Source organism: Rhizobium sp. P43 (assembly GCF_056730705.1).
Map to the genome: position 1 here is coordinate 4332517 of NZ_CM161539.1, position 57671 is coordinate 4390187.

Genomic DNA, 57671 nt, shown 5'->3' on the forward strand with positions numbered 1-57671 from the left:
CGCATGCTGCTGGTCATTTCGAAGATCTCCCGTTCGAAAGGGTTAACGGGGTTTACTACGGCAGCTGCTCTGAATCGGATCACGTTGGCTCCGTGCCGAGCTTTCAGTTCCGAATGAAGACATTCACCGATGCGGCCCGACCGTCCGCGTCGATGACGGTCAGGGTTGACTGGCCTGTGCCTATCGGGCGCCATTCGCCGGTTCGTCGGCGGGTGCTGTCGCTCATCGGCTTGCCGTCGACCAGCCAGCGGAACGGTGCGCGGCCGGCCTGCATCTTCATGACGACTGGCAAGGCTTCTCCGTTCGGTCCCTTGCCGAGTTCCAGCACTGAGCCTTCGAGCGGATAGACGATCTGAGGGGGGCGCTCGCGGGCCGAGACGGAGATGAGGCCGTTTGGATCGACGGAGAAGCGCCGCAGGGACTGCGGCAAGTCGGAGGCGGCGATGCGGTTGGCGCCGGTTGGCGGGCGGGGCAGTGCCGTTCCAGCGAGGCCGGACTTGGCGAAGGCCTCGAAGAGGATCGGGGCTGCCGTCTGATAGCCCGAGATGCCTGGGACTGCGGCATTGTCCGGTCGGCCGATCCAGACGCCCAAGACGTAGCGACCGTCATAACCGACCGACCAGGCGTCACGATAGCCGTAGCTGGTCCCCGTCTTGTAAGCGATGCCGGCGGGCGGGCTTCCCGTTGGCGGCAGGACGTCGCCGAGCACGTCTGCCACCGTCCAGGCGGCTGTGGGTTCGAAAAGCGGCTCTTCGTCAACAAGTTCGGCCTTGTCACGGATGCCGTCACCGAGCCGGACCGGCTGCTCGCGGTTGGCGAGGCCTGCATAAAGTTGAACAAGGTCCTTCAGCGTGATGCCGGCACCGCCAAGCGCGATGGCGAGGCCCGGCGCTTCGTTCGGTGGCAGTTTTAGCGTTACCCCGGCGCGGCGCAGGCGCACCATCAGGCGAGAGGGGCCCACAGCATCGAGCAGGCGGACGGCCGGCACGTTGAGCGACAGCTGCAATGCCTGGCGGATGCTGACATCCCCCTGATACTGCATGTCGAAGTTCTTCGGGCGGTAGCCGAAGAAGTCGGCCGGGCGGTCCTCGACGATGGTTTCCTGAGCGACTAGACCCTGCTCGAAGGCCAGGCCATAGATGAAGGGTTTCAGCGCCGAGCCGGGCGAGCGCTCCGCCCGCGTCATGTCGATCCAGCCGGAGCGGGATGCATCGAAATAGTCGGCAGCGCCGACTTCGGCGACGATTTCCCCGGTCCTGGCATCGGCCATCAGCATAGCGAGCGAGACCTTGGGGTCGAGCTTGCGGCCCGCTTCGAGCGCCACCTTTTCCAGGGTCTCCTGGACCGGTCGCAGGATGGTGGTCTGGTGGGTGCTGGCCTCGGGTGCCTTTCGCCGTGCGGCTTCCGCCAGATGCGGTGCAAGCGCCGGCAATTGCCGCCGAACGGTCGGGAGCGAGGCGTTGAGCGCCAGCTCGACTTCTGTCTCGTCGACGACCTCTGCCTCGCGTGCCCGTTCCAGAACGCGTTTGCGGGCTTCGAACGCGTTGTCGCGGTAGCGGTCCGGTCGGCGCTTTTCGGGCAGCTGGGGCAGGGCGACCAAGAGGGCTGCCTCCGCTGTCGACAGGCGTTTGGGTTCCTTGCCGAACCAGGCGAGACTTGCCGCGCGCACGCCTTCCAGATTGCCGCCATAGGGGGCGTGTGTGAGATAGAGGTTGAGGATCTCCGTCTTTGACAGGCGCCGCTCGATCTGGATGGCACGCGCAATCTGGATGAGCTTGGCGGTGATCGAGCGTTCCCGGCGCGGCTCGATCAGTCGGGCGACCTGCATGGAAAGCGTCGAGGCGCCGGAAACGATGCGACCGTTGGCGGCAAGCTGCCAGGCGGCGCGACCGAGCGCCAGGAGATCGACACCGGAATGGCTGTCGTAGCGGCGGTCTTCATAGGCGACGAGCATGCGCAGCAAGGCCGGATCGACATCATCGATTGTTGTCTCAAGCCGCCAGAGACCCTCGCGGGTCGCGAAAGCGCGCAAGAGCTGGCCGTCACGATCGAGGATTTCGGTCGAGACCTCCCGCGCCGCGTCCAGCGGGGGAGGGTAGTTTCTGTCTGCCCAATCGAGCCCAGCGAGCGAGGCGGTGGCCGCGATGGCGACCGCCCCGATGCTGATCCCGATGCGCCTCGCCCGACCCATCAGGGTGCGGTCGAGACCGTCATCGCACCGGCTGACGTGCGCGCCGACAGCTGCGGGCGATACATGTCTTCGACGCTTGCCGCAGGCAGGTCATAGGTGCCGGGCGTAACGGCGCGGACGACATAGGCCAGCGTGATCGTGCCGTTTTCGCCTTCGCCGCGATTGATCGCCGCCACGAAGCGGTCGCTGCGGAATTCGAGATGCGCCGTTTCGGTCTGGCCGATCCACTCGAAGTTGGCGAGGGCGGCGCTGTCGACAAGGCTTGGATTGTCGATCTCGAAGCCGGCCGGAAGCAGGTCGGTGACCAGGAGCTGCGCCGGCCATTCGTCTTCCTCGGTCACTTCCAGCACCACAACATAACGTTCGTTCTGGATCGCTTCGGTGACGTTGGCTTCCTCGCCATCGAGACCGTAATAGGTCTTGGTGATCTCGAAGCCTTCGCCACCGGCTGCGGGCGGTTCGACCGGGGCGGCGACCGTCGTGATTGCCGCACTGACCGGATCAAGCCCGGTATTGGTGAGCGTCATCGGTGCCTGCAGCAGGGCGTCGCCCGGGATGGTCGCGGCATAGGCGCCGGTCTTTTCGGCACCGTTGACATCCAGCTTCAGACCCTTGTCGTCCTGCTGCAGCGCGCGTGCTGCCAGAAGCATCCAGGTCTGTTCCTGGGTGCTGAGGGTTTGTTTCGCCTGCCATTCGTCGGCCACGACCTTTGCCAGGATCGGGACGACAGGCGGAACCGGGCGGCTTTCGGCGGCGAGCGCCAGGACGCCAGCGGCATCGCGAAGCGCCGAGCCATAATCGGAGCGCGAGAAGCTGACCGGCGTCAGGCGGGCCTGTTCGCTCATGCCGGCGGCATCGAGGAAGACACCGTTGGCCCGCTCGCTGTCGCCATAGAGCGACAAGGCCGCTGCCAGATGCGCTTTCGAGAGCGGCGTCGGGAAATCACCCAGCATCGTGTCCGCATAGTAGCGCAGATCGCTGAGCGAGGCCTTGCGGCTGCGGGCGAGCACGTAGAGCGCATAGGCGATCTCGTTGCCGCGCGTCCGGATGTCGTTGTCATAGGCGATGCGGTTCTGCAGGTTCTGCAGCGCCTGGACGAGGGCTTCCTCCGGCACGTGGAATTTCTGCTCGCGGGCGCGGGTCAGGAAGTCGGTGACATAGGCGTCGAGCCAGAGGCTTTCAGAACCGGGTGCCCAGAGACCGAAGGAGCCGCTCGACGACTGGTAGGCGAGTACACGCAGGATGCCATCCTGGACGCGCTTGTTGATCGCCTCGTCTTCCGGCAGGCCGGAGAGCTTGGCCAGTTCATCGAAGTAGAGAAGCGGCAGCGCGCGGCTGGTCGTCTGTTCGGCGCAGCCATAGGGATAGCGGTCGAGCGCCATCAGTAGGCCGGGAATGTCGAGGCCGTCTGCGCGGGCGACATTGAGGCTGACCGAGGCGCCCTGCAGCAGGCTGTCGGCGAGCAGGTCGCCATCGACGGTCAGGCTCTTGCCCGGTGCCAGCGCAATGACCTGCCGCTCGGTGATCGGCAGCGTGGCCGGGCGTACCGGAAGATCAAGAGACTGACTGACGGTGATGCCGTCTGCGCCGGACAGGGCAATGTCGATGGCTCCGTCGCCGGGGGTGTTGGCGGTCAGCGGCAGTGTGACGGTGGTGGTCTCACCTGCGGTCAGCGCAACTTCTTGGTCTTCCGCACCACCGACGCTGACCGGACCGTTGCCGGTGACGGCGAGCGTGTAGGTGCCTGTTGGCGCGTCTGTCGCCGCGATATCGAGGTGCAGGCTGCTCTGGTCTTCAGGTGCGAGGAACTTCGGCAGGCTTGCCGTAACGACGACCGGATCGCGGATGATCACGTCCGTTTCGCCATGGCCGACGCCGGTCTTCGACCAGGCCCAGGCCATGATACGCGCGGTGCCATTGAACTGCGGGATGTCGAAGGAGACTGTCGCCTTGCCGTCTGCATCGAGCTTCACGGGGCCGGAGAAGAAGGCCACGAGCTTTTCGCGCGGCGGGTTGCCCTGAAGGGCGACCTGTCCGCCGTCGCCACCGGTGCGCAGGCGTCCGGTTGCGCCGAGCGAGCCATCGATCAGGCGGCCATAGAGGTCGCGCAGTTCGAGGCCGAGGCGGCGCTGGCCGAAGTAATAGCTGTCCGGATCGGGTGTCTCGTAGCGGGTGAGGTTCAGGATGCCGACGTCGACGGCGGCGACCATCACATAGGCTTCCTCGCCGATGCCGGCGCCGGTCACTTCGACGGGGATATCGAGCGGCTGGCGGGGCAGGGTCTTTTCCGGCGGCGAAAGCTTGATCGCGAGTTTGTCGGCACCTGGATCGACGGCGAGCCAGGCAATGCCGATCGCACGCGCCGGCATGCGGCTTTCCTCGGTGTCACCCGGACGGAAGAGCGTTGCCGTTACATAGGCCCCGGCACCGAAATCTGATGTCACGGGGATCTCGATCTCCGCGCCGGTCGCCGGGACGTCGGCAACCTGGGTGGAAATCAGCGCATCCGTGCCAGAGGTCACGATGACCTGGCCGGCAAAGCGCGGCGAGATCTTCAGCTTTGCCGTGTCGCCGACCTGGTAGGAGGGCTTGTCGAGGCCGATTTCGAGAGCATCGGGCGTCTCGGTGGAGCTTGCGGTGACGAACCAGCCGGCGTCGAAATCGACGCTGGTGATCGCGCCGCCCTGTTCGACCTCCAGACGGTGGCTGCCCCAGGTGACGGGTACCGAAAGTGGGGTGCCGTCTGCTGCGATGTCTGTGGTACCATCGGCCACGAGCTTGGTCGTGGTGATCGGTTCGTAACGCCAGGACGAGCCGTCGCGGTACCACTGGTAGTTCCGCTCCAGCTTGATCAGCTTCCAGCGTGCAGCCGGCAGCGCCTGGCGCTGACCATCGGGGCCAAGGGCGATCAGGTTGAAGGCTGCATTGGTGTTTTCGGCGAGATCGCCCTCGAATTCCGGCTTGATGCCGATAACAGGACCTTCCGGCGTGACCGGCAGGGTCAGCTTGCGTTCGACGGCGCGGCCACCGCCTTCGCGCAGGCGCAGGACCACGTCGGCATTCAGAAGCCGCGTCGTCGACGGCAGGTCGGTGAGGGAGACGTCGATGGTGGCGAGACCGTCGTCATCCAGCGCGTCAAGGCCTTCGAGCGGCAGGCGCATGTCCTCGATGCCTTCTTCATCTGAAAGGCCGAAGCTGTAGCGGTCGAAGTCCGGATGGCTTGTGGTCGGGCGGATGACGACTTCGCCTTCGAGCGTCAGGCCGGCTGCCGGCGTGCCGTAAAGGTAACGGCCATCGGCGGAGACCGTCACGGGCTCCTCAGGGGAGATGGCCGTGGCTTCGCTGGACAGTTTCAGGTCGAGCCGATCCGGCACGAAGTCGTCGACGAGGAAGGTCGACTGGGCGATCGCCGGCTTCTTGGGATCGGTGTGAATTGCCACCGTCCAGGTGCCGCGCATGGCATTGGCGAGGATGGGCAGATCGACGGCATAGCCACCAAGCGTCTCGCTTGATACCGCCATGCGGCGGAACTCGACACCGTCGGGCCGCGAGAAGAGGAAAGTCAGTGGCAGGCCGGAAATGGCATCAGCATTGGTGTCGCGGGCCAGCGCTGCGGCATGCACGGTTTCGCCCGGACGGTAGATGCCACGCTCGGTCCAGGCCAAAATATCGACCGGGCCCGGGGCCGGGCGACCGGTAACGCCACGGTCGGAGAGGTCGAAGCCGGCGCGGGTCATGTCGAGGAAGACGTTGTCGTCGGCACCGCTGCGGGCCGCGATGACGGCTGGCGCCAATGCAGCGCCGCCGCGAACGAGGCCAGCGTCAAAGCGGGCGCGGCCCTCGGCATCGGTCGTCGCGGTCGCGAGGATCTCGTTGTTCTTGGCGATCAGCTGCAGCTCGATATTGGCAAGCGGGCTTGCCGATGCGAGCGAGCGGGCAAAGACATGCAGGCCGTCGCTGCCGGCGAAGGTCGAAAGGCCGATGTCGGAGACAACAAACCATTGCGTCGCGCGGCTGTCCCAGCTCTCGGTTATGGCGGTCGGAGAGACCGCAGTCAGCACATAGATACCGGGCTTGCGGGTCGGCAGCGCTTCCTGCAGCGGAATGCTGGTGACGACTTCCTTGTTCTGCTCGTTGTCGATCTCGACCGAGCCCTCCCAGACGAGTTCGCCGATCTCGTCCTTGACGCGACCGGCTATGTAGCCGTCCATCTGGGTGAGGAACTGAGAGGATGCCAACAGCGGCGCGATGTTGCGGTCGCCGATCCGGTAGAGTTCGAGATTGGCGCTGTCGCTGTTGATCGAAACCAGCGGGATGCCCTGACGGACAGAGGAGGGCAGAACGAACGCGTCGCCGGTGAAGCGCACGGTGGAGCTGCGGTCGCGGACGTAGAGTTCGAGTTCGACCGGGGCTTCCAGATTTTCGTCCACGGATGAGGGCAGGCCGGCGCGGATTGCGAGGCGATAGCGCCCGCCGTGCTCCAGGCCTTCGACGCAGATCTGGTTGTTCTTGGCTTCGAGCGCCTTCGGCGTCTTGCCGTCGAGGGTGACAAAGGACGAATAATCGACGCCGCGCTTGACCAGCGGCTCGGAGAATTCGACGCATGCACGCGGCGAGGCGCTGTCGGAATCGACCGTGTTGTTGACGACGCGGAAGCCCTGGTGGGAGCGCAGGTCTTCGAAGGCTGCCTGGACCTCAGCATTCGACGCAAGTTCGAGGCTAGCCTTGTAGGCGCTCAGCGCCGGGCGCCAAGTCTCGCTGTTTTCCAGTGATCTGGCGAGCGTTGCCAGCGCGTCGGCGCGGGTCGCTGCGCCACGGGTCAGGAGATAGCCGTTGATTGCGGCCATCGCCCCTTCATTCGCCATTCCGTAGTTCCCAGTGACGGTGTTGGCCATGCGGGCCAGTTCCAGCCACAGAGCCTGATCGTCGGGATCGATGGACAAAGCGCCTTTCATCGAGGCAACGGCGAAATCGATATTGCCTCCGGTGAAGGCAGCGCGACCGGTTTCGATCAGCGCGTCGCGTCCCAGCCCCTCCTGCTCGGGGGCAATAGCGAGGTTGTCGCGCTGGTTGCGGGCTTCGGTCTTCAGGTAGTCCGAAATGAAAGCCAGGGCCGGCGGGGCGCCGATGTCCTCCTCTGCCGCCTGAACGACGATGCGGCCGGCGATTGCACCGGGGAAGCTGTTCAGCTGGTCATAGTCGGACTTGAGGAAGCACCAGTTGACCTTCGGATTGTAGGTGAAGGCCCGGCAGGATGCGTCGCCGATGCAGCTTGCCTCGCATTCATCGATGGAGACATTCTTTTCGGTTCGCAGGTCGAAACCGAAATAGTCGGCATCGTCAATGCGTTCGATCGTTCTGATATCCTGCGCGGACGCTGGAGGGGATAATGGCAGAAGAGCCAGCGCAACTGTGAGCAACGCCGAAAAACGGTTCGTAAACATGGTCCCCTCCAAGCCTGATCATGGCTTCAAGAGTTAGTCTTTGCTCATGACAGGGGCTTGTCAATCGGCACAGGACACAGGCTGCGAGTCATTTATTGGGAGAGTTCATGCCTCGGTCGGACGGCGCTCGCTAAAGGCCCTGGCCTGGTCGAGGATCCAGGCGGCAAAGGTGCTTGCCGGCCCATAGGCCATCTTCGACAACGGACGCACGAGGTAGTAGGCGCTCGCGCTCTTGACCTCGTGATCCCAGGCGCGGACCAGCTGGCCGCTTGCGAGTTCCGGCTCGATCAGGAAGGTCGGCACCAATGCAATGCCGAGGCCCGCATGGCAGGCCTGGACGACGTTGGAGAATTGCTCGAAGCGCATGCCGCCGCCTCGGCCTTCGCTGATATCAAGGCTCGCAAACCAGTGCTCCCAGGCGCGGGGACGCGATGCCATGTCGAACAGCGGCTTGGCGAGAAGGTCTTCTGGTCGCTTTACCGGGTTGGCGGCGAGGAAGGCTGGACTGCAGACCGGTACCACCATTTCATGCATGAGGAACTGGCAGTCCGTGCCGGGCCAGTTCGGTTCGCCGATATGGATCGCGGCATCCAGCCCCGAGCCCTCGAAGTCGAACTGACCGATGCGGGTGGCGAAATCCATGATGATGGCAGGGTTCTTGGCCAGGAAATCTGGGATGCGTGGCATTAGCCAGCGGGTGCCGAAGGTGGGAAGAATTGCGAGGCGCAGATGCGTGTCGTCGCGGGTTGCCATGGCTTCGAGCGAGAGTGTGCGGATGGTGGCCAGTGCGTCGCCGATACCCTTGGCATAGGTTCTGCCGATCGCCGTGAGTTCAACGCCGCGATTGGTCCGCTCGAAGAGTTTGACGCCGAGCTGGTCTTCGAGAAGGCCGATCTGACGGCTGATTGCGCCTTGTGTCAGGGCCAGCTCGTTGGCGGCAGCCGAAAAGCTGCCGAGCTTGGCGACGGAATCGAAGGCGGCGAGCGCGCTGGTGGACGGCAGGAAGCGGCGTTGATGTGTGAGCATGCGATATGAATAGACCTAATAGCAACATGAGTAAACATGGCTTGAATTGTCGTCAGACATGAGCAATCTGGCATAACGAAACAAATGGATGAGACCGATGAGCGAGATGCGACCGTTTTCCTGGAGTGATCCCTTCTTGATGTCCGAGATCCTCAGCGAGGATGAGCGGATGATCCAGGACGCGGCGGCGGGTTTTGCCGAAGCCGAACTCGCTCCGCGTGTCGCGGACGCCTATCTCGGTGAAACGGTCGAGCCTGAGCTCTTCCGCCTGATGGGCAAGGCCGGTCTCCTCGGCGTGACGCTGCCCGAGAAGTATGGTGCGGCCGGTGCGAATTACGTGTCCTACGGCTTGGTGGCGCGGGAGATCGAGCGCATCGACTCCGGCTATCGCTCGATGATGAGCGTGCAGTCGTCGCTCGTCATCTATCCGATCTATGCCTATGGCTCGGAAGAGCAGAAGGACAAGTATCTGCCGGGTCTCGTTTCCGGTGAACTCATCGGCTGCTTCGGTCTGACTGAGCCGGATGCAGGCTCCGATCCGGGTGGGATGAAGACGCGCGCCGAGAAGATCGAGGGCGGTTATCGCCTTCGCGGCTCGAAGATGTGGATCTCCAACGCGCCGATCGCCGATGTTTTTGTCGTCTGGGCAAAGTCTGAAGCGCATGGCGGCGAAATCCGCGGCTTCATTCTCGAAAAGGGCATGAAGGGGCTGTCTGCTCCAAAGATCGGCGGCAAGCTTTCGCTGCGGGCCTCTGTCACCGGCGAAATCGTCATGGATGGCGTCGAAGTGGGTGAAGATGCGCTGATGCCGAACGTGTCGGGTCTCAAGGGCCCGTTCGGCTGCCTCAACCGCGCCCGTTATGGCATTTCCTGGGGCGTTCTCGGTGCGGCCGAGGATTGCTGGCATCGTGCCCGCCAGTATGGCCTTGATCGCAAGCAGTTCGGAAAGCCGCTTGCCGGCACGCAGCTCTTCCAGAAGAAGCTGGCCGACATGCAGACTGAAATCTCGCTTGGTCTGCTCGGTTCGCTGCGTGTCGGTCGCCTCATGGACGAGCACCAGTTCGCGCCCGAAATGATCTCGATCGTCAAGCGCAACAACTGCGGCAAGGCGCTCGACATCGCCCGCATGGCCCGCGACATGCATGGCGGCAATGGCATCCAGATCGAATATCATGTCATGCGCCATGCGCAGAACCTGGAAACCGTGAATACCTACGAGGGCACGCATGACGTGCATGCGCTGATCCTCGGTCGCGCCCAGACTGGCATTCAGGCATTTTTCTGATCGTCACTTAGACAGTCCAGTCCCGCTCCTCGTCATTGATGAATTCGGGGGCGGGACTGTCGCATTCTTGCGCCAGTGCCGAAACTGCAAGACTTCAGCTTAAACATTCATATACTTGTGTGGCCATAGAAACACGTTCAGAAGCCGCTATGTTTGATTTATGCTGAGGTACGGCGATTCCTGTTCGGAGGGAGCAGGGGGCGGTGCATTGCACCACGGCCGGTTGTGGAGGATGCACCATGTATGCTTTGACAGTGCTCGACCGGTCCGCGCTGAAGGCGTTTCGCAGCGAGCACCCCTGGCTGGAGTTCCCAGACCGGATATCCGAGGTTTGCGTCTATTTCGACGATAATGGCGGTCCAAGCCGCCTGACGGCTTTGGAGATCGGTGCGGGAGGTCAGACGGCTAGCGTTGATGTCAATACATTTGGCGTCGATACAATCCTCAGCCTCATTCGCTATGCGCCCCAAGGCACTGCGAAGCATGAGGAATGTCCCCAAGAGCGCAACATATGGACGCTGCTTGAACAGCTGCCCATCGCTGATGGTTCGCGCCCCGTGGAAGAGGTCGAGGCCGAGCGCGCGACCAAGCTGCAGGACGCCTACGGTATCCTCCGCGACATCGCGATTGGGAAGTTTACCGATCTTTTGGAGAGCGCCCGCAATCCGCGTGAGACCCAGCGTCTTTCGGATGCCATCAACACGCTGCCATCACTGCTTGAACACGTCGATGATCGGCATAAGCCGCAGTTCCTCGAGCTCGATTTGTGGCGCTTCGTAGCCGTTTTGCGTGACGAATTGGCCTTGCCGGCCGATTACGAAATGATGCCCGCTCGCGACAAGGACGTCATTTCTCAAGACGCTATCGAACAGGCTGAATCGAACGCGCTGTCTGGGCCGGTGATCCAGGCATTGTTCGAACTCTCGCCGGTCGCCTTCTCCATTTCGAGCATCGGGCAGAAGAGTTCACGTTACATCCGTGTGAACCAGGCCTACCTGGACCTTGTGGGTAAAAGTTGGGACGAGATCCGAGGCAACGAAATGGTGGCATCCGGCATCGTGTCTGGCAGCGAGGCGCGGGCCGAGCGCCTGATGCTGCTTGACCGGGACGGTGGCTATGCGGGCATGCGGGGTGAAATCCGAGATGCCGCAGGCAATCCGGTGCCCGTCGTCATTTCTGCCCGGCGTATCTCGGTGGCCGGGCAGCTTTACGACTTTGAAGTTCTGCAGCGCGCTTCACAGGAATGATCACGCGTCAGGCGCGTCTGAACAAAGCCAAAGATCTCGCCGCCAGGCTGAAGGCTTTACCTTCTTCAGCTGTATCCCCTTGGCGATCCACATCGAATGTTGTGAGTTCAAGCTGCCAGTTACCACCCCCGGTCTCCGGGAGGACAAAGTCGATGTCCTCGGCAACCGGATTGAAGAGCATCAAGACTTCTGACCAGATGCCTTCCTGCCCTTCGAGATCCTGGCGCAGGAGCTTGAGGGCAAGCGGGTTGCCGTCTTGCCAGTGTTCCGGTTCCTGGTGGCTGCCCTCCACATGATACCAGTCGATGATCATGCCGTCGCGCCAATTGGCACGGCGTAAAAGCGGCTGAGACCTACGCAGCGCAATCACCTTGCGGCTGAATTCTCGTAGATCCTCGCAAGTTTCCGGCAGGTCTTCCCAGTGCAGCCAGCTGATCTCGCTGTCCTGGCAGTAACTGTTGTTGTTGCCCATCTGTGACCGGCCGAATTCGTCACCGGCAAGCAGCATGGGTGTCCCGTGCGAGAAGAACAGGGTTGCCAGGAAATTGCGCTTCTGACGCTCACGGATCTCATTGAGCTCCGTATCGTCGGTCGGGCCTTCGTGACCGTAGTTGTGACTGCGATTGTGATCGTGTCCGTCCTTGTTGTCTTCGCCATTGGCGTCGTTGTGCTTCTGGTCGTAGGAGACGAGGTCGTTGAGCGTGAAGCCGTCATGGGCGGTGATGAAATTGACGCTCGCCCAGGGGCGACGGCCGCGCTGGTCGTAAATGTCACCCGAACCCAAAAGGCGAGCGGCAAAGTCCTGTGATGTGTTCTCGGCGTTCAGCCAGTATTCGCGCGTCGAATCACGATACTTGTCGTTCCATTCGGCCCAGCCCGGCGGGAAACTGCCGACCTGGTAACCGCCGGGGCCGATGTCCCAGGGTTCGCCGATCAGCTTCACCTTGGACAACACCGGATCCTGCGTGACGGCGTCGAAGAAGCCGCCGCGCTGATCGAAACCTTCCGGCTCCCGGCCGAGGATCGTGCCGAGATCGAAGCGAAAGCCGTCGACATGCATTTCCTCTGCCCAGTAGCGCAGACTGTCCATCACCATCTGCAGGACGCGCGGATGGGAAGTGTTGACGGTGTTCCCGGTTCCGGTGTCGTTGATGTAGTAGCGGTGATTGTCCGGCATCGTTCGGTAGTAAGAGAAATTGTCGATGCCTTTGAAAGAAAGCGTCGGGCCGAGTTCGTTGCCTTCGGCCGTATGGTTGTAGACGACGTCGAGAATGACCTCGATGCCGGCATCGTGGAAGGCGCGGACCATGTCGCGGAAGCCCGCCAGGCCTTTGGGGCCGTAGTAGCGGCTTGCGGGTGAGAAGAAGCCGATCGTATTGTAACCCCAGAAGTTATGAAGCCCCTTGTCCATCAGGTGGCTGTCGTCCGGGAAGGCATGCACAGGCAGAAGCTCGATCGAGGTGATGCCGAGGCTCTTAACATACTCGACGGCTGCCTTGTGGCCGAGCCCCTCGAATGTGCCCCTGAGGTTTTCAGGGATTGCGGGAAGCAGCTTGGTGAAGCCTTTGACATGGGTCTCGTAGACAATCGTTTCCGCCCAGGGGATACGGGCGAAGCCGTTTGAAATGCGGCTCTCATTCGGGTCGATCACCCGGCATTTCGGCGAGCATGATGCGCTGTCGAGTGCGTTGAAGGACAGATCTTTGTCTTCGGCGTCGAAGTCGTAGCCGAAATGAGCCTTGGACCAGGCGAAATCGCCCACGATTTCGCGGGCATAGGGGTCAAGGAGCAGCTTGTTGGGATTGAAACGATGCCCGTTTTCGGGCTCATAGGGCCCGTGGACACGGTAGCCGTAAAGCTGTCCCGGGCGTACGCCCGGCACATAGCCGTGCCAAACCTCGTTGGTGTATTCGGGAAGCTCGATCCGCGCGATCTCGATGCTGCCAGTGTCGTCGAAGAGGCAGAGCTCGACGCGCTCGGCATGGGCGGAAAAGAGCGCAAAGTTGGTCCCCTCTCCATCGAAGCACGCGCCGAGTTGATGCCACTCGCCCGGCGTGACATGGAAATGCGTGCTTTTGGCGTCCATCTGATCCTCTGATGTCTGGAGTTGCGGAGCTTAATTCTCAACCTCCGACCTTTGTTCCGGACCTCTTCGTCATCAGGAACTTTCGGTCTCCTCGCCGGTTTGCTCGCAAGACGATCCTTTGATCCAGCACGAAAGGTGGAGCAGATGCCGGCGAACTCGAAGGCGCAACAGAAGGCGGCAGGTGCTGCACTGGCTGCCAAACGCGGAGATGCGAAGGTCTCCGATCTCAAAGGTGCTTCTCGCAGCATGCAGAAGAGCATGAGCGAGGCGGAGCTTGAAGAACTTGCTTCGACAAAGCGGAAGGGCAAGCCGTGCCATGTCGGGGATCGCTCATGACGTCGGGCGAGCTTGATCGGGAAACCGCGTTGATTACCGGTGGCGGGTCGGGGATCGGCAGGGGGGCAGCCCTGAAACTCGCGAGCGGCGGTGCGTTCGTCGGGCTTCTGGGACGTACCGAAGACGAATTGCAGGAGACATTGGCGGAAATCCGCGCCATGGGCGGTGATGGCATGGTGCTGGTGGCGGATGTGAGTGATGCGCCCTCCATGCAAGCTGCCTTGGAGCGATTGATCGACGTGCGCAAGGGACTGCAAATCGTTGTGGCCAATGCCGGCATTAACGGCACCTGGGCGCCCATCGATGACCTCAAGCCAGAGGAATTCGACAAGACCATCTCGATTAATCTCAGGGGTACCTATCTGACGCTCCATCACACGGTGCCCCACATGAAGAAGAGTGGTGGCTCGATCATTGTGGTCTCCTCGATCAACGGCACCAGAACGTTCACCACGCCCGGTGCGACGGCCTATTCCGCAACCAAGGCTGCGCAGCTGGCTATGGTGCAGCAACTCGCCCTTGAGCTCGGTCGTTACGGCATCCGGATCAATGCCGTGTGCCCTGGCGCGATCGAGACGGAGATCGATGACAATACCCGGATACGCAAAAGGCGGCACGCCGAGGTGCCTGTCTCGTTTCCGGAAGGCGACATTCCGCTGACCGGCGGCGAGGCCGGGACTGTGGAGGAGGTTGCGGAGGTGATTGCGTTTCTCGCCTCGGACGCCTCTCGACACGTGACGGGGACGCCAATCTGGGTCGATGGTGGCCAGAGCTTGCTCAGATAGCGGCCAGGAGCGCTTCAGTCCTTGTCGGGAGGAAGGGGAAGACGGTGTTCCAGCAGTCGCATCAGCCATAGCACAGCCAGTGCAAACCCGGTTGCGATGAGACCGATCTGCCAGAAGCCGAGACCGCAGGACAGGCCTATAGACCCGGCAAACCAGAGGCCGGCACCCGTCGTTAGGCCCTTCACCTCGCCTTTGTTGAAGACGATCATACCTGCCGCAAGAAATGCGACGCCCGCCGTCACGGCTTCGATCAGACGAATCGGATCGAGCCTGACCTCCTCAGCATTGAAGGCGTCGTGGTGCGCAATCTCGATCGTCAGGACCGCGACGATTGCCGCTGACAGGCATACGAGGATATGAGTCCTCAAGCCGGCGGCGTGGCTGCGCCATTCGCGCTCCACGCCGATCGCAGCACCGCAGGCCATCGCAATCAGGAGCCTGATGACGATGGCCGACAGTTCGAGAGTTGTCGTCGTGCCGAAGCTTGAGAGTTCGGAGGGCATTTTCTGCAGCCTATTAATACGACTTACGCCCGTCAGTGTTTCGGATCGCCGGACATTGTCGAGGTGTGGGTCGCGGAGACGGGATCACTTGCGGGATAGGTGTCTTCAAGCCCTTCCTCAAGCGCACTGCCGCCCTTCTGCATGCTGTTTTCTTGCTGTTCCTGGCGGAGGCTTTCGACGGCCTCACTTGGCTCGTCACTCTCTGCTTCCGCGATATCGGTGGTGCCGAAGCGGCTTGCCTGGAGCAGCAGCACCTGAGCTTTGCCCAAGGCATTGTCGCGGGTCAGGGCGCCGCTTTCCGTCTGCGCCATCTGGACTGATACTTTTTCGCCGCCGTCTCCATGGAATTCGACGAGAAAGCTGCCTGATGCTTCCGCGCTTTCTATGATTTCCGTTCCGATGATCTGCATGAGTAATCTCCCGTGGTTTCCGCGATGGAAACGCTGGGCTTCATCGGGATGTTCCATCGCCGACAATGTTCCATCCAAGCGAGCAGCGATCCTTCTGAATGGGCAGTTAAGTCTATGTTTACCATGTTGTTTCGTAATTTAAGAAAAACTGAACAAAGCGCGGTGGCACGCGTTGTGGTGGCAAAAGGAGAACGAAGATGAGACCAGGACAGGCCCTCGCCATCGATCCGATCCTCATCGTCGAAGACGATGTCTTCATTTCCATGGATGCTGCTGACGCTGTCGCGCGTGCCGGCGTCAATGTGATCACAACGGAGACCGTGCGCGACGCGCTAGAGATTCTCGAAACGGAGCATATCTCGGGTGCTATCCTCGACTTCAAGGTTCGTGATGGCGCGGTCACGCCGATCGTGCAGCAGCTCCGCCGCAGCGGCATCCCGTTCCGCATCGTGTCAGGGTCAGCCATCCGGGAAATTGAGGAAAACGGAATACCGCCCGAGCTTTGCGCGCCCAAGCCCGCCGATTACCGGCAGGTCCTTGTATCCCTCCTGAATGACGTTCCGTCGCCGCGACCGCCAGGCCGGCACTGAGAAAATGGGCTCAGACGCGCTTGGCCATCAGGCGCTCCAGCGTCCGTTCTACGACGTCCACCATGACCATCGTCTGGTGATCGACTTCGATGTTCAGCGCGTCGCCGGGCCGGTAGCGTGGAAAGGTCGTCTGACGCAGCGTTTCTGGAATCAGGTTGATGGTGAAGGTGTCGTCTTCTGCTTCCGCCACAGTCAGGCTCGCGCCGTTGACGGCGAGGTAGCCGCGCTTGAAGACATATTTTGACCATTCCTCGGGCATGCGGAAACGGATGAAGGCGCCTGGCATGTCCATCTTCGCGGCCACCAGTTCGGCTGTGGTTGCGATGTGGCCAGCAATATTGTGTCCGCCATTCTCGTCCGTGGGCTTTGCCGAGCGTTCGATATTCACGCGGTCTCCGGCCTTGAGCGTACCCAGATTCGTGCGCTCAAGCGTTGCGTCCATGGCGTCAAAGGTAACAATCGTTCCTTCCATCGTTGTCACCGACAGGCATACGCCTTCCACCGAGACACTCGCTCCGATCTGCAGGTCTGCCATCAGCCGCTCAGGGAATTCAATGAAGAAAGTCGTGTAGCCATCCTGGCGAACGACGGAAGTGATCGGGGCGACGGTCTGAACGATGCCGGTATACATGACGTGATTTCTTTCTTCAGTGGCTGCGACGCGAAGGTAATGCCTCAACCGCCAAAGACAATGCCTCCGTCAGCATCTCAGTGTTCACCATCTGCATTCCTCGGGAACAGGCGGATGGACGGGCGGTTGAGCAGTCTGCGGCTTTGGAACAGGTTGCGGGCCTAGGCTTCGTCGTCCTAGATCTGTCGCAACGTGAGTGCAGTCTGTCTTTCGCATCCCAACCGGTGGCCTCTTTCATGACCAAGATCCTTTGCATTGCTCTCAATCCGGCGATCGACATCTCCAGTGATGCGGAGGTGGTGCGCCATACGCACAAGACCCGCACCCATAATCAGCAGCAATTCCCCGGGGGAGGGGGTATCAACGTCGCCCGTGTCATTGCGACGCTCGGTGGAACCTGTGAGTTGATGTTCTTGTCCGGCGGCGCCACCGGCGAACTGCTGGAGGCCATGCTGAAGCCGCTGCCGATTGTGGAGAGGACGTTCCGCATTCACGATCCCGTCCGCGTCGCCTTTGCCGTGCACGAGACATCGACCAATCTGGAGTATCGTTTTGTCCCGGAAGGGCCTCTGGTGACGGAGGCCGAGCTTCAGCCACTGTTCGAGGCCGTCGCTTCCACGGATGCCGACTATGTCGTCGCCAGCGGCAGTCTGCCGAGAGGCGCGTCTGATGATACCTATGTGCGGCTTGCGAACCTGGTTGCCGAACGGGGCGGGCGGTTCGTGCTCGACACGTCCGGCGCCGCACTTCTGGAGGCAATGTCGCGCGCGCGCATGTTTTTGGTGAAGCCAAGCCTCGGAGAGTTCGAGGCCTTTCTCGGTCGCAAACTGAAACACGACGAGGTCGGCGCAGCGGCGCAGGCTCATATTCGAACCGGTGCTGCCCAGTACATCGCCGTGACACTCGGGGCCGATGGAGCAGTCCTCGCATCTGCGGATCAGATCGTCCGGTTGCCAGCGATCGATGTGCCGGTGAATTCTGCGACCGGTGCCGGAGATAGCTTCGTGGCAGGGATGGTCTGGTCGCTGGCTGAGGGACACGGCATCGAACACGCCTTCTGCTTCGGGCAAGCCGCCGGAGCTGCGACGGTCATGACCTCTGGAACGGAGCTTTGCCGCCGGCAAGATGTTCTCGATCTCTACCGGCGCGCGATTCCCGCCGAGTGATCGTCGCTGGATTGATCACGCCTTTGGGAAAAGGGTCCAAAGGTTGTTTTATTACTTGTCACAAATTATCAAGTTTTATATTGGGAGAGGCAGTGTGATGGGGCCTTTCAGGCGCCTGTTTTGATCAGTCCTTCAAAGGGAGCTCCCAATGCCGCTCATTCATTCGGGACCTTCGCTCAAGCGATTTGCCTTTCTCCTGACCTTGGTCCTGAGCCCTGCCTTGGTGCAGGCACAGCAGTCCGCGCCGACGCCCACTCCGCTGGCGCCCACTCCGTCGGAGGTTGTTGCGCCGCAGTCTTCACCGGCACCTGCAACTCCTCCGTCGGTGGCGCCCCCACAAGAGCCTACTGCCGCCGCGCCGCCGTTGGTGTCGCCAGCACCGGTCGTGGCTACCCCTCCCGCGCCTGCGGCAACCCCAACTGCTGCTGCCGAACCTGCTACCGCGAACGAGCCGCCGCCGGCATCCATGCAGGCTCCTGCAGCCGCTACGCTCCCTGCGATCGAGGCACCTCTTTCTCCGGCTGACGAGTCCGCTGCCGTCGAAAGCACGATCAAAGCGCATGATCTTTCGCCGGAAGGCATGTTCATGGCCGCCGACTGGGTGGTCAAGTCCGTCATGATCTCGTTGGCACTCGCTTCCGTGCTCACCTGGACCGTCTGGCTTGCGAAATCCCTTCAGCTCTTCGGTGCCCGCTCGCGGGCCAAGCGAGGTTTGAAGGCCGTCGCCAATGCGCGGAAGCTTGGGGATGCCCTGCAGGCGCTGGAAAATCGGGGCGGTGTGGTGGCCTCCATGGTTCGCGCTGCGCAACATGAGGTCAGTCTGTCGGATGCCGCAATCGATCAAGCCGGTGGTGATGGCGTGAAGGAACGCGTATCGTCAGCCCTGTCTCGCATTGAGGTTCAGGCCGGACGGCGCATGTCGAATGGGACGGGCGTGCTCGCCAGCATCGGATCCACCGCTCCCTTTGTCGGTCTTTTCGGTACTGTCTGGGGCATCATGAACTCGTTCATCGGCATCGCCGAGACGCAGACGACCAATCTCGCGGTTGTCGCGCCGGGTATTGCCGAAGCCCTGCTGGCGACGGCCATCGGCCTGGTCGCGGCCATTCCTGCTGTCATCATCTACAACGTCTTCGCCCGTTCGGTGACAGGCTATCGTCAGCTCCTCGCCGATGCCGGCGCCGGCATCGAACGGCTGGTCAGCCGCGACCTCGACTTCCGCAAGAGTGCCCGGATCGCTCAGGCGACCAAGGCCATGGCAATGGCAGCGGAGTGATCAGATGGCTGGCGGCATCAGGGAAAACAGCTCCGGCGACGATCTGGTCGAAAACCACGAGATCAACGTAACCCCATTCATCGACGTTATGCTGGTGCTGCTGATCATCTTCATGGTTGCAGCCCCCTTGTCGACGGTTGACGTGAATGTCGATCTTCCAGCCTCGACGGCAAAGCCTGCCGAGCGGTCGGATGAACCGGTTTATGTGACGCTTAAGGAAGACATGAGCCTGGCGCTCGGCAATGATGACGTTGCCCGTGAGGCGCTTGGATCGTCTCTGGATCGGCTGACCGAAGGCAACAAGGACGCGCGCATTTTCCTGCGTGCGGACAAGACCGTGGACTATGGCCAGTTCATGGAGGTCATGAACCTTCTACGTGATGCGGGTTATCTCAAGATCGCCCTTGTCGGACTGGAGACCGTTGCGCCCGCTCCTGCCGATGATGGCTCGGCCGCTGGTTCTGCGGAGCCTCTGCCATGATCGAACCTCGTTCGACGAAACGGATCTTCGGCGAAGGGCTGTTGTGGACGACAGCCGGCGTCCTGATTGCCACGGCCCATGCGGGAGCGGTGGCTGTGATGTTGCGCGAACCAGACATGGTGATGGCTGACAGCGGACCGCCACCAGCGATCATGATCGAACTGGCACCGGAGCCAGAGGCGATCATCACCGATGAGACCGAGATCTCCACCGATCAGGTGGATGCGGAAGAGGTGAAGACTGCAACGAGCGAGCCCCTGCCTGAGCCAATTCAGCAGCCTGTCGCGCAACCTTTGCCAGAGCCCCCACCCCCGGAACCGGAACCTGAACAGGAGGTTGCCGAAGCGCTCCCGGAGCCTCCTCCGATCATCGAGCCTGAGCCATTGCCGGAACCGCTGCCGGAGATTGACCCCATCGAGCAGATGGTGATGGCCGAACTGGCGAATGTTGAGGTTCCAATTCCTATGATGCGGCCGCCGGTGCCAAAGCCGGAGATTGCGAAGAAGAAGGAACCCGCGCCGAAAAAGGTCGTTCGGAAGCCTCAGGTCCAGCCGCCTGCATCACAAGCCGCACGTACTGCGAAGGCCGACGTCGCACAGTCCAACCGAAACGCAGCTCCGGTCGCGGCAAGCGGTGCCGGGCGGAATGTGTCCCCGGCGAGGTGGCAGTCGCGTCTGATGTCGCATCTCGAACGTCGCAAACGCTACCCGAGCGAGGCTCGCAGCAATCGCGAAGAGGGAACGGTTTACGTCCGGTTTCGGATCGACAATTCCGGGAATGTACTGTCCGTTTCCCTGTCGCGCTCGTCCGGTTATCCGACGCTGGACAATGCGGTTATCGACATGGTGCGTGCTGCCTCGCCAGTTCCGGCTCCTCCCGCCGGTGTCAACAAGACGATCACGGCGCCCGTAAGGTTCAATCTCCGCTGATCAGAGGCGCCTGATTAAATCCAGCGCGTCTTGGGCTACGTGCGCTGCGGATTGCGCGGCATCGATCCGGTGCCAGACGATCGGACCGGTGCCGGTCTGGAGTTGCCTCTCCAAAACCCGAACGGTGGCGTCGGAATCGATGATCGGCCGCGCTTCGACGCGGGCCTGAAGCGTTCTCTTGTCCGCCTGCAGCCAAAGCCCGATGAACGGGACACCGTTGGTCTGCGCCACGTCCTCGATCGCAGTTCTTTCCTCTTCATGGGCGAAAACGGCATTTGCAACGACCGAGCCGCCTGACTTCAGCACGATCCCTGCCTTCTCCATAATCGCTGCATAAACCCGCGCGGACACTTCCGGATCGTAAGCCTCAGGTGGCATTGGATGGCCGCGCGCGTGGCCAAGCATGGCGCGGCGTAACCGGTCGCTCTCAAGCAAACGGGCACCGGGGGCGAGCCCGATATGCGGTGCGATAGCCTCGGCGAGCGTCGATTTGCCGGAACCGCTCAGTCCGCCGATGGCAACCAGCACCGGTTTCTTGGCCTGCAAGAGATCAAGTGCCAGATCCCGATAGGCAATCGCTTCCTCGGCTCCGTGACCGGATGGATCGCCGAGGTCGCGCAACTGGGTTGCGCCGACATGAGCGCGAATGGCGGCTCTGAGAGCCAGGAAAAACGGCATGAGACCGAAGCCGGCATCGTCACCCGTGCGATCGAGATAGCGGTTGACGACGGCATTGGCAAAGTCTGGCAGGTTGCGGTGCCAGAGGTCCATCAGCAGGAAGGCAAGATCGTAGAGAATGTCCGAAGTCGCCAGATGTTCGTTGAAGTCGATGCAATCGAACATGCGCGGCCCGTTCAGGCCAAGGAAGATGTTGTGGAGATGCAGGTCGCCATGGCAGTGGCGTATCAAGCCGTCGCGCTCTCGGCTGTCGAGGAGCGGGGCGTGGCGATCGAGAGCCTTCTGGAAGAGCCCGGTCAAGTGCCGGGTCTCCTCGGGCGAAAACAGGGGCACGGCAGAAAAAGCCGCGTTGTTGATATCGACGATCGCGGCAAGGTTGGCGCGGCCGCCGCCTGTGTGCAGCACCTGGGCCCCCTTGTGGAAGTCTGCAATGCGCTCGGCCGTCTCTTCCATCAAAGGCTTTGGCAGCGTACCTGCCTCGGCCATTTTGTCGAACAGCCTATCCTGCGAGAAGCGATGCATCTCGACCACGTAGTCGATGGGCGAGCCGTCTCCATCGAAACTCAACTGGCCGGCCTCATTGCGACTGATCGACCTGACACCGCAATAGATTTCCGGTGCAGTCCGGCAGTTCAGTGCCATTTCAGCTGCGCAGTACCGCTGTCGAAGGTCGAGCGTCGAGAAGTCGGCGTAAGGTAGCTTCACCGCGCGCTTAAGCTTGTAAGCCTTGTCACCGGCGAGGAAGATCAGCGAGATGTGGGTTTCAATCACGTCGACGGGCGAGGTAATGCCGTGACTTGCGGGGTCTCGCAGAAATGCGATGGCGGCGGACTGGTCCTCGACTGGCATGCATCCCTCACATCTGACGGTTGCCGCAGTCTCACTCATCCGAATGTCAAAGACCAGCGCCCCGGGGCATGGACCTTTGTCGCAGGAAATAAGGGCCGGCGAATTCTCGCCGACCCTTTTGGTATTACTCGATGTCGAACTTGACGCCCTGGGCCAGCGGCAGGGTGCGTCCATAGTTCACGGTGTTGGTCTGGCGGCGCATATAGGCCTTCCAGCTGTCGGAGCCGGATTCGCGACCGCCGCCGGTTTCCTTTTCGCCACCGAAGGCGCCGCCGATTTCCGCACCCGAGGGGCCAATATTGACGTTGGCGATACCGCAATCGGAGCCCCGGTCGGAGACGAAGGCTTCGGCTTCGCGGATGTCGTTGGTGAAGATCGACGAGGAGAGGCCCTGGGGCACGTCGTTATTCATTGCCAGGGCGTCGTCGAAGTTCGCATACTTGATGACGTAGAGGATGGGCGCGAAGGTTTCCTCGACGACCGGGCCGCACTGCTCCGGCATCTCGACGAGGGCAGGGCGCACGTAGAAGGCTTCGGCTGCTTCGTCGGCGCGGACGCGGTCACCGCCGTGGACCTTACCGCCATTGGCCTTGGCGGCCTCCAGGGCGTGTTGCATGCGGTCGAAGGAGCCCTTGTCGATCAGCGGTCCGATCAGGTTTCCGGCTTCCAGCGGATTGCCGATGGTGACCGAGCCATAGGCCTTGATTAGGCGCGGGACGAGCGTGTCGTAGACGCTTTCGTGTACGAAGAGGCGACGCAGCGTGGTGCAGCGCTGTCCCGCCGTGCCCATGGCGGCGAAGGCGACCCCGCGCAGCGTCAGGTCGAGATCGGCGGTCGGGCCGACGATGGCGGCATTGTTGCCGCCGAGTTCGAGGATCGAGCGGCCGAAGCGGGCTGCGACACGCGGGCCGACGGCGCGGCCCATCGCCGTCGAACCGGTCGCCGAGATCAGCGGAACCTTCGGGTGATCGACGAGGATCTCGCCGATGTCGCGGCCGCCGATCAGCAGCGTCGAGAGATTGGCCGGCGCTTTGCCGCCCTGTGAGTTGTAGCGCTTCACAGCCTTTTCGAAGATTGCCTGGGTGGCAATGGCGGTCAGCGGGGTCTTTTCCGAGGGTTTCCAGATCGTCGAGTTGCCGCAGACAAGTGCCAGCGCCGCATTCCAGGACCAGACGGCGACGGGGAAGTTGAAGGCCGAGATGATGCCGGTGACGCCGAGCGGATGCCAGGTTTCCATCATGCGGTGTTCGGCGCGTTCGGTGGCGATCGTCAGGCCGTAGAGCTGGCGGGAGAGGCCAACGGCGAAATCGCAGATGTCGATCATTTCCTGGACTTCGCCGAGGCCTTCGGAGGTGATCTTGCCGACTTCGATGGAGACGAGGCGGCCGAGTTCGGCCTTGGCTGCACGCAGCTCCTCGCCGAGCAGGCGGATCAGTTCGCCACGCTGCGGGGCGGGCACGATACGCCATTCGAGGAAGGCCTTGTGTGCCGCATCGATCGCCTTGCGGGTGTCGTCGGCGGAGATTTCGGCGACGGCTGCGATGGTCTCGCCGTTGATCGGCGAGCGAACCGAAAGCGTACCGCCGGTCAGCGCCTTGGCATCGACGCCGAAGCTTGCCATCAGCGATGCCGTTTCGGCGGAAAACTTGAGTGTGGCGAGGGTCATGGTGGTCCTTCCGTCAGGTCTACCTGGTTCTTGTTCGTTCAAAATCGTGCGCCGGCCAGATGCGCCACCTGGGCCCCGGCCTCGTACCATGCTTCCTTCAGGGTGCGGAAGGCGGGGGCTTGTGGATCGGTAAGCGGCAGGGGCAGCTCGTCCTCTGACATCTGGCCAAGGATATGGCTCGCGATCGTCTTGCCGAAGACGGTGCCGGGGGAAATGCCGCGGCCATTGTAGCCGGAAAAGCCGATGACGCCTGGCGCAAACTTGTGGAAGCGCGGGAGCGCATTCGTCGTCATGCCGATCTGGCCATACCATTCGCTTTCGAAGGCAATGTCGCCGATCTGCGGGAAGATGGCCTTCAACGCGCGGCGTGCCCATGACCGATGGATCGAAAGACCCGGGCCACGAAGGGCGCCAACACTGCCGAAGACCATCCGGCCGGCCTTGTCCATGCGGAAGGAGGAGAGAACCTCCTTGGTGTCCCAGCAGCCCTGGCGCTCTGTCAGTATCGACTTACGCAGGTTGTCGCTCAAGGGGACTGTGGCGAAGTTGAAATAGGGCAGGTGAACCTGTTCTTCGCGCACGGCGGCGAAGGGGCCGTGGCTATAGGCATCGGTTGCCACGACGATCCACTGTGCATCGACGCTGCCTTCGGATGTCCGGACCTGCCAGCCATCCGCCGTTTTGGCGTAGCTTTCGACCGGGCTCGCCGTGCAGAGAATTGCACCGGCCTTAACCGCGGCATGGGCTAGGCCACGGGCGTAGGCGAGCGGCTGCAACGTGCCGGCACGCCGGTCGAGCAGGGCGCCCTGGTAGGCGCGTGTGGCGATCTTTTGCTCGGTCTCGGCTTCGTCAAGCAGTTCGACCGGCGCGCCACGACGCTGCCACTGCTCTGCTCTTGCTTCGATTTCCCTGCGGCCAGCAGGGCCGACGGCGCAATGCAGCGTGCCCTGCCGTTCGAGTTCGCATTCGATGCCTTGGCGATCGATCAGATCCATGACGGTGCGCGGTCCGTTGCCGAGCAGGTCGAGCAGGCGCTCGCCATAGACGGGGCCAAGCTCACCTGGAAGATCGTCGGGCATGACCCACATACCGGCATTGATCAGGCCGACATTGCGGCCCGCACCGCCGAAGCCGATCTCCTTTGCCTCGAGGAGGATGACGCTGGTGCCCGCTTCGGCCAGATGAAGGGCTGCGGACAGGCCGGTATAGCCACCGCCAACGATCACCACATCGGCTCTGACTACACCCTTGAGCGACGTCGTCTGCGGTGCAGCCGGCGCCGTCCTTTCCCAAAGACCGTGGGAGCGCGGATCGTCTAGCATGGTGTGGCCTCGGGGCTCTCGAAATGGTGCCGGAGAGGCTTTGTCGGGCATGCCTTGCGACCCGATATCATTCCGCCCCGTGCAGACTTGAAATTTCTAGAAGAGCGTTTGACGCCATTCCAGCGATAAATTCTCAAGAGATCATTCCAAAAAGGCATGACTAACGCTGCCGGCGCACATTGCGCCAGACGCCCACGTCTCGTCTCAAAGAGCGCTTGCTGCCGCTGCGATCCAGACGGCGAAGACGAGATGCGTCAGGTGATGCAGTGTCTGGTCGATCCCGAAGAGCCACCAATAGGCCGCGTGCTCGATCTTCAGGTGATTGCGCTTCTGGATAAGCGTCTTGCTCCGATCGATCAGGCCGTGGACGATCAGGTCGACGATAGCGAGCCAGGCGAGTTGCGGTGCAAAGAGTAGCGCGATCAGCAGCGTTCCGGCGGCATGTATTGCTATATGCGCCAGAAGGGGCGCAAACCAGCCGTTTTGGCGTTCTTTGCCAAGAGCCATCCAGCTGGTTTGAAGCACGAAGTCAGCCAGCAGATGCTTGAAAATGAACAGAGCCACGGCCCAGATCAGCAGATGACTGGCGATTTGCTCTGGCATGGTGGGCATGAGTATTCCTTCGGCTTTCATTTCTGTCCGAAGATAGACCACTCTTCAAAACGCTGTGAAGCGGCCATTTAGTCTACCCAGATTTGGGCTTTGCGGTTCCTTTATGCAAAGAGCGCTTTTGGCTGGGGTGTATTAGGGCGATGGTCATGTTTGTGGATTCCATCACCAGCCGTCAGACAGCACCTTTTCCAGAATTTCGGCGAAGAAATCGGCACTTTCCCTGTTCAGGCAGAGCGGCGGCTTTATTTTCAAAACGTTAAGGTAGTCGCCTGTCGGTTGCATGATGACGCCGAGATCAAGCAGGCGGTCACAGATCGCTGCGGTCTCTTCTGTGGCCGGCTCCAGGGTTTCCCGGTCGCGGACGAATTCCAGGCCGAGATAGAGGCCCATGCCGTGCACGGCACCAACGATTGGGAAGCGCTGGCCCAAGGCCTCAAGCCGTGCCTTGAGGTGGTCGCCGACGTCGCGGGCATTCTCCTGCAGCTTCTCGTCCCGCATGATGTCGAGCACGGTCATGCCCACAACACAGCTCACAGGGCTGCCGCCGGACGAGGAGAAGAAATAGCCCTCCTTCTCCAGGCTGTCGGCGATCTCGCGGCGGGTGATGACAGCACCAAGCGGCTGGCCGTTGCCCATGCCCTTGGCCGTCGTGATGATGTCGGGTACCACGCCTTGCTGTTCGAAGCCCCAGAAGTGATGGCCGAGGCGGCCGTAACCGACCTGCACCTCATCGGCGATGCACAGGCCGCCGCGAGCGCGAACCAGCGCGTAGACATCCTTCAGGTAACCGGGCGGGAGCGGAATTCCTCCTGCATTGCCGTAGACGCTTTCGGCGATGAAGCCGCCCAGCTGTCCGCCGGCATTCTCGATGTCGGCGATCTTTTCGATCACCGCCTGGACGTAGCCATCCGTTGAACCGTTGCCGCGATACTTGCCCCGATAGGTATTGGGCGAAAGCACGGGGTGGACCCAGTCCGGACGCGTTTCGAGGGCGCGCGGGTTGTCGGCGATGGAGGTCGACACGGCGTCGCTGGCCACCGTCCAACCATGATAGGCTTCCAGCAGGCTGAGGATGTTGCGATGGCCGCTATGGGCCCAGGCGAGACGCAAAGCGAGATCCACGGCTTCCGAGCCCGAGTTTACGAGGAAGACCGTGTCGAGGCCGTCAGGCGCAAGAGAGGCCAGGCGATCGGAGAACTCGGCGACTGCCGCATAGTGGAAGCGGGAATTTGTGTTGAGCATCGCCCATTGTCTGCCGACCGCATCGGCAAGTCGCGGATGGCCGTGACCGAGAATGGTGACATTGTTGACCATGTCCAGATAGGCGCGGCCCTTGACGTCGAAGAGATGCTCCTTCCAGCCGCGCTCGATTTGCGGCGGGTCGGCATAGTAGTTCTTCTGCGGCCTGGCGAAGCTCTTGCGCCGCCGCTGCAGCAGGTCGTGGCTCTCAAGTTCCGGTGCGTCGACCCCAATGCCGAGGAGGCGTGACGGCGAGGGGCAGATGCGGGACCAGATCTGGCTCTGCTGCGGTTTCGCAAAAAGCGGTGGAATGAGATCCGGATCACGGCAAAGCTGGATGCGCAGGCCTCCGACACCGCCAGCGGCGCCCGCAATCGCGCCGATCCGGTCCCCGGCTGCCACGGTCGTACCGTCATCGAGACTGCAGTCGATACCATCCAGATGCAGTGAGATATCAGGTGATGACAGGATCAGGTGATGGCCATCGATCATGATCGTTGCATCGAACGGGGCGAATGCTTCCGTCCCGCTCGGCAGGCAGACATCGATATGCAGCGCAAATGTTGCCGGCGGCGTCTGGGACAGCGGCTTGGTGTATGACAGCCGAAACTCGCCATAACGGGTGGAGGCGACACCGGTTTCCATGGCCGCGCGCGCCAGAAGCTTCCAGTCGATCTCCTGATCGCTCCAGCTGTCGCGAGGAAGATCAGGACTGGTGACCGTCAGGTCTGTCAGCCGGAAATCTGCTGGTGCGAGCGAAGGCAGAAGCGGGTGGGAGACCGAAACATCGGGATTGCTGGCAAGCATGCCCGCCGCGTCCATGATGGCTGCTTCCATCAACGGATAGGGGACTGATGTCGCGACCTCGAAGATCATGCGCTCATGCTCGATATTGCCAAGCACGTAGTCGTTGTCCGGATCGATGGACATCTGTTGCTCGCTGCTTGCGACGAGCACACCGGCGCGGGCAACGATCAGTGGCCAGAGCGCCTTGAGCTCCGCCTCGTTCAGCGGATAGCGCGCGTGGAAGGCTTTGACTGCGGGAAGAATGAAGAAGGGGTCGCCATCGGCGTGATGCAGCAGGGCCGCGCAGGTCACTGCGAGATCCGCCACCAGCCAGCCATAGAGAACGTCGCCGAAATCGATGACGCCGTCGGGAAAGAGCCGGCCCGTGGCATTCGGTGTTGCCACGATGTTGTCGTCGGTGATGTCGTGATGGATCGGTTGAATGCGCAGCGCTGACGTCAGCGGCTGCAGGCGCTTCACCGCCATGATCATCGCCTTGGCGATCCGGTCTCGCTGTTTCTGGTCCGAAACCGATTTTAGGAGATGCAGGGCAACCGGTCCCGCCCGGCGAAGATCCCATTGCAGTTCGCGCTCAAGCCCGTTGTGGCGGAAGTCCTTCAGCCCGCCGGCGACCCGCGCCACCACATCGCCGAAGGAGGCCACGACCTCGGGCGCCAGGTATTTCTGACGGGTCAGCGGTTGGCCATCGAGATAGGACAGGAGCCGGATCCAGTAGTATTCGCCACCAATCTCGATCTGCGGGATGTATTCACCGGTCAGTGCGGGGATTGGGTCGGGCACACGCAAGCCGATGTCGAGATTGCGCAAGTGCTCCATGGCCCGGTTCTGAGCATCCAGTTCCTGCTGCGGATATTCCGCACGGGTCACTTTCAGTACGAGGCGTTCCTCGCCCGTGTCTATGAGGAAATTTCGATCCTGCTGGCTGCCCAACTCGCGGATAGAACCGCTAAAGCCATAGAACTCGTTAAAGATGATCTTGGCATCGGCGAGCGAGACATTGGGGCGCGGCAATTCGGTGCGCTGAAGCAGAGCCGAGTCGGCCATACGTTTCCTCCCGGGGAATCATGTCCGGAGATTAGCAGAGCCTAGTTTTGCGTCTATCCCGGAGCGGTTTCCCGTCGAAAAACGAAGGGCGCCGTTTGCGGGCGCCCTTGTCTGGTTTCAGCCCATGCGCTCGGATGCATAGGAGCCCGGGCTTGCCGGGAAGACGACAGTGCGGTTGCCGTTGATGAAGGTGCGGTGGTGGATATGGGCATGGATGGCCCGTGCCAGCACCTGGCTTTCCACGTCACGGCCGATCGAGACATAGTCGTCTGCGGACTGCGCATGGGTGATGCGGGCAACGTCCTGCTCAATGATTGGACCTTCGTCGAGATCGGCGGTCACGTAATGGGCGGTCGCACCGATCAGCTTTACGCCGCGCTCGAAGGCCTGCTTGTAGGGGTTCGCACCCTTGAAGGACGGCAGGAAGGAGTGGTGGATGTTGATGATCTTGCCGGACATCTTCTTGCACATGTCGTCCGAGAGAACCTGCATGTAGCGGGCGAGCACGATTAGCTCGGTGCCGGTCTGCTCGACCAGATCCATGATGCGGGCTTCGGCTTCCGGCTTGTTCTCCTTGGTCACCTTGATGTGGTGGAAGGGGATGTCATGGTTCACGACGACCTTCTGGTAGTCGAAATGGTTGGAGACGACGCCGACGATGTCGATCGGCAGCGCGCCGATCTTCCAGCGATAGAGCAGGTCGTTCAGGCAGTGACCGAAGCGCGAGACCATCAGCAGTACCTTCATGCGCTTTGCAGCATCATGCAGGTTCCAGATCATGCCGAACTTTTCCGCCACGGGCACGAAGCCCTTTTCGAGCTTGGCTTCATTGGCACCTTCCTCGGAGATGAAGGAAACGCGCATGAAGAACTGGCCGGTGTGGAGATCGTCGAACTGCGAGCTGTCAACGATGTTGCAACCCTGTTCGGCGAGGTAACCCGATATTGCCGCCACGATGCCGCGGGTGGACTTGCAGGATACGGTCAAAACATAGCTGGTCATCGGTTCTCTCATCTCCTCGGCATGGCGTGGGCGCCGTGTCTCTATCGCATGTCCGGCACGATCGGAAGTGTGCTGCGGTGCTCAATCTTCAGTCGTATTTCAAAGGTCTTCGGCGAGCCTACAGCGATCTCCGCGCCTTTTCGATGGGCAGAGATTAGGCCAGGAAATGCAAAACCCCGTTCCCATTGCGCCTTTCCAGGGCGCATCTTCGCCGTTCGCGTCGTCGTCTGGGCGAAAACGAGACCGCGCCCGTCCGCTCGACGGCGAAGAGCTGCGCATTCGGAATTCTGACAGCTATTTAGGCTCTGCTCCGCAAACTGTGATCTGCCAAGGGATGACGGCTGCGCGCGTTAATGCTCTTTGCAGGAGCCGAATGACAGCATGCCGGTCGTTCGCTAAGACTTGGGTGTTTGCGCGCCAACGGGTTTGAGGATGATGAAGCGAAATTTGTTGCTTGGCTTGGTCTCCAGCATTGTTGCTGTGGCAACTCCCCTCGGCTCGTCAGCGGCCTCTGGCGGTGCCTGCTATCGCGGCATCAATCTTGCCGGCGCAGAGTTCGGCAATCTGCAGGGTGTGTTTGGAGAAGGCTATATCTATCCGTCGCTGGAGACGATCACCTATTTTGCCGGTAAGGGCTTCAATACCGTGCGGTTGCCCTTTCTCTGGGAGCGGCTTCAGCCAAAACTCAACAGCGAATTCGACCCTGCCGAGTTGAGCCGTCTGCGTGAAACTGTGGCGACGATCGGATCCTTCAATCAGACGGTCATCCTCGATCCGCACAATTACGCCCGCTATTTCGGAAAGCTGATCGGAACGGAAGAGGTGCCGGTGTCAGCTTTTGTTGATTTCTGGCGGCGACTTGCCGAGGAGTTCGAGGGAGACAGACATGTCGTCTTCGGCCTGATGAATGAGCCATTCGACATCTCATCGACGGACTGGCGTGACGTATCCAACGAGGCGATCGCGGAAATTCGGAAGGTCGGCGCTGACAACCTGATCCTGGTTCCCGGAACGTCCTGGTCGGGTGCGCATAGCTGGTTTGGAGACTGGTATGGTGGGGCGAATGCCGACGTGCTGCTGGGCATCAAGGACCCCGCCAACAATTATGCCTTCGAGATTCACCAGTATTTCGACGATGATTTTTCCGGCACCCTGAACAATTGCAGCCGTGCGGCGGATGCGGTCGATTCGATCCGTCGGGTTGGCGATTGGTTGAAGCAAACCGGACAGCGCGGCTTTCTGGGTGAATTTGGTGTTCCGGGTACGCCGGAATGCACGGCGGTGCTGACCGAAGTGGTCAAACTGCTCGATGAGGATAAGACATCTTGGATCGGCTGGACCTACTGGGCTGCCGGTGACTGGTGGCCGGAGACCGAAGAACTCAACATCCAGCCGACCAAGAACGGCGACCGCCCGCAGCTGAAGGGGTTGGCGCCGGTGCTCAACGATTTTGTCGGGGCGGCCGAGGGATGCCCGGCGCTTGAACGTCGGTAAACCCTGGCATTGGCCCGAAAGGGTCCGAGGTTAAGCTGGTATCAACAGTTTTCGTATTTGCTCGGCGAAGTTCAGCACATTCGAAAGAGTTCCAGATTGGCCTTACCGGATCACATCGAGCTGGTCACGCAAACGCCAGATCTGGCGCATGACGCCGTTACTGTCGTGGTGACGGTGCCAACGTTTCGGCGTCCGGTGCATCTTCTCAAGACGCTTGCCAGCCTTGCCGCGCAAAGGACAGATCGGCGGTTCGCCGTGGTGTTGGTCGATAATGACAGTGATGGTCGCGAGGGCGTGGCGGCGGCAAAGCCATTGTTCGATAACGGGCAGATCAACGGTATCCTGATCGTCGAAACGCTGCGGGGCAATTGCAACGCCTACAATGCCGCCTGGCTGACGGCGCTCAAGAATTTTCCCCGCATGAGCCATTTGCTGGTCATCGATGATGACGAGATTGCCGATCCGGATTGGATCGAGACCATGAGCCGAACCAGGGAACAGCTCGGCGCCGATCTGGTCGGTGGTCCGCAGGTGCCGGTCTTTCCGACGGCCGAGACGGGTGACGTCCCGCACCATCCGGTATTCACGCCGCCCTATCGGGCCACGGGGCTGGTTCCTCTCCTCTATTCCTCCGGAAATCTGTTGGTCTCGCGGCAGGTGCTTGAGGCGAAGGGCTATCCTTTCCTAGATCCGCGTTTCAATTTCATCGGCGGCGGGGACGCCAATTTCATTGATCGCTCTGTTCGAAGGGGGTTCAAAACCGCTTGGTGCAGTGAGGCGCCTGTTTATGAGACTGTGCCTGCAAATCGCCTGCAGCCATCGTGGCTGCGCGCCCGTGGCATTCGTGACGGTGTCATCTCCACCCTTGTCGAAAAAGGACGCCGTTCCGATCAGCCTTTGGGAGCGGTTCGGGTTTTCCTGAAAAGCCTTGCTTTGCTTTGCCTCTCGCCTTTGAAGGCGGTCATGGCGGCGCGCCGTCTCGGATCACTGCAGAACAGCCTCTATTACGTCCATGTTGGCCTTGGACGCACCCTCGCTCACTTCGGATATGCCGATGAACAGTATCGACATACGGACGGACGCTGACCGCAGCGTCGCGGTCGCGGGGTCTCACGATCCCGCGCAGATGCTGCGTCGTGCCGCTGTCGTGGTCAGCATCCTGCTGTTCACCGTCATGCTTATCTCCTTCCAGCCTTTCTCACCGGTTCACGAGGGGGTGGAAGAGGGCGGCAATCTGGTGAACCAGCTGGGTTTCGGCTTGCTTGGGCTGATCGCTCTTTGCTCGCTGCTCACGCTTGCCGATCCGCGCAGGCTGCCGTCGCTGGTCGGCCCGGCCTGGATGCTGATGGTCGGCTTCCTCTTGCTTTCCGGTTTTGCCAGCCCCGATCCAAGCGCGACCTTTCGAGGCATCATTCTGACCCTCATCGTGATGATGACCACCGTAACCGTTTTGGCACTGCCGCAGGACGGAGATGGCTATGCCCGCATGTTGAGCGTGGTGGCCGGTATCGTCATCTTCATGTGCTTTGCGGGCATCCCTATTTTCCCATCGCTCGCAACCCATGGCTTTGACGCGCTCGAGCCGCAGAATTCCTATCTCTGGCGCGGGGTCTTTACACACAAGAATATCGCAGGCCCGGTCATGGCCGCCTTCGCTTTTGCCGCCATCTATCTTTGGCGACGCGGCGACCGCTGGCCCGGTTTCCTGATCGGTCTATCGGCTTTGGTTTTCATCAGCCAGACAGGTTCCAAGACAACGCTCGGACTGGTTCCGGTCGCAGCTTTGCTGGTGTTGCTGCCAAGTGCGCTCGGCTTGCGTTTCCTAACGCCGGTGGCCGTATTCTGCTGCCAGCTTGCTTTCGCGCTCCTGACATTCGGTTCCGTCCTGTTTGAGCCAATCCACCAATTCGTTCTTTGGCTCGGTATCGACCCGACCTTCACGGGACGGGTTTCAATCTGGTTGTTCGGTCTTGATGCCCTGGCCGATCGTCCTCTGACCGGCTTTGGGTATGAGAGTTTCTGGAGTACGGATCTGGTCCGCTATGCCGCCAACCCCTACTATCTCGACTGGGACGTGCGCGGTATCGTCCATGCGCATAACGGCTATCTCGATATCGCCCTATCAATGGGCATCCCGGCACTGATCGTGGCGCTTGCAGTCCTCATCGTGCTTCCCTTGATCGATTACATGCGTTGCAGACCGGTTCGAGAGAACAGGCTGCTTGCCGACTTCTTCATGATGATCGTGTTCTTCACGACGCTGAACGCCATGATGGAAAGCTTCTTCTTCCGGCGCATGGACCCCGTCTGGATGTTCAGCTTCTTCGGTGTGATCGGCTTGAGGCTTGTGGCAAGGGTTGTCATTCCCCGCAGCCGTAGCTGAAATTTTCGCGCTTCATACCATAGCCTCGCCGCGAGTTTTCCGCAGACGTGCGAGGTGCAAGCCGAGAGCCAGCATCACACCCACACCGAAGCCGAGAATGACGCCGCCGAGAGCGATGATCTTGCGGGAGGGACCGGCCGGTTCAAGCGGCGGACGGGCCTCGGAGAGCACCTGGATATTGGCCAGCGTTATCGCTTCCTGTTCCCCGGTCTCCCGCGTTCTGAGCAGGAAGGACTCGTAGACAGAGCGACGGGCGGCTGCCTCGCGCTCAAGCTCGCGCAGGGTGACCAGACGATCATTGTTCGATGCCTGGGTGTTCTTCAGCTCCTGCAAGCGGCTTGTCAGTGCCACTTCCTGCTGGAGCGATCGATCCAGCTCGACCTGCAGCGCGCTGCGGATACGTCCCAGTTCCTCACGGATCTGATTGCGCATCCCGTCCGCTTGCGAGCGTGCCTCAATGTAGCGTGGGTGTTGCGGTCCATAGCGGGCGGCTATCGCTTCCAGTTCCTTGCTCAGATCGGCATACCGCGTTCGCAAGACCGCAATCGTATCGGAGCTGACATCTTCCGGAAGAGCGAGGTCAGGTCCGTTCGAAGCCGACATCTTCGCAATGCTGGTGATCTTCGCTCGCAATCCGGCCGTTTCGACGCGCAGCGCGCTCAGTTTTTCGTTGAGCAGCTTGAGGTCGTTATCAGCGATGAGTCTGCCGTCCACATTCACCAGGTCGTTCGAATTGCGGAAGCTTTCGGCTGCCTTCTCGGCCTCTTCGAGCTTCATACGCAGATCTGCCAGACGGCTGGAAAGTTCGTCTGAGGTGCGCCGGACGGCTTCGGATTGCATCGAGGCGAGTTCCCGTTGGAATGCGTCACTGACAAGGTTCGCCAGCCGCGCCGACTTCTCGGGATCCCGGGTCTCCGCCGAGATCGAAAAGATGAACGTCTTCTCGTCACGATTGACGTTGACCACCTCATAGAGATGGTTGAGCACGCGGGATTCGATGTTTTGGGCGCTCGCCTGCGAACTTCTCTGCCATAGTCCGCCGAGACCGGAGGGCGCCAGGGTTCCGTTGAATTCCGGATCCTGCTTGAGATTGGCCTCCTCGATCACCTTAAGCAATACGCTGTTGGACTTGACGATGCGTGCCTGGCTTTCGACCACGGCGAGGGACGCATCGGTCGGCAACTGGTCGGTGGTCAATTGATCACCGACGGTGCGGATCTGGCGGGGATCGACGAGGATATCGCTGCTGGCGACCCAGAGCTTCGGCAAGGTCATGGCATAGGCGCTCGCGAACAGACCACCGATGACCGTCGAGGCAATGAGGATCCGATGTGAGCGCTTCAGAATGTCGATGACCATCAGAGGGTCGATCAGAGGTTTCCAGTCGTCCACATCCGGTGCGAAGTTTTTGCGGTTCGGCTCTGCGCCCTGCCTGATATCGGCAGTGGCATCCTTAGCCTGATTTTCCTGCGAAGGAGCCGCAGACGCTTCCGGCTCCGGTTCGACAAACTCCATGCTGTTTACCTGGCCTTCCAGCATGGCTACACGGGCGCGCAGAAAATCAAGATAGTCGTCGTGACGCTCAAGCATATCCCTGAGGGAGGGGCGGCCGGTTCGCGTGCCTGCAGACTGGCCGGAAGCGGGTCCTGGAGCGTCCAGGCCTGGCTTCTTGCCTCCGTGGCTATTGCGATCATCGCGCAGATACATATTGGCCCTTGCTTCGGCAAATGGTTTGCTTGGCGCAAATCTAATTTTTTTAGAAAAACAAATGGTTAATAATTCGGAAAATTAACTCTTTCGAACATATGTTCCTAGCGTCCCGGCGGCGCCCGATTTATGGGTGACGACGTGCGCAACCCTGGACCCGACGTGAACGCGAAACTTCGACATTTCTTTGCAAACCAACAGTTGTTGAGCGCTTATCTCTCGGTCATCTCCGGGTCGGCCGGGCGCCTTGTTGTGTCTCTCGTCTACTTCATCATCCTGGCCAATACGCTGCCGATCGCGGATTACGGCGTATTCGCTACGGCTTCCGGCACTGGGCTGGTTCTCTCGCGCCTTCTGGCCCTCGGATTCAGTTCGCCGCTCTATCGGATTGCCGTGGTCAAGCCGCAGCTTCTGGGTGTCTATACGGTTGGCTATCTGCTGGCGTCCGTTATCTCACTGCCGCTTGTCGCGCTTTCTGCGATGGTGATCTATCTTCTATTCTTCTCAGGCGATGTCGGCTTTTTCGTTTTCTCGCTGGTGATCGTCACTGAGACGCTTCTCTGGCGGTCCGCCGAAATCATTATCATCGTCAACAACGGTCTGAAGCGCTTTGCGCTTGCTGCAGGTCTGGTGATTTTCGGCACGGCCGCACGCGCCGTCGCAGCCGCTTTGTTCTGGAGCCAGTCGACTGCCCACACGCTCGATCAATGGGTCTGGTGGTATATGGGCGCCAATGCCTTGTCGCTGATCGTCGCCCTCTATTTCTATCCGCGCGTTCGATTGCGCTTTGACATTCGGCTCTATGTTCGGCGTGTACAGGACTCGCTTGCCGTTGCGGGTGCGGAACTCCTGTTTTATCTCCAGTCGGAGCTCGACAAGCTGATGGTCCTTGGTATCGGAGGTCCGGCGGTCGCTGGCCTCTATGCCATCATCATGCGGGTCGTTGATCTCACAGCCCTGCCGATCCGCTCCTTCAACACGATCCTGGTGCAGAAGCTGATGCAGAGCCCGGACCTGCTGAAATCGCTCCGGCTTAAGGTGCTCATCGAAGCGGTGCTGTTCACTGTCTCCGTGGCGGGGCTGGGAGCGCTTGCCTATCTCTTGCATCTCTATCCGAATGCTCTCGGCCGCAATGTGGCTCCCGTCGCTGAACTCTTGCCGCTTGTTATCCTCGTTCCCGGCTTTCGTAATCTCGTCGAGTATCAAGGTGAGTTGATGTATGCCCGAGGCCATAGCTGGTTGCGGACGTTGTGCCTGGCCATGCTGACGCTGAGCAAGGCGGGGCTGATCGCAGGCTTGCTGACGAGCCTTTCTACCGATGGGCAGGAATGGATCATCGCCCTCAATGGTGTCTTCGTCTGCCTCTACCTGATCTCGGCGCTCTTCACCTATTCGAGCCTCAGAATGCCTGCGAAACGGGTGTGATCGATCCGATCAGAGGCCGAGTACCCGCCGGATATCATTCGGTTCAAGGCCGAGGAAGGACTGCATTCCCAGTGCCACTTGCTCTGGGGCCATATCCCGGACAAAGGCGCGGAATTCATCTTCGGTCGGTGGAGGAGCAAGCCAGAAGACCTTGCAGAGTTCCGTCTGGTCGTGGAAGTGACCCGCGCCATTCTCTACGTCATCGACGAAACGTCCATACATCATGCATTCCGAAAAGCAGCGCTGCTTGCCCATGGCGGCCATCCAATGCTCGCCCGTGATATTTTCGATCCGTGCGCACATGTCCTGGATGGCGCTTCGTTTCCAGGCAATCATTGTGCCGATGTAGTCTGTGGTCGATGGCTGCGTTGCGGGAATCCCCAGCAACTTCCCGGCGTTCGCGGACCAGAGGCGATGTTCGGTCATGGTTTCTGCTGCAAGCGCGCCTGGTCTCACCATGAGCCGCAGCGCATCGTCGCGCCAAAGCTGGCTGCAATCGTAAGGTCGCAGAAAGGCGACATCGGAATCGAGATAGAGGAAGGCATCATCATCGATGAGGTCCGCGATCGCGATCCGGCGGAATTGCTGGACATGCCAGCCCCGCAGCGGTTTGGTTCTGAATGATAGCCAGATACGGCGTCGGCCCATTGTCAGCGGATCGGGAAAAACCCTCAGCCAGGACGGCAGCAGGTCCTTCTCTCCGATGATGACCCTGCGTGGCGACTGCAATTGCCGAAACAGCGGAACGTCACGATCTTCGACGAGGACGTAGTGTTTCGTGTATCCCGTGAGATGCCTATCCAGCGTCTCGCAAAGCAGGCGAAACCGTTCAAAATCGGCGTGGTAACTGGCGGTCACAACCGCTGTCTTCATGACAGGTCTTCCTTTAAAGCCGACCTCTTATCGCTCAGGAGTCTCAACATCTCCTGAATGCCGGCATCCATGCGGGCGCGTTGTTCATCGGCAAACATCCGCCCGTCGAGCCGCTGACGGTCTCCTGCTCGTGCGCGCCGTATCTTTTCGTTCAATGCGGCGGCAAAGTCTGCCGGATCGTCGGCGAGAGTGCAGTTGGCAGGGATCGTCGCGATGCCGCGGACGGAACTGGTGGTGGCGACGCTCGGAAGCCCCAAAGAAAATGTTTCGATCGTCTTCAACTGCACGCCGGTACCAGCGCGACTGATCAGCGGGATCACGGCGCTCGCCGCAACAAAGTCTGTTGCGCGTTCAATCCTTCCGACAAACTTGACGTCGGGCCATGCGGCCGCCAGGTCGTTCGGGGTGCTGCCGGCGACACTGATGCGCACATCCTCGATCAGCCTGGGCTTCACCTCTTTCAGGAACCACTCCAGACCAATCCGATTGGGATGCCAGGTCCATGTTCCGAGCAGGGCGAGGTCATGTGTCAGCTGCGTGATCTCTGGCAGATGCGTCGATCTGGGAATGCTCAAGGGGAGAAATACGGACGCTTGTGGGTGAACTCCGAGGTCTGCCAAATCCTCGGCAGCAAAGGCTACAACGCCAGCCGCCTGATCCCGTAAGTCGTTTTCCAGTGTCTTGAGCAAGCGAGCGTCCCGGGCAAACAGAATTCGCTTGATCAAGGAGCCGGCGTTTCGAGCGTTTTCGGCCGAAGAACGGTGCTCGACATTATGCGCCACAAAAAGCGATGGTTTGCCCGTGAAGACGTCTGCAAATGCTCCTGCGAGGGCAACTCCGTTCAGAACATAGCCGTCAAAATCGCCGGCTTCCGCAACGGCCTGCCGCACAGTCGCTTCCGGTATCACCCGAAGCTTGGCGCTCGACATCGGCAGTCGGGTGGCGAGCGACATCAGCAACCATTTCAGCTTCAGACCGGCGCCGGCCTTTTCTGTCCGCACCTCCACCTCGCCAAGCGAAGCATGGGCCCCGCGCGCCACAGCCTGGCCCGGCCATGAGCAGCCGACAACCGTCGTATGCACGCCTGCCCGTTGCAGCCCTTCGAGCAGGGCCGAGTTGGCCAGTTCATAACCAGTGGCAGGATTGGCTTGAGCAACAAGCGAAGTGACGAAGACCAGATGCAAGGACAAATCGCCACCTATGCGAGACACGATACTTTTTCGAGATGCAATTCTTAAACCTTATTCTCAGTTAGCGGCATGAACATTCCTTTAAACAGGCCTAATTGAGGACCCCATTAACTCCGAATTCATGCCTGCGTACCTAACGTTTCACAGGTTCGTGAGGGGGCTTCGTCCATTTCGCGGAGAGCCTCTTTGTCCTGGAAGCGCTGATATCGCCTTCCTTGTTTCAGTTGTTTGCAGCCCGGGTCTGTCCCGCTGGCATGCGCCTTTGATTGGTATAGCGTTCTGGGAGTACAGCGAGAATGGACGCCAGATTACAAGAGAGCCGGGATCTGCCACTTGCAGTCGATCTCGACGGAACGCTGATTGCGACGGATCTTTTGTGGGAGACGATTTTTCTCGCACTGAAGGCCAATCCGCTGATCGTGTTTCTCCTTCCGATCTGGGCTCTCGCAGGCAAGGCGCGCCTGAAGCTTGAACTTGCCCGGCGTGTTACACTCGATGCTTCGCGTTTGCCTTATCGGGAGGATTTTCTCGACTATCTTCGATCAGAGCGCGCCTCAGGCCGCACGATCGTCCTGGCGACTGCCGCAGCTGAGCCCCTGGCGCATGCGGTTGCCGCGCATCTCGGGATCTTTTCCAAGGTATTCGCCACCAGTGAGGGCATCAATCTCGCCAGCAGGGCGAAGGCCGCTGCGCTTGTGGAGGCCTATGGTGAATATGGCTTCGACTATGCGGGCAATGATCGCGCTGACCTCGCGATCTTTGATCAGGCCCGCAATGCGATCGTCGTTGCTCCGGATAGGGCGGCGTCTGGCTACCAGCGGGCGCATGACACCATGCGTTTCGACGCGCCCCGTCAAAACTTCAAGACCTATGTGAAGATGTTGCGGGTCCATCAGTGGCTTAAAAACCTGCTGGTCTTCGCGCCTGTGGTGCTCGCCCATGATTTTCTGATCGCTGAAACGATGTTTTCTGCGACGCTGGCCTTCATCGCCTTTTCGGCGTCGGCCTCGGCCATTTACATCATCAACGACATCATCGACCTGCCGCTGGACCGTGTCCACCCGCGCAAGAAGCATCGGCCCTTTGCCAGTGGCGCCCTTTCGATCCCCTTCGGCCTCTCGTGCTCCGCAGCACTGCTGGCGATTGCTGCGGCGATCTGCTTTTTCCTGCCGCCGATGTTCGCCGTCATCATCGCCATCTACATCGTCAGCACCACGGCCTATTCGCTGGCGATCAAGCGGATGCTTCTGCTCGACGTAATTTGCCTTGCAGGGCTTTATGCGCTGCGGCTCCTCGGCGGTAAGCTGGCGGCGAACATCCCGATGTCCTTCTGGCTCATGGCCTTCGCCTTGTTTTTCTTCCTCTCGCTCGCGTTCTTGAAGCGCTATGTCGAGTTGCAGAATTCAGGTGCCCCGGAGCAATCGCGTATTGCGGGTCGCGGCTATAGGCCTGAAGACATCGGCATCGTCGGTCAGAGCGGTGTGTCTTCCGGTTTTACGGCGGTTCTCGTTCTGGCGCTCTACATCAACAGTGATGCCGTGGGTACGCTCTATTCTGAGCCTTGGCTGATCTGGCCCCTCGTGCCGATCGTGCTCTACATCAACATGCGTGTCTGGGTTCTTGCGCATCGCCGAGAGATGAATGACGACCCGGTTGTGTTCATCGCGTCGGACTGGCGAAGCCAGATCTTCATTGCGCTCGGCGCGGCGCTCCTCGTTGCGGCCGGGATGGTCTAATGCTCGGCGCTTTCGACAGCTTTGGACGTGTCGATCGTCGTCCGCGCATGGCGCTACCAGTGGCGGATGCGCTTGCAAGACTGCGGGATGCACCCGCTGGCACCGGGTCCACGCTTTTGCCGTTCGGCAATGGTCGGTCCTATGGGGACAGCTGCCATAATGACGGCGGTGCGCTGGTGCCGATGCGTGCGCCGTCTGCCGACATGTCGCTCGATGCCGAAAGCGGGCTCCTCGATGCTGCGGCTGGCGTCACGCTTGAGGATGTCATCACTCTTGTCGCGCCACACGGCTTCTTCCTGCCGGTCACGCCAGGGACGCGCCATGTCACGCTTGGTGGGGCCATCGCCAACGATGTCCATGGCAAGAACCATCATCTGCGTGGGACCTTTGGCCGCCATGTGGAAAGCTTTGAACTTCTGCGTTCCGATGGCAAAGCCTACCACTGCTCAGCCACGAGCAATGCGGGTCTGTATGCCGCGACGATCGGGGGCATGGGGCTGACCGGCATTATCACCCGTGCACGGCTCACGCTGATGCGCGTGTCTTCGATGGATATCGACGAGCAGATCTTGCCCTTTGGCCATCTCGACGACTACTTCGACCGTGCGGAAGAGGCTGACCGGACCAACGAATATGCTGTTGCATGGGTCGATCAGTTGGCGTCCGGGCGATCGGCGGGGCGCGGCGTGCTGATCACCGGCAATCATGCCGACAACGGCAATCGGCACGTGGAGACCAGGGCCAGCCGTCTGGTGGTGCCCTTCGATCTGCCATTCTCTGCCCTCAATCGCTTCAGCCTTTGGGCCTTCAATACGGCTTATTATGCGGCCAAGAGCCGGAAGCGCGGCGTGCATCGGGCAGGCTATGGAAGCTTTTTCTATCCTCTGGATGGAGTCGGTCACTGGAATAGGCTCTACGGTCCGCGTGGGCTTTTCCAGCACCAGAGCGTTATTCCCTTCGACGCGGCGCGTCTGACCATCCCACGCCTGCTTCAAGCAAGCCGGGATGCTGGTCATGCATCGTTCCTGACGGTGTTGAAACGCTTTGGCGATATCGGTTCGCCAGGCCTCCTGTCATTTCCGCGAACGGGCTACACGCTGACGATGGATTTCCCCAATCGCGGAGCGCGGACGCTTGCGCTTCTTGAGACACTCGACCGCCTTACGATCGAGGCTGGCGGTCGCGTCAATCCCTATAAGGACCAGCGGATGAGTGCGGCCACCTTCCAGGCCGGCTTTCCCAACTGGGCCGAGCTCGAGAGATGGCGCGATCCCGGGTTTCTGTCGAACTTCTGGCGCCGCACTGCACTGAATTCACCGCACTCATGACGAGACCGGACAGACCATCCGACGAGAGGACACCATGAAATATCTACCCTTCATCCTGTTCACGGTGATGACCAACGCGGCAGCCCAGTTGCTGTTGAAATACGGCATGATCACGCTCGGACCGATCAGCTTCTCGGCGGATACGATGATCCAGCGGATCTTCCAGATCCTCTTCAATCCGTGGGTTTTCCTTGGCCTTGTGATGTTCGTGGTGTCCATGGCCTCGCACCTCTACGTGCTGTCGAAGGTCGACCTCTCCTTCGCCTATCCCTTCCTGAGCCTCGCTTATGTCGCCGTCGCGCTCTGTGCATGGCTGCTCTTCAAGGAAGAGCTGGGCACTCTCAAGATTGCCGGTATCGCCTTCATTTGCGTCGGCACGATCCTGATCGCCCAGGGCGGTCATTCCGAAAGCAGGACAGCAGAGCAGGGTGCGGTGACCAAGCCGGCTGAGACGTGATCCGCATCGATATCCAGAACAAGCCAAAGACAAAGAATAAACAGGGGTTTAAACCATGAGACATATCATTTTCGGCGGTGACGGCTTTGTCGGTCGCTACCTTGCGCCCCGGCTTCTCGCCGACGGTCACGAAGTCGTCGTCGCCGATATCGTCAAGAGCGACCTTGCGCATTATCGCGATGCGCGCTTCGTCAACACCGATGTCACCGATCCGGAGTCCATCCGCAGGCTTGGCATCAAGGCCGATGACATGGTCTACAACCTGTCGGCCAAGATGCTGTCGCCGATCCAGGTGCGGGCCAAGCGGCACGACTTCTTCTTCCCGGTCAATTATTACGGCACCGAGAACATCATCAAGGCGATGGATGCGGCCGGCGCGAAGTCGCTGGTGCATTTCACCACCGACATGGTCTATGGCCACACCTATACCTGGCCGCAGAAGGAAGATCATCCCTGCAAGCCACTCGGTGAATACGGACTATCGAAGCTCAAGACCGAGGAACTGGCGGTCGACTGGCGCAAGCGCGGCATGAATATCAGCCTGTTCCGCCCGCGTCTGATCATCGGCCCCGGGCGTCTCGGCATTCTTGCCAAGCTCTTCAAGCTGATCGACAACAATCTGCCGGTGCCGATGATCGGTTCGGGCAAGAACCCCTACCAGTTCATCTCGGTGTTCGACTGCGCCTCGGCGGCGCATGCCGCCTACAAGGCCGGCGTGCCGAACGAGGTCTATAATCTCGGATCGCTCAACCCGCCGCCGGTGAAGAAGCTCCTCGGCGATCTGGTCAAGCATGCGGGCTCGAAGTCGATCCTGGTGCCGACGCCTGCGTGGGCGGTCAAGCGCACGCTCGACTTCCTCGATCTCATCAACATGCCCCTGATGGACCCGGAGCAATATCTGATCGCCGACGAGATGTGCATTCTCGACGTGTCCAAGGGCGAACGCGAGCTCGGCTGGGTGCCGCAGTATCGCGACGAGGACATGCTGATCGCCGCCTATAGCGAATATCGGAAGTCGCTCGAAGGCCGTCTTGAACCCCATGCCGCAGCATCGAAGGCTGCGTGAGGAGACAGTGATGAATACTGCAGTCAGACTGAACGAACAGCCGACCCTCGATGCGGTCAAGCCGCCCCGCGCCAAGACCGAAAAGCCGAATCTTCTGTCGGTGGATCAGGCCAAGGCGCTTGACCTTCCGCAGATGACCGACCTCTTCACGCAGCATCTTAATCCCGGCCAGCTGCATTTCATGAAGTTGCTCGGCTTCCACAAGGTCAAGGTCGAGCGGGCCGAGGGCATGTATTACTACGACCAGAACGGCCGGAAGATCCTCGACTTCTTCGGCGGCTTCGGGTCGCTGGCCTTCGGCCACAATCACCCGCGCATCATCGACGCGCGCAAGACCTTCCAGGACGAGAAGCGCCACGAGATCGCGATCGCCTTCATGTCGCAATATGCGACGGCGCTGGCCCATAATCTGGCAGCCTGCTCGCCGGGTGATCTGGATATGGTCTTCCTCGGCTCGTCCGGTTCGGAAGCCATGGAGGCTGCGATCAAGGTTGCCGAGCGGGCGGCCGGTCCGCAAAAGCCGAAGGTCGTCTATGCCGAGAACTCCTTCCACGGAAAGACCAAGGGTGTGCTCTCGATCACCGACGGTTCGCTCTATCGGGGCCAGTTCAAGCTGGTCGACAACACCGTTCGCGTACCGTTCGGCGATATCGAAGCGATCGAGAACGCCTTCCGCAGCGACCCGGAAATCGGTGTCATCGTGCTCGAAACAGTCCAGGGCGGTGGCGGCATCATTCAGGCCGATGCTGCCTTCTGGCAGAAGCTGCGCCAGCTCTGCGACCAGTATGGCGTGCTCTGGGTTGCCGACGAAGTCCAATGCGGTCTCGGCCGTACCGGCAAGTTCTACGCCTTCGAACATTACGGTGTCGTCCCTGATGTGACCGCGCTCGCCAAGTCCCTTGGCGGTGGCAAGACCGCGATGGCGGCGATGATCGCGCGGCGCGAGGTCTATATGAAGGCCTATGGCACGCCGAAGACGGCGATGATCCATGCCATGGCGACCTTTGGTGGCATCGGCGAGGCTTGCATCACTTCGATCGAAGCGCTCAACGTCCTCTATGACGAAGGCCTGATCGACCGCACGGCAGAGGTCGGCGACTATCTGCTCGACCAGCTCCAAATCCTGCAGGCGCGCTATCCGAGCCTGATCAAGGAAGTCCGCGGCCAGGGCATGATGGTGGGCCTCGAGTTCCATGACTTCTCGCAGACCATGCCGCTGGTGCTCCGCCCTGTCATCGCGATGCTCGACGACAAGCTGAAGGGCTCGTTGCCGGGCTTCATTGGCAGCCATCTGCTGCGCGATCACGGCGTTCTCGTCGCCTTCACCGAGTATAATCGCAACGTTATCCGGCTTGAGCCGCCGCTGATCTGCGAACGCGAGCATGTCGACCAGTTCATTGCGGCGCTGGACGAGGTGATGTCACGCGGGATCATCCGGATCGTGAAGGACTTCGTCACCGCTCAGGTGAAGTGATCGGGCAAAGATAGTACTTGGAAGATCAGGAGGCCGGGTTCGTCACCCGGCCTTTGTCATGGAGTTTTCAGAAGGCCCGGCCGCAGTAGAAGGTCCCAGCACGGATCGATCGCAATGACCTGCCGGCCCGAGAGTGCCTCTCGGTAGCGCTCTTCGAGCATGCGGCGTCCGGTTGTTACCGGGCATTTTGGTCGCAGCACTCCATCCGTCGCCTCGACCGCTTCCAGCGCTTCCGGTGAGACTTCTCTGACGGTGCGGAAGGGATCGGCCCCGATCTGGATCTTTCGGGTTGCGTCTCGGTCAAGGATCCAGGGGAAGGGGTTGGCGAAGTCGAGCGTCATCAGGCTCTCCAGGCGGATCTGGTTATCGGCCTCGAACTTCTTTAGCGCCTTTACCAGTATGTCCGCAGAGACAATCCAATACATCTGATAGTCGAGTTCGCTGTAGAGCTGCCAGCTCGGCAATTCTCCCTTGTTGGCGAGATCGATATAGGCTGCTCCCTGCGTGGCGTAGTGGTCCTCCAGCATCAGTGCCCGATCCATCACGTCCCTGCGGCTCAAGACCTGCTGCATGTTGCGCAGCTCAGGAACATCCGGCGTCACGTAGGTCGGCGCTACGGCGACAGAGCGCAATGTCTTATGGGCGACCTTGCTGATCGTAGGAACCGTGCAGAAAGCGGCGAGCACGAGAAAAGCGATCTTTGTGCGATCGATTACCTGTGGCAGCCGGTTGTAAGCCATCAGCAGCACGGGCCAGATGAAGATGAATTCCTGGCTGCCCGTGTTCTGGGTCTCGAGGATCGTTCCGCCGAGCAGGGAAATCCCGAACCACCAGAAGGAGCGGTCGAAGAAGCGTCTTGGCTCGGATGCATAGTTGAGATCTGCCCAGATCATTACGAGCAGAAGCAGACCGGCCGGCAAGAGCACGTCGAGCTTGCCCGAGGCGACGGTCAGGAAGCGCGGGAGCAGAGCATCGTGGTTCATCGCGATCAGGTCGAGGATGTCCCTGATATAAGCTGAGATCATCCCGGAGCCGAGTTCGACCGCGACCAGCGGAAGGAGGAAGGCAAAGGCTGCCAGCGCAAGATTGGCGAATGAGATGCGCCCTGCGAGGAGGGCGCCCAGGCCGAACAGGCCGCCGACCAGAAAGCCTGTGATTTTGGTGAGAAACAGAGCCAGCATGGCCAGCGCACAGAAGAGCGCGAAGCGTTGGCCGCCGCGCATGAAAACGAGACCTGATGTCAGGACATAGAGAAGAAGCGAGGTCTGCCGGTTGTAGATGCCGAAGCCATCAAGCCCTGGATAGGAATGAAAGAACTGGGCATTGGCCGGGAAGGCCGCGAAAACCAGAAAGGGGATGAGCAAGGCGAAGGCGGTGCTTCGGCTTCGTCTGGCCACGTCCGCCAGAACCAGCGTCATCAGCGGCGCAGTGACCGCGAGTTGCGACCACTGGACCAAGAGCAAGGGTTGGGCACGTGGGAAAAGGTCCAGACCCCAGGCAAAGAGGTAGTAACCCAGAGCACCGACCGGCGTTGAAAAATCGACGCTCGGGATCTGGCCCATCCGGATGCGCTGCGCTGCATCGAGGTAGATATAGGTGTCCCAGTACATCGGACCGATTGGCGCTGCGAGCGGAAGCGTGAGCAAAGCAAAGAGCAAGATCACGGAGAGCCAGAGCCAAGCCACCGGTGACGCTACGAACCCGGCCAGAATTCCTCTGTTGTCTTTATCAAGAGCCGCTGTCTCCGCCATGTCTGTCCCCGCTAGCTGATCGCCTGTCTCACTTCGCGCCATGGTGTGCACGAAACCTTAACAGGCTGAAAACAGGCTGGATGACAAACAACGTTCTGAGCTGGCTCCTGCCTCAGGGATAGGCGTGCTCATTCCCGTGTCGGTCGCGCACGGCGTAGCGTCCGTCGCCCAGATCACGGACGGCATCCTCGCCGAGTGCCACCTTGCCGTATCCACCGGGCAGGTCGAGGATGTAGTGGGGGATGCAAAGGCCCGAGATCCGCGTGCGCAGTTCACGCATCAGGGCCTGACCTTCAGCGATCGTCAGGCGGAAATGGCCGGTGCCGGGCGCCATGTCCGGGTGGTGCAGGTAATAGGGCTTGATGCCGGTTTCGACGAAGGCCCGCATCAGCGATGTCAGGGTCTCCGCGGCGTCGTTCACGCCTTTCAAGAGCACGCTCTGGCTGACCATCTGCACACCGCCGGCGATCAACCGTCTGCAGGCCGCGCGCGCTTCGGGCGTCAGTTCGCGGGGGTGGTTGGCGTGTAAAGCCAGGATCACGCTCTTGCCGCTCAACCCCAGGGCCTCCACCAGCTCGCCTGTGATCCGCTCGGGATCGACGACGGGCACGCGGCTGTGGATCCTCAAGACCTTGACGTGGTCCATGGCTGCCAGCTTCTCGGCCACATCGCGCAGGCGTCGAGCAGACAGGATCAGCGGATCGCCGCCGGTCAGGATGACTTCCCAGATGCGCGTGTCCGAGGCGATGTAATCGAGCGCCTTTTGCAGGGCCTCGGCGCCGAGATTGCCGTCGCCCTGCGGGCCGACCATTTCGCGGCGGAAACAGAAGCGGCAATAGACCGGGCAGACGTGAACGAGCTTCAGCAGTACGCGGTCCGGATAGCGGTGGACGATGCCTTCGACCGGCGAGTGTGGATGGTCCCCAATCGGATCCGGTCGTTCCGCGGGATGCTCGATCAGTTCGGCGGCGTCCGGCACATACTGTGCAGCGATCGGATCTGCCGGATCATTGGTATCAATCAGGGCCCGGACTGTCGGAGTAAGCGCGATCGCATAGCGCTCGGCAACCGTCTCAAGGCCAGCAGCCCGATCGCTTGCGACAAGCCCCTCGGACACGAGGTCGGAAACGGTCCTCAGCGTCTGTTCAGCCAAGATGCGTCTCCGCAACCGGTGCCCAGATGACCTGATCGATCCTCAGCGCTCCCGTTGCCAGCATGACGAGCCGGTCGAAGCCAAGCGCGATGCCGGAGGCTTCGGGCATATGCTGAAGCGCTTCCAGGAAGTCTTCGTCGAGCGGATAGGTTTCTCCGTAAACCCGCTGCTTTTCCGCCATTTCTGCCTGAAAACGGCGGCGCTGTTCGGTCGCGTCTGTCAGTTCGCCAAAGGCATTGGCGAGTTCAACACCGCAGGCATAGACCTCGAAGCGTTCGGCAACGCGTGGATCATCGGCACAGGGGCGGGCAAGGGCTGCTTCTGCGACCGGATAGCGGTCAAGGATGGTCACCCGGCCATTGCCAAGATTGGGTTCGACCTTCTCGACTATGACCCGGCTGAAGAGATCCGCCCAGGTGTCGTCGGCAGCGATACGCATGCCGGCTGCCGTCAGCTGCCTGGCCAATGCATCGCGGTCCGTCGTGCCGTCCGCTTCGATTGTCGAAAGAAGGTCGATGCCGGCACAGTGCGTGAAGGCATCTGCCACGGAGATCCGTTCGTACTCAGCAAAAGGATCGACGGTCTTGTCGCCGAAGACAAAGCGCTGCGTGCCGGCCGTCTCCGCCGCAAGCGCGATTAGATGCGCGCAATCGCGCATTAGCTGCTCGTAGCTTTCGCCGACCCGGTACCATTCCAGCATGGTGAATTCCGGGTGGTGCAGGGGGCCGCGCTCGCGGTTGCGATAGACATGGGCAAAGCAGGCGATCCTGGTTTCGCCGGCGGCGAGCAGCTTCTTGCAGGCAAATTCCGGGGAGGTGTGCAGATAGAGCGGCACGGCCGTGCCGTCATGGCCGATGGCATCGGTCCTGAAGGCGTGCAGATGTGCTTCGTTGCCCGGCGAGGCCTGGAGGGTCGCCGTATCCACCTCGATGAAATCCTGCATGGCAAAGCGGGCACGGAAGGCTGCCTGGATCCGGTTGCGCCCGATCAGGAAGGGACGCCGGTCCACGTGCACGGACGCACGCCACCAGGGCGGGGATGATCGGCGGCTGTCAGTCATGCCGGAATCTCGGTCCATTTCTCAACACGGGCTGGCTATTTTGCCGAATTTGGGTTAGGTGCGCCCGAGAAATTCAAAGAGGTCCGTCGGGACCGCCGTCCTTTACGACGGGTCTTACGCAGATACAAGGAAATCCAATGGTCAAGATTATCGCCTCGTCCGTGCGCAAGGGCAATGTCATCGATGTGGACGGCAAGCTCTACGTCGTTCTGACGGCTGAAAACTTCCACCCGGGCAAGGGCACGCCGGTCACCCAGGTCAACATGCGCCGCATCGTCGATGGCGTGAAGGTCTCCGAACGCTGGCGCACGACCGAGCAGGTCGAGCGCGCGTTCGTCGAAGACGTCAACCACCAGTTCCTCTATGAAGACGGCGAAGGCTTCCACTTCATGAACCCGGAATCCTACGACCAGGTCGTCGTTGATGCCGAAACCATGGGTGATCAGAAGGCCTATCTGCAGGAAGGCATGGTCTGCATTCTCTCGATGCATGAAGGCGTGGCGCTCGCCATCCAGCTGCCGCGTCATGTCACGCTCGAAATCGTCGAGACCGAGCCGGTCGTGAAGGGCCAGACGGCCTCGTCGTCCTACAAGCCTGCCATGCTGTCGAACGGTATCCGCACCATGGTGCCGCCGCATATCGATGCCGGCACCCGCGTGGTCATCGCGACCGAAGACAATTCCTACGTCGAGCGCGCCAAGAACTGAGGCGCGACTGATCCGCACAAACACGAAACCCGGCGCAGATCACGCCGGGTTTTTTTTATCTTCGGTCTTTATCCCCTGAATGCCGGCGGGGCGCAGGGGGGCCCCGCCGGCCGCTCTCGCCGGTCACGATGCGCCATCACGGAGCGCAAGCGTGCTCAGCGTCCGGCGAGAAGAGGGGTGCCGAAGCTTGACGCCTTTGAACGGGCTGCGCCGACCTTCATGGTCTCGCCCTGTTCCAGCAACATGATCTGCTCCTTCAAATGCAGCTTGATCTTTTTCAAGGCACGGACCCGGATGCCGTCCGGTTGTGGACGACGCTGCTCCTCATCGATCTTGGCGGCGACGATCGTATGGCGGGCTTTGAGGGCTTTCAGCAGTTGCTTCATGGCTATCTCCTTTCGTACGCCCACAATGTGATGCCTTGCAGTTGATTATTCCAATTCATTGATTGTATGATTTCGATAGTTTCTCTCTATCGAGGTAGCCATGCCCTTTCGTCCTAGCCATCGGCAATTGGAGTATCTGGTCATGCTTGGGGAGACCGGGCACTTCGGAGAGGCGGCCAAGCGGTGCAACGTCTCTCAGCCGACGCTTTCCGTTCAGGTGTCGCTGCTTGAAAAGCAGCTCGGTGTGACGCTGATTGACCGCGTGCCCGGGCAGGTCGCGCCCACACCCGTGGGGCAGGACATCATCAATGCTGCCAAGATCATCCTGAATGGTCTCGACGAGATCACGGTGCTGGCATCAAGCTCCAAGGGAAATCTTGGTGGTGCGATGCGCCTCGGCGTGGCCCCGTCCTTCGGGCCCTATTTCCTGCCTTATCTGTTGCCGAAGCTGCATTCGCAGTATCCGGATCTCAAGCTTTACATCCGTGAAGACCGACCGAGGCTGCTTGAGAAGGCTGTCCTGCAGGGGGAGACCGATTGCGGCCTTGGCCCGATCCCCTTCGACCAGGACGACTTCGTATCCGAGCAGATCTGCCGCGAGCGGATCTTTCTTGCCGTTCCGAGCGAGCACCCTCTGGCCAAGCTGGACAGCGTTCCCATGGCAGCATTGAAGGGAGCTCGTATGCTGACGCTCGGCCCGGGGCATCGGCTGATGGACGAGGTGCGGAAGCTTGCGGATATGTCGGGCGCTATCCTGGCGCTGGAATATGAAGGTTCCAGCCTTGATGCGATCCGGCAGATGGTTTCCATCGAAATGGGGATTTCGCTTTTTCCGGAACTTTATGTGCGGACGGAATTCGCCAAGGACGAAGGTATCAAGGTCCTACCTGTGACCGACTGGGAAGGAACGCGCGATATCGGCTTCTTCTGGCGGCGGTCATCGGCGCGGGGAAGCCACTTCCAGGCTCTGGCGAAACTGGCGAGCCAGGTTGCGGATCAATTGTTCGCCCGCTCGTTTCCATAAATGAAATCCCCGGCCGGAACCGGGGATTTGAAGGTCGTCGCTCAGGCGATGCCACCGAGGCAGATGTACTTGATCTCGGTATAGTCATCGATGCCGTATTTCGAGCCTTCGCGACCGAGGCCGGACTGCTTGATGCCACCGAAGGGCGCTACTTCCGTGGAGATGAGGCCGGTGTTGACGCCAACCATGCCGTATTCGAGGGCTTCCGCGACGCGGAACACCTTGGCGATGTCCTTCGAATAGAAGTAGGAGGCGAGACCGAACTCGGTGGCATTGGCCAGTTCGATCACTTCCTCTTCCGTCTCGAACTTGAAGAGCGGTGCGACCGGGCCGAAGGTCTCTTCGGTGGCGACCTTCATGGCGGTCGTCACGCCGGTCAGGATCGTAGGCTCGAAGAAGAGCTCGCCAGCGGAGGACGGCTTGCCGCCGAGGGCAATGGTTGCGCCCTTCGATACGGCGTCGGCGACGTGTTCCTTGACCTTCTCGATAGCCTTGGCGTCGATCAGTGGGCCGGTCGTGACACCCTCGCCAAAGCCGTTGCCGACCTTCAGCTGGCCGACCTTCTCCGCGAGCTTCTTGGCAAAGGCGTCATAGATGCCTGCCTGTACGTAGAGACGGTTGGCGCAGACACAGGTCTGGCCGGCATTGCGATACTTCGAGATCATCGCCCCTTCGACAGCGGCGTCGAGATCTGCATCGTCGAAGACGATGAAGGGCGCATTGCCGCCGAGTTCCAGGCCGAGCTTCATGATCTGGTCGGCGCCCTGACGCATCAGGATACGGCCGACATTCGTCGATCCGGTGAAGGTCAGCTTGCGGACCTTGTCATTGGCGCAGAGTTCCTGCCCGACCATGGCTGCATCAGTCGAGGTCAGCACCGAGAAGAGGCCGGCGGGCAGGCCCGCACGTTCGGCGAGGATGGCGAGTGCCAGGGCCGAGAGCGGGGTCTGGGCGGCAGGTTTCGACACCATAGCGCAACCGACGGCCAGTGCGGGAGCGACCTTGCGGGCGAGCATGGCATTCGGGAAGTTCCACGGCGTGATCGCGCCGACGACGCCAACCGGCTGCTTGATGACCATGATCCGCTTGTCGGCCTGGTGTCCGGGGATGGTGTCGCCGTAGACACGCTTGGCTTCTTCGGCGAACCATTCGACGTAGGATGCGCCGTAGAGGATTTCGCCACGGGCTTCCGGCCAGGGCTTGCCCATTTCCATCGTCAGGATGGTGGCGAGATCGTCAGCATTGGCAACCATCAGGTCGTTCAACTTGCGCAGGATTGCGGCGCGTTCCTTGCCGGTCTTCTTGGCCCAGGCCTTCTGCGCGGTATGGGCGGCGTCGATCGCCTTGGTCACTTCCGCCTTGTTGAGGTCGGGAAGGACCGCGATTACTTCGCCGGTTGCCGGGTTGGTGACCTCGAAGGTCTTGCCGGACTGGCTTGCCGCCAGCCAGTCATTACCGACCAGCGACTTGTCGGTCGCCAGAGTCGGATCCTTCAGCTTTTCGGTCAGGGTTTTCGAAATGGTCATGCCTCAAGCTCCTGCTGCAACTTCACGGATCGAGGCTTCGATAAGATCGAGCGCCTCGTTGAAGACCTCGTCCTGAATGGTGATCGGGGCGAGGAAGCGGATGACGTTGCTGTAGACGCCGCAGGTGAGAAGGATCAGGCCCTTCTCCAGCGCCTTTACACGCACCGCATTGGTGAAATCCGCATTCGGCTTGTCGGTTCCCGGGATCTTGAATTCGACGGCGTTCATGAAGCCGAGGCCACGGATGTCCATGATGTGCGGAACATCGGCGCGGATTGCTTCGAGGCGCTGCTTCAGGCGGTTGCCGAGCTGGTTGGCGCGGTCGCAGAGCTGCTCTTCCTCGATGACGTCGAGAACGGCATGGGCGGCGGCGATTGCCAACGGGTTGCCGGCGTAAGTGCCGCCGAGGCCGCCTGGGCCCGGAGCATCCATCAGTTCGGCGCGGCCGGTGACGGCAGACAGCGGAAAGCCGCCAGCGAGGCTCTTGGCCATCGTCGTCAGGTCCGGAACCACATCATAGTGCTCCATGGCGAACAGCTTGCCGGTGCGGGCAAAGCCGGTCTGGACTTCGTCGGCGACGAGCAGGATGCCGTGCTGGTCGCAGATTTCGCGCAGTGCCTTCATCAGAGCACGCGGCACGTCATAGAAGCCGCCTTCGCCCTGAACCGGCTCGAGAATGATCGCAGCCACGCGCTTCGGGTCGACATCGGCCTTGAACAGCTTGTCTAGCACATCGAGCGTGGTTTCGACGTCAATGCCGTGCATTTCGAGCGGGAAGGGCACGTGGAAGACGTCGCCCATCATCGGGCCAAAACCGACCTTGTAAGGGACGACCTTGCCGGTCAGGGCCATGCCGAGGAAGGTACGGCCGTGGAAGCCGCCGGTAAATGCGATGACGGCGGAGCGGTTGGTCGCGCAGCGGGCGATCTTGATGGCGTTTTCGACGGCTTCAGCACCCGTCGTCGCGAAGATCGTCTTCTTCTCGAAATTGCCCGGGACCATCTTGTTCAGGCGTTCGGCAAGCGCGACATAGTTTTCGTATGGTACGACCTGGTGGCAGGTGTGGGTGAAGCGGTCCAGCTGGTTCTTGACGGCTTCGACGACCTTCGGGTGGCGATGGCCGGTGTTGAGAACGGCGATACCGCCCGCGAAGTCGATGTAGCGTTTCCCTTCGACATCCCAGATCTCCGAGTTCTCAGCCTTGTCGGCATAGATCTGCGTGGTCATGCCGACGCCGCGGGAAATGGCGTTATTCTTGCGAGCTGAGATTTCGGCGTTCTTCATCGTTTTCGTCCTGTGCGAAGGGTTGCCAGCGGCGTCACACATCACTGCGATCGCCCGGTGAGATATTTCCTACATTTTTTCTGTAGACTTGCAATATGCTTTGTCGGCATTATCACCCGTGACTGCGACATTTCGTGAGGGGCAGCGTGGACGATATCCGGTTCAAGATTGCAGAAGCCGCCAGAATGGCGGGCGTCTCGCCCTCCACGCTGCGTCTGTGGGAAAGCCAGGACCTGATCCAGCCGATCCGCACGCCGACGGGGCAGCGGCTCTACGATCGCGCCCTTGTCGATCGCCTGAAGCGCATCGCCTGGCTTCGAAGCGAGAAGGGCCTCAATCCGGCTGCGATCCGCGAAACGCTGCGGGAATTGCCGGAGGTGGACGATGAGACCTCCGAAAGCGACGATGATGCCTCGGACATCCGTGCGGGCACGAGAATGCGCCGGCTGCGACGCGAGGCAGGCAAAACACTCGAAAATGTTGCCCAGGCGACGGGCGTTTCGGTGTCCCAGCTCTCGACCTTTGAACGGACATCGCAAGGCCTGTCCTTCACTTCGCTTCACGAAGTTGCCCGGCATTTGGGTACAACACTTGCTTCTCTCAGCGGTCAGGAGGAGGGCAGGGGCGGCGAAAGCCTCATCCGCGACGGCAAGTGGTCGTCATGGCCGACCACCTCATCCGGTGTCGCTGTCCAGGTCCTGGCCGAAGGCCGCAACATGATGGAGTGTAATCGCTTCCAGCTGGCTCCAGGAGCATCCAGCGAGGGCGCTTATCAGCACGAGGGTGAGGAGTTCATCCATATGCTCTCCGGCAGCCTTGAGATCATTCTCGACGGCGACCAATTCTTCGAGCTGCATGCTGGCGACAGCTTCTACTTTGAAAGCCGCAGGCCCCACTCCTGGCGCAATATCTCGAGCGGCGAGACGGTCCTGATCTGGATCAATACGCCCGCGACCTTCTGAGCAGCGCAAATAGAAAACCCGGCGACCGTTTCCGGTGCCGGGTTTTGTGTTTTTTGCCGGATGCAGATTATCTGCTTGCAACAACCGGTTCGGCACCATCCCAGGCGTAACCGCCGCCGATAGCGACATTGAGATTGACGTAGCCGTTTGCAAGCTGCTGTACGGCTTGAGCGAGGTTCGCCTGAGCACTGGCGACGTTGCGCTGGGCATCCAGAACGTCGAGCAGCGATGATGCGCCGTCGCGGTAGCTTGCAGTGGCAAGCGACAAAGCTTCTTCGTAGGAGCGGACGGTGGCGGTCAGGGCCGACACCGTTTGACGGGTGCGGTTGACGGCAACAAGTGCATTCTCGACCTCGGATACAGCGTTCAGCACCGTTTCCTTCCAAGAGAGATACGCCTCACGCGCTGCAGCTTCGCGCGCCTTTATGTTTGCAACGCGGGCGCCGGCGTCGAAGATCGGCAGGTTGATGCTCGGACCGAAGCCCCAGGTTGTTGCCTTGCCATTGAGCGCTGACGTCGCCACGAGCGTCGGAGAGATCGATCCGCTGAGCGTGATAGACGGATAAAGGGCTGCTTCGGCAACGCCGATTTGGGCCGTGGCTGCGGCGAGATTGCGCTCAGCAGCGCGGATGTCCGGGCGGTTGCGGATCAGGTCGGCCGGCACGCCAGCATTGACGCTGCGGCGAGCATAAGGCTGCGCTGCGCCTTTCTGCAAATCTGCCAGCAGTTCGGTCGCGGGAAGGCCAAGCAGAAGCGAGATCCGGTGAACCGACTGGCGGAAGGAGATTTCCAGGCCGGGGATCTCGGCGAGCGTCGAGTTCACGAGACCTTCCGACTGGACAACATCGAGGCGCGATGCAGCGCCGGCTTCCAACTGAAGGCGCGTCAGTTCCAGCGTTTCACGACGCGAAGCAAGGTTCTTGCGGGCAATCGCGATCCGCTCCTGGAAATAGCGAGCATCGACATAGGCCGATACTACGCTCGACAGGAAAGTGAGGCGGGCCACATCAGCGCCGGCATACGCGGCATCAAGGCTTGCCTTCGCGCTTTCCTTGGACCGACGATATTGGCCGAAGAGATCGAGTAGCCACGAGACGCTTCCAACGCCTGTCGTGGTATACGTCGTATCGCTCTCGCGGCTTGCGCTTGCGCCGCTGGCATTGGTCTGTGAGACCTGATGCTCCGCAGAGACCGTCAGCCGCGGGAAGGCAGCTGAGTCTGCTGCGTCAAAGCTCGCCTCAGCAGCCGTGATGCGTTCGATTGCTTGTAGCACGTCGAGGTTCTGCGCAAGACCTGTTTCGACGAGCCCGTTGAGACGGCGGTCGTTGAAGGCGGTCCACCACGGCGCCAATGTCACGTCGGCGGCCGCTCGGGCGCTGCCTTCGGAAAACTTGACCGGGAGGGTGGTCTGCGGCGCTTCATGGTCTGGTCCGACGACACAACCGGACAGAAGAAGCATTGCGAGTGGAGCGGCGGCACGAATCTTGAGCATCACGTGTTCCTGTAAAAGTCTCCCGGTCTTGCCACGACGGGGTTATCATGACCCCGAGCCAACGACCGACTTAAACACGTAGGCTACCGCAGCAGCCTACGCATTAGTTGGTTAACATAGTTTGTCAATCAGCCTGAAGACAGGCCGTCCTTGGGTTTTGCACCGCCGAAAATTTGCCGGATGATCACGAAAAACGACGGTACGAAGAAGATTCCGAGTGCTGTTGCGGTGAACATGCCGCCGAGAACGCCGATACCGATGGAATTCTGAGCTGCAGAGCCCGCGCCGGTCGCAATTGCGAGTGGGACGACACCCAGGATAAAGGCGAGCGACGTCATGATGATCGGACGCAGACGGAGCTTTGCAGCTTCGAGTGTTGCATCAATAACACTCACTCCCGTGGCCTGGCGGTCCTTGGCAAACTCCACGATCAGAATCGCATTCTTCGCCGCCAGACCGATGGTCGTCAGCAAGCCGACCTTGAAATACACGTCGTTCGACTGACCAAATGTATAGGCTGCGGCTACTGCACCCAGCACGCCGACCGGTACCGCCATGATGACCGAGAAGGGGATCGACCAGCTTTCATACAGTGCGGCCAGGCAAAGGAAGACGATCAGAACGGACAGGGCATAAAGCAAAGGTGCCTGTGAGCCAGAGAGCCGCTCCTGATAGGAGATGCCCTGCCAAGCGACCGTGTAGCCACCGTCGAGCTCTGCCGTCAGCTGTTCCATGGTGTCCATCGCCGTGCCGGAGCTCACGCCCGCTCCAGCTGCCCCTTCCATCGAGATGGCACCGACACCGTTGAACCTGCTGAGCGTTGGTGCGCCGCTGATCCACTCCGTCTTGATGAAGGAGGAGAAGGGAACCATCTCGCCGTTCGCATTGCGGGCATGCCAGTCGTTGATTGCTGTCTCCTGCATGCGATAGGGGGCATCGCCCTGGACATAGACAGGCTTCAATTCACCGTTCAGGGTGAAGTCGTTGACGTCACGTCCAGCGAAAATGGTCGACAACATGCTGTTGACCGTCGCGATGTCGAGACCCATGGCGCCCATCTTCTCCTGGTCGATCAGCATCTTCAGCTGCGTCTCGGCAGGAGGGTTGTTCGAACGCAATGAGCTGACATTCGGATTGGCGCTGCCTGCCTGCATCAGCTGTTGCGATGCTGCGGTCAGAGCTTCCGTCCCTCTCTTGCCGCTGTCGACGAGGTACATGGAAAAGCCGCTCGAGTTGCCAAGTCCGGGGATCGCCGGAGGCGCCAGAGGGAAGACCATCGCATCACGAAGCGTGAAGAAGTAGCCCATGGCACGCTGGACAACGGCAGGTGCCGCAAGCTGTGGGTCTTCGCGCAGGTCGAAGTCCTTCAGCTTGGCAAAGACCAGCGCGTAATTCTGGCCAGCACCTACGAAGGAGAAGCCGGAGACGGAGAAAACGTCCTGGATCGCGTCTTTTTCCTTGTCGAGGTAGTAGTCCTCGATCTTCTTGATGATTTCCTCGGTGCGCGTCGCCGTCGCCCCATTCGGCAACTGAACGATGGTCATCAGCACGCCCTGGTCTTCTTCCGGCAGGAAGGAGGAAGGCAGGC

At 60.7% G+C, this 57671-nt stretch carries 46 protein-coding genes (2 of these 46 only partly in view); 21 read left to right on the top strand and 25 right to left on the bottom strand.

Annotated features, from left to right (window positions below; translation table 11 throughout):
- The 4 genes from AC1PUL_RS21330 to AC1PUL_RS21345 all read right to left on the bottom strand — a co-directional run.
- Positions 1 to 17 carry the beginning of a hypothetical protein gene (locus tag AC1PUL_RS21330; RefSeq protein WP_480465979.1) on the bottom strand. Its footprint begins 385 nt before the window's first position, so 17 of the gene's 402 nt are visible here — the first part of the coding sequence; the start codon lies at positions 15 to 17; the stop codon falls past the left edge of the window.
- A gap of 86 nt (positions 18 to 103) precedes the next feature.
- Positions 104 to 2191 carry a penicillin-binding protein 1C gene (gene pbpC / locus AC1PUL_RS21335; protein ID WP_480465980.1) on the bottom strand — a complete coding sequence of 696 codons (2088 nt, stop codon included), beginning with the start codon at positions 2189 to 2191 and terminating at the stop codon, positions 104 to 106.
- Positions 2191 to 7635: an alpha-2-macroglobulin family protein gene (locus AC1PUL_RS21340; RefSeq protein WP_480465981.1), complete on the bottom strand. Its 5445-nt coding sequence runs from the start codon at positions 7633 to 7635 to the stop codon at positions 2191 to 2193. Before AC1PUL_RS21340 ends, pbpC begins: the two co-directional genes overlap by 1 nt.
- Before the next feature lie 105 nt (positions 7636 to 7740).
- Positions 7741 to 8661 (bottom strand): LysR family transcriptional regulator, encoded by a 921-nt coding sequence (locus AC1PUL_RS21345; RefSeq protein ID WP_480465982.1) that lies wholly within the window; start codon positions 8659 to 8661, stop codon positions 7741 to 7743.
- 97 nt (positions 8662 to 8758) lie between these two features.
- Between AC1PUL_RS21345 and AC1PUL_RS21350 the strand changes: the two genes are divergently transcribed.
- Together AC1PUL_RS21350 and AC1PUL_RS21355 are read left to right on the top strand one after the other, a co-directional pair.
- A complete protein-coding gene (locus AC1PUL_RS21350; RefSeq protein WP_480465983.1) occupies positions 8759 to 9946 on the top strand; it encodes an acyl-CoA dehydrogenase in 1188 nt (395 codons plus the stop codon).
- Positions 9947 to 10185: 239 nt separating this feature from the next.
- Positions 10186 to 11193: a diguanylate cyclase gene (locus AC1PUL_RS21355; protein ID WP_480468649.1), complete on the top strand. Its 1008-nt coding sequence runs from the start codon at positions 10186 to 10188 to the stop codon at positions 11191 to 11193.
- Positions 11194 to 11200: 7 nt separating this feature from the next.
- Here AC1PUL_RS21355 and glgX read toward each other — a convergent pair whose 3' ends face one another.
- On the bottom strand, positions 11201 to 13279 hold the full coding sequence (gene glgX / locus AC1PUL_RS21360; RefSeq protein ID WP_480465984.1) for a glycogen debranching protein GlgX: 2079 nt from the start codon (positions 13277 to 13279) through the stop codon (positions 11201 to 11203).
- A 144-nt stretch (positions 13280 to 13423) separates the two neighbouring features.
- Here glgX and AC1PUL_RS21365 point away from each other — a divergent pair, with 144 nt between their 5' ends.
- Together AC1PUL_RS21365 and AC1PUL_RS21370 are read left to right on the top strand one after the other, a co-directional pair.
- Entirely contained in the window at positions 13424 to 13615 is a 192-nt protein-coding gene (locus AC1PUL_RS21365) for a DUF3008 family protein (RefSeq protein WP_480465985.1), read from the top strand.
- Complete coding sequence (locus AC1PUL_RS21370) at positions 13612 to 14400, top strand: SDR family oxidoreductase (protein ID WP_480465986.1); 789 nt, start codon at positions 13612 to 13614, stop codon at positions 14398 to 14400. The genes AC1PUL_RS21365 and AC1PUL_RS21370 overlap by 4 nt, the downstream gene beginning before the upstream one ends.
- 14 nt (positions 14401 to 14414) lie before the next feature.
- Here the strand turns inward: AC1PUL_RS21370 and AC1PUL_RS21375 are convergent, their stop codons facing one another.
- Together AC1PUL_RS21375 and AC1PUL_RS21380 are read right to left on the bottom strand one after the other, a co-directional pair.
- Complete coding sequence (locus AC1PUL_RS21375) at positions 14415 to 14903, bottom strand: MgtC/SapB family protein (protein WP_480465987.1); 489 nt, start codon at positions 14901 to 14903, stop codon at positions 14415 to 14417.
- 32 nt (positions 14904 to 14935) lie between these two features.
- Positions 14936 to 15313, bottom strand: coding sequence for a hypothetical protein (locus tag AC1PUL_RS21380; RefSeq protein WP_480465988.1), 378 nt, complete (start codon positions 15311 to 15313; stop codon positions 14936 to 14938).
- 197 nt (positions 15314 to 15510) lie between these two features.
- Between AC1PUL_RS21380 and AC1PUL_RS21385 the strand changes: the two genes are divergently transcribed.
- On the top strand, positions 15511 to 15903 hold the full coding sequence (locus tag AC1PUL_RS21385) for a response regulator (RefSeq protein ID WP_480465989.1): 393 nt from the start codon (positions 15511 to 15513) through the stop codon (positions 15901 to 15903).
- 10 nt (positions 15904 to 15913) lie between these two features.
- On the opposite strand, the gene AC1PUL_RS21390 is transcribed toward AC1PUL_RS21385, so the two are convergent.
- On the bottom strand, positions 15914 to 16534 hold the full coding sequence (locus tag AC1PUL_RS21390) for a riboflavin synthase subunit alpha (protein WP_480465990.1): 621 nt from the start codon (positions 16532 to 16534) through the stop codon (positions 15914 to 15916).
- A 236-nt stretch (positions 16535 to 16770) separates the two neighbouring features.
- Between AC1PUL_RS21390 and AC1PUL_RS21395 the strand changes: the two genes are divergently transcribed.
- The 4 genes from AC1PUL_RS21395 to AC1PUL_RS21410 all read left to right on the top strand — a co-directional run bounded on the left by AC1PUL_RS21395 (position 16771) and on the right by AC1PUL_RS21410 (position 20386).
- Positions 16771 to 17700, top strand: coding sequence for a 1-phosphofructokinase family hexose kinase (locus tag AC1PUL_RS21395; RefSeq protein WP_480465991.1), 930 nt, complete (start codon positions 16771 to 16773; stop codon positions 17698 to 17700).
- Between the two features lie 148 nt (positions 17701 to 17848).
- Positions 17849 to 18976, top strand: coding sequence for a tonB-system energizer ExbB (gene exbB, locus AC1PUL_RS21400; protein WP_480465992.1), 1128 nt, complete (start codon positions 17849 to 17851; stop codon positions 18974 to 18976).
- 4 nt (positions 18977 to 18980) lie between these two features.
- Entirely contained in the window at positions 18981 to 19457 is a 477-nt protein-coding gene (exbD, locus tag AC1PUL_RS21405; protein WP_480465993.1) for a TonB system transport protein ExbD, read from the top strand.
- On the top strand, positions 19454 to 20386 hold the full coding sequence (locus AC1PUL_RS21410) for a TonB family protein (RefSeq protein WP_480465994.1): 933 nt from the start codon (positions 19454 to 19456) through the stop codon (positions 20384 to 20386). Before exbD ends, AC1PUL_RS21410 begins: the two co-directional genes overlap by 4 nt.
- Here AC1PUL_RS21410 and AC1PUL_RS21415 read toward each other — a convergent pair whose 3' ends face one another.
- The 6 genes from AC1PUL_RS21415 to purU all read right to left on the bottom strand — a co-directional run bounded on the left by AC1PUL_RS21415 (position 20387) and on the right by purU (position 29605).
- Complete coding sequence (locus tag AC1PUL_RS21415; RefSeq protein WP_480465995.1) at positions 20387 to 21952, bottom strand: bifunctional aminoglycoside phosphotransferase/ATP-binding protein; 1566 nt, start codon at positions 21950 to 21952, stop codon at positions 20387 to 20389.
- A gap of 85 nt (positions 21953 to 22037) precedes the next feature.
- Complete coding sequence (amaB, locus tag AC1PUL_RS21420; protein WP_480465996.1) at positions 22038 to 23579, bottom strand: L-piperidine-6-carboxylate dehydrogenase; 1542 nt, start codon at positions 23577 to 23579, stop codon at positions 22038 to 22040.
- Positions 23580 to 23617: 38 nt separating this feature from the next.
- Positions 23618 to 24901, bottom strand: a complete 1284-nt coding sequence (locus AC1PUL_RS21425; RefSeq protein WP_480465997.1) for an NAD(P)/FAD-dependent oxidoreductase — start codon at positions 24899 to 24901, stop codon at positions 23618 to 23620.
- 204 nt (positions 24902 to 25105) lie between these two features.
- The gene (locus AC1PUL_RS21430; protein WP_480465998.1) at positions 25106 to 25513 is read right to left on the bottom strand and encodes a DUF3307 domain-containing protein; all 408 of its coding nucleotides are present in this window, start codon (positions 25511 to 25513) and stop codon (positions 25106 to 25108) included.
- 162 nt (positions 25514 to 25675) lie between these two features.
- Entirely contained in the window at positions 25676 to 28603 is a 2928-nt protein-coding gene (locus AC1PUL_RS21435) for an aminotransferase (RefSeq protein WP_480465999.1), read from the bottom strand.
- A 117-nt stretch (positions 28604 to 28720) separates the two neighbouring features.
- Complete coding sequence (gene purU / locus AC1PUL_RS21440) at positions 28721 to 29605, bottom strand: formyltetrahydrofolate deformylase (protein ID WP_298468356.1); 885 nt, start codon at positions 29603 to 29605, stop codon at positions 28721 to 28723.
- 435 nt (positions 29606 to 30040) lie between these two features.
- On the opposite strand from purU, the gene AC1PUL_RS21445 reads away from it, so the two are divergent.
- The 3 genes from AC1PUL_RS21445 to AC1PUL_RS21455 all read left to right on the top strand — a co-directional run bounded on the left by AC1PUL_RS21445 (position 30041) and on the right by AC1PUL_RS21455 (position 33482).
- Positions 30041 to 31099: a glycoside hydrolase family 5 protein gene (locus AC1PUL_RS21445; RefSeq protein WP_480468650.1), complete on the top strand. Its 1059-nt coding sequence runs from the start codon at positions 30041 to 30043 to the stop codon at positions 31097 to 31099.
- A 96-nt stretch (positions 31100 to 31195) separates the two neighbouring features.
- Complete coding sequence (locus AC1PUL_RS21450; RefSeq protein WP_480466000.1) at positions 31196 to 32185, top strand: glycosyltransferase family 2 protein; 990 nt, start codon at positions 31196 to 31198, stop codon at positions 32183 to 32185.
- Positions 32154 to 33482: an O-antigen ligase family protein gene (locus AC1PUL_RS21455; protein WP_480466001.1), complete on the top strand. Its 1329-nt coding sequence runs from the start codon at positions 32154 to 32156 to the stop codon at positions 33480 to 33482. The genes AC1PUL_RS21450 and AC1PUL_RS21455 overlap by 32 nt, the downstream gene beginning before the upstream one ends.
- A 12-nt stretch (positions 33483 to 33494) precedes the next feature.
- Here the strand turns inward: AC1PUL_RS21455 and AC1PUL_RS21460 are convergent, their stop codons facing one another.
- The gene (locus tag AC1PUL_RS21460; RefSeq protein ID WP_480466002.1) at positions 33495 to 35189 is read right to left on the bottom strand and encodes a GumC family protein; all 1695 of its coding nucleotides are present in this window, start codon (positions 35187 to 35189) and stop codon (positions 33495 to 33497) included.
- Between the two features lie 129 nt (positions 35190 to 35318).
- Here AC1PUL_RS21460 and AC1PUL_RS21465 point away from each other — a divergent pair, with 129 nt between their 5' ends.
- Complete coding sequence (locus tag AC1PUL_RS21465) at positions 35319 to 36614, top strand: lipopolysaccharide biosynthesis protein (RefSeq protein ID WP_480466003.1); 1296 nt, start codon at positions 35319 to 35321, stop codon at positions 36612 to 36614.
- Positions 36615 to 36623: 9 nt separating this feature from the next.
- Here AC1PUL_RS21465 and AC1PUL_RS21470 read toward each other — a convergent pair whose 3' ends face one another.
- Together AC1PUL_RS21470 and AC1PUL_RS21475 are read right to left on the bottom strand one after the other, a co-directional pair.
- Entirely contained in the window at positions 36624 to 37487 is an 864-nt protein-coding gene (locus AC1PUL_RS21470; RefSeq protein WP_480466004.1) for a DUF6492 family protein, read from the bottom strand.
- Positions 37484 to 38677 (bottom strand): glycosyltransferase family 4 protein, encoded by a 1194-nt coding sequence (locus AC1PUL_RS21475; RefSeq protein WP_480466005.1) that lies wholly within the window; start codon positions 38675 to 38677, stop codon positions 37484 to 37486. The genes AC1PUL_RS21470 and AC1PUL_RS21475 overlap by 4 nt, the downstream gene beginning before the upstream one ends.
- Before the next feature lie 296 nt (positions 38678 to 38973).
- Here AC1PUL_RS21475 and AC1PUL_RS21480 point away from each other — a divergent pair, with 296 nt between their 5' ends.
- Genes AC1PUL_RS21480 through AC1PUL_RS21500 form a run of 5 tightly spaced genes read left to right on the top strand, consistent with a single transcriptional unit; the run spans position 38974 to position 44738 of the window.
- Positions 38974 to 40413 (top strand): UbiA family prenyltransferase, encoded by a 1440-nt coding sequence (locus tag AC1PUL_RS21480; RefSeq protein WP_480466006.1) that lies wholly within the window; start codon positions 38974 to 38976, stop codon positions 40411 to 40413.
- The gene (locus tag AC1PUL_RS21485) at positions 40413 to 41741 is read left to right on the top strand and encodes an FAD-binding oxidoreductase (RefSeq protein ID WP_480466007.1); all 1329 of its coding nucleotides are present in this window, start codon (positions 40413 to 40415) and stop codon (positions 41739 to 41741) included. Before AC1PUL_RS21480 ends, AC1PUL_RS21485 begins: the two co-directional genes overlap by 1 nt.
- Before the next feature lie 34 nt (positions 41742 to 41775).
- The gene (locus tag AC1PUL_RS21490) at positions 41776 to 42198 is read left to right on the top strand and encodes an EamA family transporter (RefSeq protein ID WP_480466008.1); all 423 of its coding nucleotides are present in this window, start codon (positions 41776 to 41778) and stop codon (positions 42196 to 42198) included.
- A 55-nt stretch (positions 42199 to 42253) separates the two neighbouring features.
- Positions 42254 to 43264 (top strand): NAD-dependent epimerase/dehydratase family protein, encoded by a 1011-nt coding sequence (locus AC1PUL_RS21495; RefSeq protein WP_480466010.1) that lies wholly within the window; start codon positions 42254 to 42256, stop codon positions 43262 to 43264.
- A gap of 10 nt (positions 43265 to 43274) precedes the next feature.
- Positions 43275 to 44738, top strand: coding sequence for an aspartate aminotransferase family protein (locus tag AC1PUL_RS21500; protein WP_480466011.1), 1464 nt, complete (start codon positions 43275 to 43277; stop codon positions 44736 to 44738).
- Between the two features lie 56 nt (positions 44739 to 44794).
- Here AC1PUL_RS21500 and AC1PUL_RS21505 read toward each other — a convergent pair whose 3' ends face one another.
- From AC1PUL_RS21505 to epmA, 3 genes are all read right to left on the bottom strand, one after another.
- Positions 44795 to 46489, bottom strand: coding sequence for a hypothetical protein (locus tag AC1PUL_RS21505; RefSeq protein WP_480466012.1), 1695 nt, complete (start codon positions 46487 to 46489; stop codon positions 44795 to 44797).
- Positions 46490 to 46601: 112 nt separating this feature from the next.
- The gene (locus AC1PUL_RS21510; protein WP_480468651.1) at positions 46602 to 47645 is read right to left on the bottom strand and encodes a lysine-2,3-aminomutase-like protein; all 1044 of its coding nucleotides are present in this window, start codon (positions 47643 to 47645) and stop codon (positions 46602 to 46604) included.
- Entirely contained in the window at positions 47635 to 48702 is a 1068-nt protein-coding gene (gene epmA, locus AC1PUL_RS21515; RefSeq protein ID WP_480466013.1) for an EF-P lysine aminoacylase EpmA, read from the bottom strand. The genes AC1PUL_RS21510 and epmA overlap by 11 nt, the downstream gene beginning before the upstream one ends.
- A 137-nt stretch (positions 48703 to 48839) precedes the next feature.
- Here epmA and efp point away from each other — a divergent pair, with 137 nt between their 5' ends.
- Positions 48840 to 49409 carry an elongation factor P gene (efp, locus tag AC1PUL_RS21520; RefSeq protein ID WP_298468317.1) on the top strand — a complete coding sequence of 190 codons (570 nt, stop codon included), beginning with the start codon at positions 48840 to 48842 and terminating at the stop codon, positions 49407 to 49409.
- A gap of 155 nt (positions 49410 to 49564) precedes the next feature.
- Here the strand turns inward: efp and AC1PUL_RS21525 are convergent, their stop codons facing one another.
- Positions 49565 to 49795 carry a YdcH family protein gene (locus AC1PUL_RS21525; protein WP_480466014.1) on the bottom strand — a complete coding sequence of 77 codons (231 nt, stop codon included), beginning with the start codon at positions 49793 to 49795 and terminating at the stop codon, positions 49565 to 49567.
- 100 nt (positions 49796 to 49895) lie between these two features.
- Here AC1PUL_RS21525 and AC1PUL_RS21530 point away from each other — a divergent pair, with 100 nt between their 5' ends.
- On the top strand, positions 49896 to 50819 hold the full coding sequence (locus tag AC1PUL_RS21530; RefSeq protein WP_480466015.1) for a hydrogen peroxide-inducible genes activator: 924 nt from the start codon (positions 49896 to 49898) through the stop codon (positions 50817 to 50819).
- 41 nt (positions 50820 to 50860) lie between these two features.
- Here AC1PUL_RS21530 and AC1PUL_RS21535 read toward each other — a convergent pair whose 3' ends face one another.
- Positions 50861 to 52345: an NAD-dependent succinate-semialdehyde dehydrogenase gene (locus tag AC1PUL_RS21535; RefSeq protein ID WP_480466016.1), complete on the bottom strand. Its 1485-nt coding sequence runs from the start codon at positions 52343 to 52345 to the stop codon at positions 50861 to 50863.
- A 3-nt stretch (positions 52346 to 52348) separates the two neighbouring features.
- Positions 52349 to 53629, bottom strand: a complete 1281-nt coding sequence (locus AC1PUL_RS21540) for a 4-aminobutyrate--2-oxoglutarate transaminase (RefSeq protein ID WP_480466017.1) — start codon at positions 53627 to 53629, stop codon at positions 52349 to 52351.
- Positions 53630 to 53814: 185 nt separating this feature from the next.
- Between AC1PUL_RS21540 and AC1PUL_RS21545 the strand changes: the two genes are divergently transcribed.
- Positions 53815 to 54591 carry a cupin domain-containing protein gene (locus AC1PUL_RS21545; protein ID WP_480468652.1) on the top strand — a complete coding sequence of 259 codons (777 nt, stop codon included), beginning with the start codon at positions 53815 to 53817 and terminating at the stop codon, positions 54589 to 54591.
- 67 nt (positions 54592 to 54658) lie between these two features.
- On the opposite strand, the gene AC1PUL_RS21550 is transcribed toward AC1PUL_RS21545, so the two are convergent.
- Both AC1PUL_RS21550 and AC1PUL_RS21555 read right to left on the bottom strand, forming a co-directional pair.
- Positions 54659 to 56083, bottom strand: coding sequence for an efflux transporter outer membrane subunit (locus tag AC1PUL_RS21550; RefSeq protein ID WP_480466018.1), 1425 nt, complete (start codon positions 56081 to 56083; stop codon positions 54659 to 54661).
- A 128-nt stretch (positions 56084 to 56211) separates the two neighbouring features.
- Positions 56212 to 57671 carry the final stretch of an efflux RND transporter permease subunit gene (locus AC1PUL_RS21555; protein WP_480466019.1) on the bottom strand. It continues 1660 nt past the right edge of the window, so 1460 of the gene's 3120 nt are visible here — the last part of the coding sequence; the start codon falls outside the window, past its right edge; it ends in the stop codon at positions 56212 to 56214.

Bases quoted from the DNA above. Each gene is read 5' to 3' on its own strand.
- AC1PUL_RS21340 (WP_480465981.1), bottom strand. From the start codon at position 7,635: ATGTTTACGAACCGTTTTTCGGCGTTGCTCACAGTTGCGCTGGCTCTT.
- AC1PUL_RS21550 (WP_480466018.1), bottom strand. From the start codon at position 56,083: ATGCTCAAGATTCGTGCCGCCGCTCCACTCGCAATGCTTCTTCTGTCC.
- AC1PUL_RS21465 (WP_480466003.1), top strand. From the start codon at position 35,319: ATGGGTGACGACGTGCGCAACCCTGGACCCGACGTGAACGCGAAACTT.
- AC1PUL_RS21365 (WP_480465985.1), top strand. From the start codon at position 13,424: ATGCCGGCGAACTCGAAGGCGCAACAGAAGGCGGCAGGTGCTGCACTG.
- AC1PUL_RS21350 (WP_480465983.1), top strand. From the start codon at position 8,759: ATGAGCGAGATGCGACCGTTTTCCTGGAGTGATCCCTTCTTGATGTCC.
- exbB (WP_480465992.1), top strand. From the start codon at position 17,849: ATGCCGCTCATTCATTCGGGACCTTCGCTCAAGCGATTTGCCTTTCTC.
- AC1PUL_RS21430 (WP_480465998.1), bottom strand. From the start codon at position 25,513: ATGCCCACCATGCCAGAGCAAATCGCCAGTCATCTGCTGATCTGGGCC.
- AC1PUL_RS21480 (WP_480466006.1), top strand. From the start codon at position 38,974: ATGGACGCCAGATTACAAGAGAGCCGGGATCTGCCACTTGCAGTCGAT.
- AC1PUL_RS21410 (WP_480465994.1), top strand. From the start codon at position 19,454: ATGATCGAACCTCGTTCGACGAAACGGATCTTCGGCGAAGGGCTGTTG.
- amaB (WP_480465996.1), bottom strand. From the start codon at position 23,579: ATGACCCTCGCCACACTCAAGTTTTCCGCCGAAACGGCATCGCTGATG.
- AC1PUL_RS21355 (WP_480468649.1), top strand. From the start codon at position 10,186: ATGTATGCTTTGACAGTGCTCGACCGGTCCGCGCTGAAGGCGTTTCGC.
- AC1PUL_RS21375 (WP_480465987.1), bottom strand. From the start codon at position 14,903: ATGCCCTCCGAACTCTCAAGCTTCGGCACGACGACAACTCTCGAACTG.
- AC1PUL_RS21460 (WP_480466002.1), bottom strand. From the start codon at position 35,189: ATGTATCTGCGCGATGATCGCAATAGCCACGGAGGCAAGAAGCCAGGC.
- AC1PUL_RS21435 (WP_480465999.1), bottom strand. From the start codon at position 28,603: ATGGCCGACTCGGCTCTGCTTCAGCGCACCGAATTGCCGCGCCCCAAT.
- AC1PUL_RS21535 (WP_480466016.1), bottom strand. From the start codon at position 52,345: ATGACCATTTCGAAAACCCTGACCGAAAAGCTGAAGGATCCGACTCTG.
- AC1PUL_RS21500 (WP_480466011.1), top strand. From the start codon at position 43,275: ATGAATACTGCAGTCAGACTGAACGAACAGCCGACCCTCGATGCGGTC.
- AC1PUL_RS21545 (WP_480468652.1), top strand. From the start codon at position 53,815: ATGGCGGGCGTCTCGCCCTCCACGCTGCGTCTGTGGGAAAGCCAGGAC.
- AC1PUL_RS21380 (WP_480465988.1), bottom strand. From the start codon at position 15,313: ATGCAGATCATCGGAACGGAAATCATAGAAAGCGCGGAAGCATCAGGC.
- AC1PUL_RS21415 (WP_480465995.1), bottom strand. From the start codon at position 21,952: ATGAGTGAGACTGCGGCAACCGTCAGATGTGAGGGATGCATGCCAGTC.
- purU (WP_298468356.1), bottom strand. From the start codon at position 29,605: ATGACCAGCTATGTTTTGACCGTATCCTGCAAGTCCACCCGCGGCATC.
- AC1PUL_RS21390 (WP_480465990.1), bottom strand. From the start codon at position 16,534: ATGTATACCGGCATCGTTCAGACCGTCGCCCCGATCACTTCCGTCGTT.
- AC1PUL_RS21445 (WP_480468650.1), top strand. From the start codon at position 30,041: ATGAAGCGAAATTTGTTGCTTGGCTTGGTCTCCAGCATTGTTGCTGTG.
- AC1PUL_RS21490 (WP_480466008.1), top strand. From the start codon at position 41,776: ATGAAATATCTACCCTTCATCCTGTTCACGGTGATGACCAACGCGGCA.
- pbpC (WP_480465980.1), bottom strand. From the start codon at position 2,191: ATGGGTCGGGCGAGGCGCATCGGGATCAGCATCGGGGCGGTCGCCATC.
- AC1PUL_RS21425 (WP_480465997.1), bottom strand. From the start codon at position 24,901: ATGCTAGACGATCCGCGCTCCCACGGTCTTTGGGAAAGGACGGCGCCG.
- AC1PUL_RS21530 (WP_480466015.1), top strand. From the start codon at position 49,896: ATGCCCTTTCGTCCTAGCCATCGGCAATTGGAGTATCTGGTCATGCTT.
- exbD (WP_480465993.1), top strand. From the start codon at position 18,981: ATGGCTGGCGGCATCAGGGAAAACAGCTCCGGCGACGATCTGGTCGAA.
- epmA (WP_480466013.1), bottom strand. From the start codon at position 48,702: ATGACTGACAGCCGCCGATCATCCCCGCCCTGGTGGCGTGCGTCCGTG.
- AC1PUL_RS21540 (WP_480466017.1), bottom strand. From the start codon at position 53,629: ATGAAGAACGCCGAAATCTCAGCTCGCAAGAATAACGCCATTTCCCGC.
- AC1PUL_RS21385 (WP_480465989.1), top strand. From the start codon at position 15,511: ATGAGACCAGGACAGGCCCTCGCCATCGATCCGATCCTCATCGTCGAA.
- AC1PUL_RS21525 (WP_480466014.1), bottom strand. From the start codon at position 49,795: ATGAAGCAACTGCTGAAAGCCCTCAAAGCCCGCCATACGATCGTCGCC.
- glgX (WP_480465984.1), bottom strand. From the start codon at position 13,279: ATGGACGCCAAAAGCACGCATTTCCATGTCACGCCGGGCGAGTGGCAT.
- AC1PUL_RS21470 (WP_480466004.1), bottom strand. From the start codon at position 37,487: ATGAAGACAGCGGTTGTGACCGCCAGTTACCACGCCGATTTTGAACGG.
- AC1PUL_RS21395 (WP_480465991.1), top strand. From the start codon at position 16,771: ATGACCAAGATCCTTTGCATTGCTCTCAATCCGGCGATCGACATCTCC.
- AC1PUL_RS21455 (WP_480466001.1), top strand. From the start codon at position 32,154: ATGAACAGTATCGACATACGGACGGACGCTGACCGCAGCGTCGCGGTC.
- AC1PUL_RS21505 (WP_480466012.1), bottom strand. From the start codon at position 46,489: ATGGCGGAGACAGCGGCTCTTGATAAAGACAACAGAGGAATTCTGGCC.
- AC1PUL_RS21495 (WP_480466010.1), top strand. From the start codon at position 42,254: ATGAGACATATCATTTTCGGCGGTGACGGCTTTGTCGGTCGCTACCTT.
- AC1PUL_RS21370 (WP_480465986.1), top strand. From the start codon at position 13,612: ATGACGTCGGGCGAGCTTGATCGGGAAACCGCGTTGATTACCGGTGGC.
- efp (WP_298468317.1), top strand. From the start codon at position 48,840: ATGGTCAAGATTATCGCCTCGTCCGTGCGCAAGGGCAATGTCATCGAT.
- AC1PUL_RS21345 (WP_480465982.1), bottom strand. From the start codon at position 8,661: ATGCTCACACATCAACGCCGCTTCCTGCCGTCCACCAGCGCGCTCGCC.
- AC1PUL_RS21485 (WP_480466007.1), top strand. From the start codon at position 40,413: ATGCTCGGCGCTTTCGACAGCTTTGGACGTGTCGATCGTCGTCCGCGC.